General features: G+C 63.2%; 49 protein-coding genes and 1 pseudogene. 33 read left to right on the plus strand and 17 right to left on the minus strand.

Annotation, left to right across the window (positions count from 1 at the left end; genetic code table 11):
- From ATE70_RS22965 to ATE70_RS22995, 7 genes and pseudogenes are all read right to left on the minus strand, one after another.
- Positions 1 to 547, minus strand: a pseudogene (locus ATE70_RS22965) (TraB/VirB10 family protein); the annotation flags it as partial.
- A complete protein-coding gene (locus ATE70_RS22970) occupies positions 544 to 1,311 on the minus strand; it encodes a type-F conjugative transfer system secretin TraK (protein ID WP_058539824.1) in 768 nt (255 codons plus the stop codon). The pseudogene ATE70_RS22965 and the gene ATE70_RS22970, both read right to left, overlap by 4 nt.
- Positions 1,295 to 1,930: a TraE/TraK family type IV conjugative transfer system protein gene (locus ATE70_RS22975; protein WP_058539825.1), complete on the minus strand. Its 636-nt coding sequence runs from the start codon at positions 1,928 to 1,930 to the stop codon at positions 1,295 to 1,297. The genes ATE70_RS22970 and ATE70_RS22975 overlap by 17 nt, the downstream gene beginning before the upstream one ends.
- Before the next feature lie 5 nt (positions 1,931 to 1,935).
- Entirely contained in the window at positions 1,936 to 2,202 is a 267-nt protein-coding gene (locus tag ATE70_RS22980) for a hypothetical protein (RefSeq protein WP_058539826.1), read from the minus strand.
- A 115-nt stretch (positions 2,203 to 2,317) separates the two neighbouring features.
- Positions 2,318 to 2,635, minus strand: a complete 318-nt coding sequence (locus tag ATE70_RS22985) for a hypothetical protein (RefSeq protein WP_058539827.1) — start codon at positions 2,633 to 2,635, stop codon at positions 2,318 to 2,320.
- A 204-nt stretch (positions 2,636 to 2,839) separates the two neighbouring features.
- Positions 2,840 to 3,580 carry a DsbC family protein gene (locus ATE70_RS22990; RefSeq protein ID WP_231728032.1) on the minus strand — a complete coding sequence of 247 codons (741 nt, stop codon included), beginning with the start codon at positions 3,578 to 3,580 and terminating at the stop codon, positions 2,840 to 2,842.
- A 19-nt stretch (positions 3,581 to 3,599) separates the two neighbouring features.
- Positions 3,600 to 3,905, minus strand: a complete 306-nt coding sequence (locus ATE70_RS22995; RefSeq protein ID WP_058539829.1) for a hypothetical protein — start codon at positions 3,903 to 3,905, stop codon at positions 3,600 to 3,602.
- Between the two features lie 380 nt (positions 3,906 to 4,285).
- On the opposite strand from ATE70_RS22995, the gene ATE70_RS23000 reads away from it, so the two are divergent.
- The 6 genes from ATE70_RS23000 to ATE70_RS23020 all read left to right on the plus strand — a co-directional run bounded on the left by ATE70_RS23000 (position 4,286) and on the right by ATE70_RS23020 (position 8,670).
- The gene (locus tag ATE70_RS23000) at positions 4,286 to 4,663 is read left to right on the plus strand and encodes a hypothetical protein (protein ID WP_058539830.1); all 378 of its coding nucleotides are present in this window, start codon (positions 4,286 to 4,288) and stop codon (positions 4,661 to 4,663) included.
- A gap of 143 nt (positions 4,664 to 4,806) precedes the next feature.
- Positions 4,807 to 5,223: a helix-turn-helix domain-containing protein gene (locus ATE70_RS23005; RefSeq protein ID WP_156416887.1), complete on the plus strand. Its 417-nt coding sequence runs from the start codon at positions 4,807 to 4,809 to the stop codon at positions 5,221 to 5,223.
- 3 nt (positions 5,224 to 5,226) lie between these two features.
- Complete coding sequence (locus ATE70_RS23010; protein ID WP_058539831.1) at positions 5,227 to 5,856, plus strand: GntR family transcriptional regulator; 630 nt, start codon at positions 5,227 to 5,229, stop codon at positions 5,854 to 5,856.
- 162 nt (positions 5,857 to 6,018) lie between these two features.
- A complete protein-coding gene (locus ATE70_RS25020) occupies positions 6,019 to 6,159 on the plus strand; it encodes a benenodin family lasso peptide (protein ID WP_156416888.1) in 141 nt (46 codons plus the stop codon).
- A gap of 55 nt (positions 6,160 to 6,214) precedes the next feature.
- Positions 6,215 to 6,880, plus strand: coding sequence for a lasso peptide biosynthesis B2 protein (locus ATE70_RS23015; RefSeq protein ID WP_058539832.1), 666 nt, complete (start codon positions 6,215 to 6,217; stop codon positions 6,878 to 6,880).
- Positions 6,880 to 8,670: an asparagine synthase-related protein gene (locus ATE70_RS23020; protein ID WP_058539833.1), complete on the plus strand. Its 1,791-nt coding sequence runs from the start codon at positions 6,880 to 6,882 to the stop codon at positions 8,668 to 8,670. The genes ATE70_RS23015 and ATE70_RS23020 overlap by 1 nt, the downstream gene beginning before the upstream one ends.
- Before the next feature lie 23 nt (positions 8,671 to 8,693).
- Here the strand turns inward: ATE70_RS23020 and ATE70_RS23025 are convergent, their stop codons facing one another.
- From ATE70_RS23025 to ATE70_RS23050, 5 genes are all read right to left on the minus strand, one after another.
- On the minus strand, positions 8,694 to 10,790 hold the full coding sequence (locus ATE70_RS23025) for an Atxe2 family lasso peptide isopeptidase (protein WP_197411545.1): 2,097 nt from the start codon (positions 10,788 to 10,790) through the stop codon (positions 8,694 to 8,696).
- Between the two features lie 42 nt (positions 10,791 to 10,832).
- Positions 10,833 to 13,397 carry a TonB-dependent receptor gene (locus ATE70_RS23030; protein ID WP_231732865.1) on the minus strand — a complete coding sequence of 855 codons (2,565 nt, stop codon included), beginning with the start codon at positions 13,395 to 13,397 and terminating at the stop codon, positions 10,833 to 10,835.
- 119 nt (positions 13,398 to 13,516) lie between these two features.
- Positions 13,517 to 14,551, minus strand: coding sequence for a FecR family protein (locus tag ATE70_RS23035; RefSeq protein ID WP_058539836.1), 1,035 nt, complete (start codon positions 14,549 to 14,551; stop codon positions 13,517 to 13,519).
- Entirely contained in the window at positions 14,548 to 15,066 is a 519-nt protein-coding gene (locus ATE70_RS24595; protein ID WP_058799776.1) for an RNA polymerase sigma factor, read from the minus strand. The genes ATE70_RS23035 and ATE70_RS24595 overlap by 4 nt, the downstream gene beginning before the upstream one ends.
- Before the next feature lie 256 nt (positions 15,067 to 15,322).
- Entirely contained in the window at positions 15,323 to 15,706 is a 384-nt protein-coding gene (locus ATE70_RS23050) for a MarR family winged helix-turn-helix transcriptional regulator (protein WP_082639239.1), read from the minus strand.
- Positions 15,707 to 16,302: 596 nt separating this feature from the next.
- Here ATE70_RS23050 and ATE70_RS23055 point away from each other — a divergent pair.
- From ATE70_RS23055 to ATE70_RS23120, 14 genes are all read left to right on the plus strand, one after another.
- Complete coding sequence (locus ATE70_RS23055; protein ID WP_231732561.1) at positions 16,303 to 16,932, plus strand: DUF7146 domain-containing protein; 630 nt, start codon at positions 16,303 to 16,305, stop codon at positions 16,930 to 16,932.
- Positions 16,933 to 17,107: 175 nt separating this feature from the next.
- Entirely contained in the window at positions 17,108 to 19,132 is a 2,025-nt protein-coding gene (locus tag ATE70_RS23060; protein WP_058539841.1) for a ParB/RepB/Spo0J family partition protein, read from the plus strand.
- Between the two features lie 176 nt (positions 19,133 to 19,308).
- Complete coding sequence (locus ATE70_RS23065; protein ID WP_082639237.1) at positions 19,309 to 23,637, plus strand: strawberry notch-like NTP hydrolase domain-containing protein; 4,329 nt, start codon at positions 19,309 to 19,311, stop codon at positions 23,635 to 23,637.
- A gap of 77 nt (positions 23,638 to 23,714) precedes the next feature.
- Positions 23,715 to 26,051 carry a type I restriction enzyme HsdR N-terminal domain-containing protein gene (locus tag ATE70_RS23070; RefSeq protein WP_156420154.1) on the plus strand — a complete coding sequence of 779 codons (2,337 nt, stop codon included), beginning with the start codon at positions 23,715 to 23,717 and terminating at the stop codon, positions 26,049 to 26,051.
- 380 nt (positions 26,052 to 26,431) lie between these two features.
- Positions 26,432 to 27,622 carry a hypothetical protein gene (locus tag ATE70_RS23075; RefSeq protein ID WP_058539868.1) on the plus strand — a complete coding sequence of 397 codons (1,191 nt, stop codon included), beginning with the start codon at positions 26,432 to 26,434 and terminating at the stop codon, positions 27,620 to 27,622.
- Positions 27,623 to 27,678: 56 nt separating this feature from the next.
- A complete protein-coding gene (locus ATE70_RS23080; protein WP_058799774.1) occupies positions 27,679 to 27,873 on the plus strand; it encodes a hypothetical protein in 195 nt (64 codons plus the stop codon).
- 80 nt (positions 27,874 to 27,953) lie between these two features.
- Positions 27,954 to 28,298, plus strand: coding sequence for a hypothetical protein (locus tag ATE70_RS25025; RefSeq protein WP_058799773.1), 345 nt, complete (start codon positions 27,954 to 27,956; stop codon positions 28,296 to 28,298).
- Positions 28,282 to 28,530, plus strand: a complete 249-nt coding sequence (locus tag ATE70_RS23090; protein ID WP_058539846.1) for a hypothetical protein — start codon at positions 28,282 to 28,284, stop codon at positions 28,528 to 28,530. Before ATE70_RS25025 ends, ATE70_RS23090 begins: the two co-directional genes overlap by 17 nt.
- A 77-nt stretch (positions 28,531 to 28,607) precedes the next feature.
- Entirely contained in the window at positions 28,608 to 28,895 is a 288-nt protein-coding gene (locus tag ATE70_RS25315) for a DUF5983 family protein (protein WP_058539847.1), read from the plus strand.
- A gap of 70 nt (positions 28,896 to 28,965) precedes the next feature.
- Positions 28,966 to 29,259 carry an RNA polymerase sigma factor gene (locus ATE70_RS25320; protein ID WP_058801145.1) on the plus strand — a complete coding sequence of 98 codons (294 nt, stop codon included), beginning with the start codon at positions 28,966 to 28,968 and terminating at the stop codon, positions 29,257 to 29,259.
- Positions 29,260 to 29,975: 716 nt separating this feature from the next.
- A complete protein-coding gene (locus tag ATE70_RS23105; protein ID WP_058539849.1) occupies positions 29,976 to 31,589 on the plus strand; it encodes a hypothetical protein in 1,614 nt (537 codons plus the stop codon).
- A complete protein-coding gene (locus tag ATE70_RS23110) occupies positions 31,586 to 33,118 on the plus strand; it encodes an ATP-binding protein (RefSeq protein WP_058539850.1) in 1,533 nt (510 codons plus the stop codon). The genes ATE70_RS23105 and ATE70_RS23110 overlap by 4 nt, the downstream gene beginning before the upstream one ends.
- A 290-nt stretch (positions 33,119 to 33,408) precedes the next feature.
- Positions 33,409 to 35,166 carry a PIN-like domain-containing protein gene (locus ATE70_RS23115; protein WP_058539851.1) on the plus strand — a complete coding sequence of 586 codons (1,758 nt, stop codon included), beginning with the start codon at positions 33,409 to 33,411 and terminating at the stop codon, positions 35,164 to 35,166.
- Positions 35,163 to 36,827: an ATP-binding protein gene (locus ATE70_RS23120; protein ID WP_058539852.1), complete on the plus strand. Its 1,665-nt coding sequence runs from the start codon at positions 35,163 to 35,165 to the stop codon at positions 36,825 to 36,827. The genes ATE70_RS23115 and ATE70_RS23120 overlap by 4 nt, the downstream gene beginning before the upstream one ends.
- 122 nt (positions 36,828 to 36,949) lie before the next feature.
- On the opposite strand, the gene ATE70_RS25030 is transcribed toward ATE70_RS23120, so the two are convergent.
- Entirely contained in the window at positions 36,950 to 37,135 is a 186-nt protein-coding gene (locus tag ATE70_RS25030; protein ID WP_156416892.1) for a hypothetical protein, read from the minus strand.
- 253 nt (positions 37,136 to 37,388) lie between these two features.
- On the opposite strand from ATE70_RS25030, the gene ATE70_RS23125 reads away from it, so the two are divergent.
- From ATE70_RS23125 to ATE70_RS23145, 5 genes are read left to right on the plus strand one after another with little or no spacing between them, the layout of a single operon-like run.
- On the plus strand, positions 37,389 to 37,877 hold the full coding sequence (locus tag ATE70_RS23125) for a hypothetical protein (RefSeq protein ID WP_058540022.1): 489 nt from the start codon (positions 37,389 to 37,391) through the stop codon (positions 37,875 to 37,877).
- A gap of 8 nt (positions 37,878 to 37,885) precedes the next feature.
- Entirely contained in the window at positions 37,886 to 38,737 is an 852-nt protein-coding gene (locus ATE70_RS23130) for a GIY-YIG nuclease family protein (protein ID WP_058539854.1), read from the plus strand.
- A gap of 55 nt (positions 38,738 to 38,792) precedes the next feature.
- A complete protein-coding gene (locus ATE70_RS23135) occupies positions 38,793 to 39,263 on the plus strand; it encodes a hypothetical protein (RefSeq protein WP_197411546.1) in 471 nt (156 codons plus the stop codon).
- Positions 39,247 to 40,359, plus strand: a complete 1,113-nt coding sequence (locus tag ATE70_RS23140) for a DUF3800 domain-containing protein (protein ID WP_058539855.1) — start codon at positions 39,247 to 39,249, stop codon at positions 40,357 to 40,359. The genes ATE70_RS23135 and ATE70_RS23140 overlap by 17 nt, the downstream gene beginning before the upstream one ends.
- 54 nt (positions 40,360 to 40,413) lie before the next feature.
- On the plus strand, positions 40,414 to 41,061 hold the full coding sequence (locus tag ATE70_RS23145) for a hypothetical protein (protein WP_058539856.1): 648 nt from the start codon (positions 40,414 to 40,416) through the stop codon (positions 41,059 to 41,061).
- Between the two features lie 45 nt (positions 41,062 to 41,106).
- Here ATE70_RS23145 and ATE70_RS23150 read toward each other — a convergent pair whose 3' ends face one another.
- Positions 41,107 to 41,892, minus strand: coding sequence for a hypothetical protein (locus ATE70_RS23150; RefSeq protein WP_058539857.1), 786 nt, complete (start codon positions 41,890 to 41,892; stop codon positions 41,107 to 41,109).
- A 381-nt stretch (positions 41,893 to 42,273) separates the two neighbouring features.
- Complete coding sequence (locus tag ATE70_RS23155; protein ID WP_058799772.1) at positions 42,274 to 42,465, minus strand: hypothetical protein; 192 nt, start codon at positions 42,463 to 42,465, stop codon at positions 42,274 to 42,276.
- Positions 42,466 to 42,638: 173 nt separating this feature from the next.
- Here ATE70_RS23155 and ATE70_RS23160 point away from each other — a divergent pair, with 173 nt between their 5' ends.
- The 3 genes from ATE70_RS23160 (at position 42,639) to ATE70_RS23170 (ending at position 44,440) form a co-directional block, all read left to right on the plus strand.
- On the plus strand, positions 42,639 to 43,103 hold the full coding sequence (locus ATE70_RS23160) for a DUF736 domain-containing protein (RefSeq protein ID WP_058539859.1): 465 nt from the start codon (positions 42,639 to 42,641) through the stop codon (positions 43,101 to 43,103).
- Between the two features lie 73 nt (positions 43,104 to 43,176).
- A complete protein-coding gene (locus ATE70_RS23165) occupies positions 43,177 to 44,199 on the plus strand; it encodes an SLOG family protein (protein WP_058539860.1) in 1,023 nt (340 codons plus the stop codon).
- Between the two features lie 7 nt (positions 44,200 to 44,206).
- A complete protein-coding gene (locus ATE70_RS23170) occupies positions 44,207 to 44,440 on the plus strand; it encodes a DUF6117 family protein (protein WP_058539861.1) in 234 nt (77 codons plus the stop codon).
- A 43-nt stretch (positions 44,441 to 44,483) separates the two neighbouring features.
- On the opposite strand, the gene ATE70_RS23175 is transcribed toward ATE70_RS23170, so the two are convergent.
- Positions 44,484 to 44,954, minus strand: coding sequence for an SRPBCC domain-containing protein (locus ATE70_RS23175; protein ID WP_058539862.1), 471 nt, complete (start codon positions 44,952 to 44,954; stop codon positions 44,484 to 44,486).
- 374 nt (positions 44,955 to 45,328) lie between these two features.
- Here ATE70_RS23175 and ATE70_RS23180 point away from each other — a divergent pair, with 374 nt between their 5' ends.
- Positions 45,329 to 46,300 carry a DUF2493 domain-containing protein gene (locus tag ATE70_RS23180; protein ID WP_058539863.1) on the plus strand — a complete coding sequence of 324 codons (972 nt, stop codon included), beginning with the start codon at positions 45,329 to 45,331 and terminating at the stop codon, positions 46,298 to 46,300.
- A 198-nt stretch (positions 46,301 to 46,498) separates the two neighbouring features.
- On the opposite strand, the gene ATE70_RS23185 is transcribed toward ATE70_RS23180, so the two are convergent.
- Positions 46,499 to 46,738, minus strand: a complete 240-nt coding sequence (locus tag ATE70_RS23185) for a hypothetical protein (protein ID WP_058539864.1) — start codon at positions 46,736 to 46,738, stop codon at positions 46,499 to 46,501.
- Between the two features lie 461 nt (positions 46,739 to 47,199).
- Here ATE70_RS23185 and ATE70_RS23190 point away from each other — a divergent pair, with 461 nt between their 5' ends.
- The 4 genes from ATE70_RS23190 to ATE70_RS23205 are packed head-to-tail and all read left to right on the plus strand — an operon-like array spanning position 47,200 to position 52,982.
- The gene (locus ATE70_RS23190) at positions 47,200 to 47,502 is read left to right on the plus strand and encodes a CopG family transcriptional regulator (RefSeq protein WP_058539870.1); all 303 of its coding nucleotides are present in this window, start codon (positions 47,200 to 47,202) and stop codon (positions 47,500 to 47,502) included.
- Positions 47,499 to 49,493, plus strand: coding sequence for a type IV secretion system DNA-binding domain-containing protein (locus ATE70_RS23195; protein WP_058539865.1), 1,995 nt, complete (start codon positions 47,499 to 47,501; stop codon positions 49,491 to 49,493). The genes ATE70_RS23190 and ATE70_RS23195 overlap by 4 nt, the downstream gene beginning before the upstream one ends.
- Positions 49,490 to 52,432 carry a MobF family relaxase gene (mobF, locus tag ATE70_RS23200; protein ID WP_058539866.1) on the plus strand — a complete coding sequence of 981 codons (2,943 nt, stop codon included), beginning with the start codon at positions 49,490 to 49,492 and terminating at the stop codon, positions 52,430 to 52,432. The genes ATE70_RS23195 and mobF overlap by 4 nt, the downstream gene beginning before the upstream one ends.
- Entirely contained in the window at positions 52,422 to 52,982 is a 561-nt protein-coding gene (locus ATE70_RS23205) for a lytic transglycosylase domain-containing protein (protein WP_231732562.1), read from the plus strand. The genes mobF and ATE70_RS23205 overlap by 11 nt, the downstream gene beginning before the upstream one ends.
- The last annotated feature ends 218 nt before the right edge of the window (positions 52,983 to 53,200 follow it).

A 53,200-nucleotide genomic window follows, 5' to 3' on the forward strand; every position in this document is an offset into this window, starting at 1 on the left:
GCGCTGCCGGGGCGGCTGGAACTGCGGGCGGGGGCGGGATCACACCCGCCTCGCCGTTCGCTTCGGGCGGAGCGGGCGGATAGGCCGGGGCATCTCCCGGAAGGGCCGGGGGTAGCCCATCGTAGGCGCCGCCTTGTGTGGCGGGCATGCCATCCCCCAAGCTTCCGGGCGTGACCTTGCCTTCCTCGATGGCGGTGACCCGGTCGCCCAGCAGCGTCTGCCCGTCGAGGATCTTTTGCAGATCGCCGCGAAGCTTGACCTCGAGGCTGTCACCGCGAAGGCCCGCGCCCATGTCGAGCTTCGACGCTTCCGGCGGCTTCGGAGCCTCGGCATCCTTCGACGAACTCGCCGTGTAGAGCCCGAGCCCGACCAGCGCGATGGCCGATACGACCCCCGCTTGCTTGGCTCTCAACTGCTGCCGTGACGTCATGCGCTCCCACTGCGCCCGGAAATCGAACAAGGCCGGACCTTGCGATCCCTCGGCTGACGTTATCTGGCGAACAAGCGTTTCATCGCCTGTTGCGGCGCTGTCGGCTTCGGCGCTCACGGCTGCGCACTCCGGCGAACGACGATGAGGCGCGCGGTGTCTCCCGCGGCGAGCGTCAAGCGGTCGAGCGTCAGCGAGAAGATATCGGCACCAAAGGCATTGTCGAGAAAATCGCGCTCGTCGAGCGAGGTCGCTTCTGTTGCGTGAAGCAGATATTCGCTTACCGAAAGACCTGCGCCCTCGATTTCAAGGCGCCGCCGCTCGGTCGTTTTGACCTGCGGCAGGTCGCCGACTGCGACGGCCTCACGCGCGGGAGCGACCTCGGTGAAGGATGCGGGAACGCGGTCCTGAAGGATCGCGAGCGCGATGCCCACGGCCCGTTCTTCCTCGACCAGCGGTGCGAGCAGGGCGTCATTGGCCCGCGCGCGCTGGGCGGACCCGGGAACGAGCGTCACCGTCTGTGCGGGGATGTCGGCGGGTTCGGCATAGAGCGGATAGATCGCGCCGTTGCACGAAACGAAGAATTCGGACGGCGTTGTCACATAGCTGCGGGTCTTGGCGCCGGCATCGTCCATCTCCTGGACGAGGAACTTGATCCAGGCGTCTGATCCGCCGCGCTCGACCGCAAGGCCCTTTTCAGCCGAAAATTTCACATCTTCGATCTCGCCGCCGACGCATACGACATGGTTCACGTCGCGATTGGAGAGCCGGATGCGGCTGGTCTGGTCGGGGAGCACCGAGACCGATTGGGCGAGGGCTGCGGACGGCGCCAGCAGTGCGCCGAGGAGGCAGGCAAACCTCCGGCGGTTACCGGATATCGGCATTGAAATTCTCCTCTTGGAGGGCGGTCAGCCAGAAACGGCCATTTTCGGTCGCGTAGCGAATGCGCAGATTGCCACGAAACTTGCGGATCACGCCGCCGATCACGCGGACTTTTTCGACGGGCACCAATATTTCAGTGGCCGTGTAGGTGACGGGCTGGTCACCCCGAACATAGGTCGCGATCGACAGCGTCGGATTATTCTCGAGCTCGCCCAGCAAATGACTGAGACTATCGCGAAGCGCGTTGTAGGCGCTTGGATGGACGATCGTCAGCAGTTCCTGGAATTGCCGGTCCGCCGAATAGGCGGAATAGGTCCCCGCAAGACCGACGATATTGAAAGTGATCGTACGGAGATAGGTTTCGGAGGGCTTGCTGCCGGTGACATAAAGATCTCCGGTGGCGCCGAACGGGACGATGACCGTGCGCTGAGCCTGGTTCGTCGAATAGATGACGGTGCCGAGCACCATGCTCACGCCAAAGAGACCCGCGATCGCGAACTTCAGCAACCGGTTCTCCTCGAAAAGGTTGGCCGATCCTTGGAGATAGCGGTGCAAATGCCAGCTCGGGCGCGTGTCGCCGATCATGTCGGCGCTGTCCTTGCGTCTGAAGAAACCTGCCATCGGACCTACTCGAAGAAGCGGGTCTGGGTTGGACCCGGGTAGAAGCGGAAACGGATGAGACCCCAGCGCCAGGCGAGGTGCGGAATGAAACCGCGCGGCTTGGTTCGCTTCCACGGAAGGAAAAGGAGAAGGGCGCCGATGAGTCCCCAGCCGATCAGGCCGCCGACGATGACCGCGACGAAGATCGTGCTCATGACGACGACAAATTCCTGGGCGTCGAACCAGAGGATCTGGACCGGTCGATGCAGGAACTGCGGCAGACGTTCATCCAACGCCCTTCTCCCATGCTTCATCACGCGTCGGCGTGACATCCCGGAAATGACCACCACTCCCGGTTCCGGATGACGCGTCGGTCGCCGGGGCCTCCAGCGAGCGGCGCGCCGAATGTCAGATGACCATGCCGAAGGTCTGGAGGATCGAATCCGCCTTGATGAGGCAGACCGCCGCCACGATCGTCGGGATGCCGATCATGATGTTGGAGAAGAGCCGCGAGACGCCGAACAGAAAGGCGGCGACGCCGCCAACGAAGCCCAGCGGGCCCTTCACGCCCTTGTTCACGACGATGTCGTAAATGTCGTAACCGAGGTCGCCGGCCGCCGGCGCCTGGAATGCGTGGGCCACGCCGGCGCACGCGACTGCGGCCAGGAGGAACAGGACTGCCGCGTCAACCGTGCGGACCGTCCTTCCCCGAAACATTGTCATCATGTCCATTCTCCTTGAAGGGAGACCGTCCGAAGATACCTGCCGGCACGACGAAAATCGTTTCCGGCCGACGGCAGCGGTGGACGGTCTCCAAAAAAGCCGATGCCGCCGGCATTCCGGTCCTCGATCCCCTCAGGTCGCGCTCATGCGAGCGGCAGGGAGCAATCGGGGCCCGCCAGAAATTCTTTGGGGGGGTGAGGCTGCCGATCAGGGATCGGCGCCAGCGGCTCCCTTCTTCCCATTCAGGAACGCCTCGAGTTCCGCCTGCTGGAAGCCCGACACGAACTTCCCATCGACAAAGAGGGTGGGGGTGCCGGAAATGCCCATCTTGCGGACTGTTGCTCCGTGGCGCGCGACCTGCTCCGCACCGGCCTTGCATTTCGTCAGACCGGGAGGGCTCGCGCCCGCATAAATCGCCCTGAACGCCGCCGCCTTGTCCGGCGAGCACAGGATGTGCTCGGCCTTGGCGGCCGCGTCCGGGTGGATACCGCTCACGAAATAGACGAGCCGCTGGACCGGCTTGCCTTCCGCAGCCTTTGTCGCCCAGAAGCGATCGAGCGCCTGGCAATAGGGGCAATCGGGATCCGTGAACTCGATGACCTTCGGCGCGCCGACGGGGCCGATGACCAGGGCGTCGCGTTCGTCAATCGCCCCGAGCCGCTTTCGCGCGCTGGCGTCCTGAGCCATCGCGGTGATGTTCACGCCATTCTTGTCGTAAATCGCCGCGAACAGCAGATGATCGCTTTCCGGCGCGAAATAGAGGACTCGCCCGCCGGCGATAGCCTGATATATTGGCCCCCTTACAGGCGCCGGTCCGAACTCCTCGAACTGGAGGTTGGTGAAGGTCTGTCGCAGCTCCCGTTCCGCCTGCCCGGCGGCATCGCCGAGCGCGTCCCCGGACTCCTCCGCCGATGCGGCGTGCGCAAGCGCAGGGGACGCGATGGCCATGGCGACGCAGCACAAAGCACTAGCGGCGCGCATCGAATTTATCTCCGGCGGGCGCGACCGCGTTGAGGAAGATCGACCTGTCGATCCGGTGCGCCGCGCCAAGCGTGACCGGCGTTTTCGCCAAAGGCTCGCGAGGGTCCAGGATCGGGACGGTACGGCGTTCGATTGAAAAACCGCTCGCGTCCTGGGTGACGATCAGATCGCCCCGTCTGGCGGACGGTTCGGTCTGCCCGGCGCAGCGACCCGGATCGGAGTGGGCCGATGCGGGCGTGCCGCCGGATAACAGGATTGCGATGCCCGCAAGGCACCGATTGTACGGCGTCATGACTATCTCCTCGTGGCGCAAATTGCGCGGTGATTGACGATCGGTGGATCGGAACGGACCTGATGATCCGAGACCAAATGGTCTCCTCCAACCGGAACGAGGCGAGGAATGATGATGAAACGAAGAGCGCACAATGATGAGGGCACTGAAGTGCCGATTGTGCAAATTGCGCGCCGACGCTGCCTAAACGGCGCCCTGATTCACGATTGGCGGGCCGCGGGGTCACAATTGATCCCGGGAGACCGAAAAATGCACTTCGGCTTACTGGCGCAAATGGTTAATATGCTCATGGTATCACCACGCTGGTTTTCTGTGTGCTGGGAGGCAGACCGATGACGCGGCAATCACGCACGTTCAAATTGCGGCTTTCTCCGGCAGGCATGGATTTGCTCATCGACTCCCATGTCCACCTGATCCGAAGCACGCGGGCATTGCTCGCCTGGGGCACCACCCTCCAGGTCGCAGTCGATTGCCTCGACCGAATGCCGGCCCCCAAGGTTCTGGAGCAACTCGCCTCGCTTTCGACGGCGGGCCTTCAGGGCGGCGAGGATCATTATGTCGGCGCGTCCAAGGGGCTCAATCATATGGCGACGCGTATCGCCGAGCGCGTCGTTGAAGTCGCGCCGGATCGTGATGCGCCGACCCTGGCGAGCATCTACATTGTCGCCCTGCACCAACTCACAAGAACCGACCACAAAACGCTCCGTGCGACCTATGAACGCGTGAAGCCGGCAGCCCATAGCGGCGTGCCCGGATAGAAGCCTTCACTTTCTCAAGGTCTTGCGCGACGCGACCCGGCAAGAATTGCGGCAGTTCCGTTTGACCGTGGTGTGATGCACACCTAGCATTCCAAGAGTTACAGGCCTTGGCTGGGGCAATCTCCCGAGAAGGAGACGCGGAAATGTCGCTGGAAGACGCGGCTTCCGTCGCTGAAGGCCCGCTGTCGCGTATCAAGGAACAGTCGGGAAGGCGAATTGAGGAAGCGAGAAAACGGGAAGGGCTGACGCAACGCGAATTGTCGAGAGAGCTCGGCATGGGCGTGCGCTGGCTACGCGAAATCGAATCCGGAAATCCGAAGGCAAGGCTCGATGACCATCTGCTCTGTGCTTACAAGCTGGACCTCTCGACAGGGCATATCCTCATCCCGCTGATGTTCTATTCGCAGAAGATGGCGTTTCCGATGCAACTCGCGATCGGAGATCTGCGCGAGCTCGAGCGACTATGCATCGAAGTCGTCGCGCAAAAGCATCTCGACCAGCTGACGAGTGCGCTCACGCCCCGATGGAGCCAAGGGCTCCGGATATCATCGGCTGCCTGATCGATGGGGCTCGAAACCGCCACTCACCAGCGGATTTACCGCGCAATCAAGGAAGACTATCTCGCTGGTGTGTTCTATCCAGGAGCGCGGATCCCAATTCCGGCGATCGCGCGTCGCTCCGATTCCAGCGTAACGCCTGTGCGCGAGGCCCTGTATCGCCTCGTTGGCGAGGGGCTCGTTGAAGCCGATCCGGACGGCGGTTTCCGAATCGCGCTTCCTGACTTCAATGCGCTTGCCAATCTCTATGCGTGGTCGGGGCATCAGCTTCTGTCTGCCCTGCACTTGACAAGCCGATCCGCCATAAAGGCTGCGATGGCGCGGATCCGGAGTCTGGATATCGGCCCGGATCCTATCTCTATCGTCACGGCGACATCGGCAACATTTGAGGCGATCGCGTGGGCATCTGGAAACAGCGAATACCTGGATTCAATCCGGCGAACCAATGAACGCCTGCACTATTCTCGACTCGCCGAGGTCGGCCTCTTCGGCGACCTCGAACGGGAGCTTCGGACGTTTGTCAGAAACGGCACAATCGACGTCAAAATGAACGTCCGAAGACGCGTGACCGCTTATCATCGACGACGCGTGGAGCATGTGGCGCAACTCTGTGCCTTGCTACAAGGTACCGCATAAGCTTCTGAAAACCGGGCGCGATCCTCGTCAGGTTAATTTCGATTTTGGTCTAAATCGCTGATTTAAAGCAATAATTGCTGCGTATATGGGCGGAGAACTCCTTCAACCCGCGTAAATTGGGACTACCGCGAATGTCCGCGGTGTTTGAAGAAGGAACGTATCATGCAACGCAATGACGATCATCTCGACGCCGAAGTCATCGACCTCGGCGTTGCCAGCGAAGTCACCAAGGGGTCCATCGTGGGACCGCTCGACACCAAGGGTGGCCGCGATTTCGGTGCCGCGGGAATCTCCGACGACTGAACGGGAGGGCGCACGGCCCCCGGGTGTCGTGCGCCCAACCCCGAGGGGTTCGACCATGCCTCTGCGCCTGCGAGACGATTTGTACTTCTGCATCTGTTCTGGACGAGCCGTCTTTCTGGACGTCGGTGCCGACCGATATTTTCAGTTGCCGGTTCATCAGGATTTGGCTTTCCAGCGGTTCGCCTCTGGTCAAGCGCCACAACCAGGCGACGAGACCACCCTCGAGGCAATGGCAATCAGCGGCCTGATGGTCGATGCGCATCATGGTGCGCGGACGTTTTCGCCTGTCACTGTCTCCCCGCCAATGGCCGAGATCGACCCGATGCTGTCTATGGCCAGGCTGACCGATCGGCTCGCGGCCCTCCTCTCGGTCCATAGAGCGCGACGCGCACTAGCCAAGCGACCACTCAAAAACCTCTTTGATACCATGTCGCGGTCGAGCGCCGCGCTCGTTCCGGATCGCATCGAAGATTGGACCGCTGTAAACCGCGTCGCGGCGGCGTTCGCGGTAAACGGCATCATGATACGGCGTCAGGATCAATGCCTCCCGCTGTCGATCGCTTTCAAACACCTCTGCCTTGCACGCCGGACTCCCACCACGCTGGTGATCGGCGTCAAGCTCGACCCCTTTGTCGCGCACTGCTGGATTCAAAGAGACGAATATGTGGTCAATGACACGCTTGAACGTGTTCGACTTTTTACCCCGATACTGGCGCTCTGATGGCGCTTCGATATCTTGTGTTGGCCTCGCGCGGCGGCAAACTCGACGACGGACTGGTCGACGCGGTCGGTGAACGAACTGGGCTTGTCACGCATTGGCGCTCTAGCCGCCTCGCTGTTCTGACGAGCGAGCAGCGGTCGCCACTCGAAATTGGTGACGGCGCCGGTACGATCATCGGCGACCTGTTCCACCGCCATGGCAGCGGCCCCGCGATCAGGGATTTCGATGCCGCGTCCAGGGTCGGCCTCGCTGCAGCGCCGGTCCGGGAACTCCTGGAGCGTTACTGGGGCGGATATCTTGCTGTCTGGACCGATGGCGAACTGGTCCGCGCGCTTCGCGACCCATCCGGCCAGTTGCCATGTTGCTATGCATTCGGTCCAAGGGCCGTTGCGTTCGCATCGGATCCAAGACTCTTGATCGATGCTGGGGTTGTAAATGTGTCGATTGATTGGGGCGGGGTAGCGACCACTCTCTATGTCGACGACCTCGCGCAGATACGCACGGGACTTACCGGTGTCTCCGATTTGCTTGCAGGCAACCTTGCTACCGTGGACGAACGTGGCTGCTCGCAGGCTGTTTGCTGGTCGCCGTGGCACCATGTTTCGAACCCCCTGGAGGTGGATTATTCCGTCCATGTCGAAAGACTGCGCCGGGCTGTCGAACAATGCGGCCGGGGGTGGGTCGCCACATTCGATAAAAGCATTTTGGCCGTATCGGGCGGCCTCGACTCGTCGATCCTCGCGTCGTGCGTGGCGGGATCGCCGGAAGTGGAATGCTTCACACTTCGAACGAATGAACCGCGAGGGGACGAGACAATCTATGCCGAGGAGCTGTGCAAATGGTGCTCGCTGCCGCTCGAGACGCGAACCTATCGGCTCGATCGAGCCGATATCATGCAGTCCGCCGTTGCGCATCTGCCAAAGCCCGGGGGGCGAACGCAGATGGTGGCCTATGATGAAACCGTTATTCGGCAAATGGCAGCTCGGTCCGCGACGGCATTCTTCACGGGCGCTGGCGGGGACAATGTCTTCTATAATACACGCTCTGTTCGCCCTATCGTCGATCGCTATCTCGCGGCTCCGACCGTCCCGGGCCTTCTGGCGACACTACGCGACCTCGCACAGGTCACAGAAGCGAGCATTTGGGAAGTGGCGCGTCGTGCTTTTTCCGTTCCGAGACGCCGCGGCCCCAAATATAGCTGGCCTTTCGATCCGCAGTTTCTCCATCCAGGCTGGATCGGACACCTGATACGGGAAATGCCATCTCATCCCTGGCTGGAGGCGCCGACGGACGCGTTGCCCGGGAAATGTGGACATGTCGCCATGATCACGCGCGCCCAACATTATATGCACGGACACGACAGGCGACTTAATTTCACCGAGATCGCACCTCTTCTGTCGCAACCCGTCGTCGAAGCGGCATTGGCCATTCCCAGCTGGATGGCTTGCGAGGGCGGCGTCGATCGCTCTGCGGCACGGCGCGCCTTCGCCCCCAAGCTTCCGTCGAATATTATCCGCAGGCGAATGAAAGGCGGCCCGGACGCGTTCGCAATGGAGATATTGAGATCCAACTACGACCTCGTTCGAAACCGGCTTCTGGGGGGGCAACTCGCAGCCAATGGGATCATCAATAAGCCGGAACTGGAGGTTGCGCTTGCTAAAGACCGGATGACGCATGGTACGAATTATGTGCGCCTCCTGCTTCTCCTCGACACCGAATCCTGGATTGAAGCGTGGCAATCGAGTGCGGACCAACACAACATAAGCGCCCGGGGATCCGTCGCGAGTTGACAAATGCACTACGACTTCCAGCTTCATCCACAATGGTCATCCTTCCGGCATTTTTCGCGAAGGTCCTGCCAGTGTTCGGCTTCTGCTCGTCGACGGGGGTCGGTCGGAAGGTCCCCTTTGAACCAGAAGTTGAACCAGTCGAGCGACCGCTGATAAATCGCCAGCCGGTGCGCGGGCTGCCACTTAATGTGGAATTCGTTTGGAAACACAAACAGGTCCACGAAACGACCTGCCTGCTTCAAGGCGGTGTAAGCCTCAAGCCCGCCCATATATTCGCGATCGGATGCCTGTATCAGGATTGGCATTTTGATCCGGTCCGTGTTCTGAGCGAAGGAAATTTCACGCCAAAACTCGGGCGCCGGCCGAAGGATGCTCGGATAGCCGATCTGCCTGTAGAGTTCGTCGAGGTCGGGCCCGTCGAGATAGGCTTGGGACCGCTCCCAGCAACAGTGGCTCATGATCGCTGCGGAGAACAGCGAACTGTGGAGTGCGGCGAACTGAATGGTTGTCGTGCCGTCGCTCATCCCGGTGATGCCGATGCGCTTGTCATCGATGATCCCGCGATCGATGAGCTGTCTAAGCGGCGTCTCGATCGATGAGAGAAAGCTCTTCCGATTGCCCCAATCTTTTAGATTGACCTGCTCGACCTCGATCAGGGTCGTCGCGCCCGCCAATATTCCGAGATGCGGTGGCCGGTTGACGCTGAGGACCGCATACCCCTTGTTCGCAAGCGCCTGGATCGGATATTCATCTCCGACGCCGCCCCGCAAGAATCCCCGCGACACATATTGCACGACGACCGCCGGATAACGTCGTCCAGGCTGGTAATTTGCGGGGAAGACGAAATCCGCTGCGCTGTCCAGCCCAAAGCTGTTCCGGACGTTTATACGCTCGACTTTTCCAACCCGGAGACCTCGCCATTCTGGGTTCGGATCGAAAAGCGTTTCCATAGACCCGCGCCGAAGATCTATCCGAACGAGGTGCCGCGGTCGGGTCGACGTTTCGCGCAAACACAAGAGGCTGTGCCCCGATGGTTCGCAATCGGCAAAATAATCCTTCGTTTGCAAAATCCGCTTCGGGCGCGCCTCGCCGGGGTTCCATTCGTAAAGACCCGTCAGGCTCTTGGCCCAACCCTCTCGCCGAAGAAAGAGCACCCGCTTTCCGCCTGCGATCGTCCAGGCGGGCGCTTGGGCATCCGAACAACTGTCAGACGCACAACGAACGGTTCTGCCGTTGGCCCCGGCATATTTGACCGTCGTGCCCGGATAGACAAAAGTGGCGTCGGTCGTTTCAATCCACGCATCGGGCACGCGGCTCTGCTTCGCTTTGGCGCCAGGTTCACGCGGGTTCTTGATGGATGGGGCGTCGAGCGCATCGCGCTCGATAGCTGTCGCGGGCCGCGCGCTGCCGCGCTCCAGATCCAATGCGTGGAACGTGGAGGCAATCTGTTCCGGCAACTGCGGCTTGCTTCCGGCCAGCGGGAAAAACCGGTCGTCGAAGTGATGGCCCGTAAGCCCTTCTCGCTCGATGGCCGCTTTGGCTTCGTCTAGGGCAGGGCGGGTCGTGAAGATGACGCTTCTGCCATCGGGCATGAGCCGAAATCGATCGACATCGATCGGGCTATCAGTCAGCGGCGCGCTTCCGCTTCCATCGATTGCAGCCTTCCAGACCTGTGTCCGTCCACGCACGCGCTTCAGGAACATCACCCACCGACCGTCCGGAGTCCATTGCGGCGTGATCGCTTCGATAATCCCGCTTTCCTGTGTTGATCCATCGAGCTGGTGTATTTCATAGCGGATGAGATCTCCGCCTTGGTCGATGAGCCGCGGCGCGGCGCCCGACAAGGGAACGACCATGATGCCTTGGCAATAGCTGTTCGACGCCGGATCGGCTTGTCGCAGAGGAAGCGCCACGGCGCTTCTATCCGGCGATAATGTGAACAGGCGGCGGTCGGGAAGCTCATTGAGCGGCGGACCGATGTCGCGAACCCGCGCGAGATCTTCTGGCTCGACGCCGCGTCCATTTCCCTTAGGCTGTTCGAAGGCGGGGGGGACCAGTCCGGAACAATCCGATTGGGCGGCCCAGCCCGGCCCAGCCAAGAGGAACTGAGACGCGAGCATGGTGGCGCAAGCGAGCATGCGATTCCGGTGGCCGCGCACAGGTCACCACGCCTTCGTGATCGTCAGGTTGATCGTTCGGCCCGACGCAGGATAGTTCGTTGAATCATACGACGGGTCGCTCACGCTTCTGCTGCGCGTCCTCGAGGGATGTTCGTTGAAGAGGTTGCCTACCGCGACGAGCACACTGGCGCCGCGGAGGGGGCCAGCCGATGCGCTGCTTTTCCACTGTCCCGCAAGATCAATGCTCACAAAGGAGTCGACGCGGACAAGCGGCGGGAGCCTGTTGTCCAAGGTTCCGCCTATATAGGTGCCAAAACCCGACAGGCTAAACTCGCCATGGTTCCAGGTAGCACCGCCTTGAGCTCGCCAGTGGGGCGGGTTGAAAATGAATCCCGCGAGGCCGACCGTTGCGGCTCCTTCCAGAAGCTGCCGGTTGCTCTTGAGATAGGTCGCCGACCCTTGCAGGCTCAGGTGGTCGCTAGTGCCCAACTCGATCCCATAACTAGCCGCAAGGTCGACGCCGCTCGCTTTCTGCTGAGCCGTGTTGCGGAGCACACCTTCGACCAGCGCATAGACACTGCCCGGATCATAAGGACCGCCAGTAAAATTCTCGAGGCCGAAGAGCGAGCCCGCCGACCGGGCTTCAATCTCGGAAGCGCTCGGAGATAATGTAATCAGGTGGTTATAAAGCGGATTTGATAGCGCGCCGAAAAGTGACGTAATGGGATTGGCAACGCGGCCATTGTAGCGGATTTCGAAATAGCTTGCCTCGATCTTGAGGCCAGGCGCGAAACGCGGTGCGATCGTGGCAGTCGCTGTCCAGGTTGTTGCCCTCTCCGGGCGTAAGTCGGGATTTGCACCGGCGGTATAAGCAACGGTGCTGCCCGCAGGCGCATTGCTGGCGCCGAAGAACTCCACTGGGAGCAGAAGGACTTCATAGCCCCGATACTGGTCGTAGAGCGTCGGCGCCTTGAACGATTTTCCCCAGCTGAGCTTGAAGGAGAGACTATCGTCCGGACTGTAGATCAATCCCAACTTGGGCGATGCCACGCCGCCGATGTCTTCATAGTCTTCATACCGCACGGCCGCCGTCGCTCGCAGTTCTCGAAAGAATGCAGCGGCGTTGGTTTCGCCGAAAATAGGCAATGACAGTTCCCCAAAACCATAACGTACCTTGTGCCGCCGGTTGAAGGAAAGGATCGGGGTCGTGACATCGCCAATGGTCTGGCTGCTGCGAGCATCGAGGCTGGTAGATCGAATCCCGGCACCGATGACGAGCCGCGTGTCACCGCCCGGAAGCGCGAAGAGCGGACCTTCTCCATAAGCCTCCAGGCTCTCGATCGAATTGTCATATGGAATCCGACGCGTGCTCGCGAGCTGGCCACGTCGATAGGAAATGCCATTGCCGATCGTCCGGTCTTCACCATACGTCCCCGCGACGCTGAGTTCCCATGATCCCGGAAGCTGGACGCGCCACGTCGGTGAGATCGAGAATGTCTCGACGGTGCTCGCAAACGTATCGCCAAAAATGCGGACATCGGAGTCGACGGAAAAGGGGTTCGCCTGCGAAGATTTTCGCCGGCTATATTGGCCATCGATCTCGATGCGAACGCTGTCGGTCAACTGGTGGAAACCGGAAACGACGCTGCTGAACTGATCCATGCCCGGTATCAGAGTCGCCGATCCGTTGACGCTGTCCGCATAGGGTCTTTGGCCTGCGGTGATCGGTGTGGAATGCTTATAGTCCGCCGTCAGCAATATGCCGCCGCCCGTCCAGGTCGTACCGGTGACCGCGCTATACTGTTGCTCGGTCCCGCCACCGTCGGTCGTGAACCCCACCCGCGCCGAGGTCCACACGCCGTCAAAGCTCTTGCGCAGAATCACGTTTGCAACGCCGCCGACAGCATCGGATCCATAGAGTGCGGACGCGCCGTCAGCCACGATATCAAGCCGGTCGATAGCGGCCAATGGTATCGCCGAGATGTCGACTCCCTGGCGAACCCCGTCATACGCAACGCGGTGACCGTTAATCAGCGTGAGCGTCGCGTCGGGGCCCAGGCCACGCAGGTTGACCGTTGACGACGAGTTCAGATTCTCGCTTCCTCCTTGCCCGCTGCCCACGACACCTGGGTTTTGGCCGCCGCTGAAGTTTTGCGGGAGGTTGCGAACATATTGACCGAGATCAGAGAAACCTCGCTCCACGATGTCATCACGCGTCGCAACGATGACGGGTGAGGCAGATTTGCTTCCGCGAATTCGGGTGCCGGTCACGAGGATGGCTGTGTCTTCGTTCGCCGTCGGGCTGAGTTCGGGGGCACCCGACGGTGCCGATCGCCCCCGAATGACATAGCCGCCATCCTGGAATTCCGCGACAAGATCGGTCCCCGCCAGCAGGCGGGCGATTGCTTCCTTGACGCTATAGGAGCCGCGAAGCGGAGCGACCTGCCGTCCTGCGACCGCTTCGGACGCGAAAATCACCTCCACCCCGGCCTGCCGCCCGACCGCGATGAGGGCGTCGGCGAGGGGCATCGATGCGATGCTGAAGTCTTGCCGGGTATCCTGTGCCAGGGCGATATTCGGAACGCACAAACCGCCAATCGCAACCACCGCCAGCAACGTGCTACGGCCAAATCGTCTCGCCACCATCCTGTCCCCCAATTTCTCGCCGGCTAGTCGGCTATGGGGAATGGACGCTCGCTATCGCGAACTACGGGGCGGCTGCGAGATTATTTATTTCGTCGCCGCAACAAGATCTCACCATCTGGAGCATGCTCGACAGCGAGGTCGAAGAGGAGCGCAAGTTTGGCCGCGAGCTTATCCGGCTCATCAAGACGAAACCGGCCGGACACCTTCAAGCGGGCAAGTTCGTCGTCGACCACCCGAATGGACGGTCCATGTCGACTGGCAAGCGCAAGAATCTCGCCAAGCGGCGTTGCCGCAAACTCGCGCACATCCGGCACGACGGTCTCCCCGGCCGGGCGTTTGGCGTCGCTGACCGGAGGGGGCGGCACCACCTGCGGATTGACCGCGCTCCCGTACGAAACCGTCTCGCCCATCACCATGCGCTTGATCGTGCGGGTTCTCGTCGCACTGGGCATGGCGACATCGACCTTGCCTTGAAGAAGTCGCACCGTCACATGCTCCTCGCGATTCAGGGCAACCTCGAAGATTGTGCCGCGCGCCGTGATGCTCCCGCGCGCCGCGAGAACCACGAAGGGCCTTCTCTCATGCGCGACCTCGAATCTGGACCGGCCTCGCTCGAGACGAAGCGTCCGCTGCGCGCGGCTATAGCGGACGACCAGTGCGCTTTCGGGTTGCAACGTCACCTTCGAGCCATCGGACAGCACTTGGGTCAAGACCTGCCCCTCTCGCGTCGCCAGCCGCAATGCCCCTTCGGGCGCGACGGCGGCGGTTTCCGGCACCGGGCGCCATGGTCCGTAAACCCATAGGGAGGATAATCCGGTCACGATGACTGCCAGCGCGGCCAACACTCCCAGGATCTGGTGTGCACGGCGCCGATGAGCGGGATCACTTCGCGCATCTTCGCCATCCCGTTCCTCCTTCAGGAACTTGCCCATCGCATAGATTTCGCTCGCGCGATTGTAGAACGCCCGGTGCAGGGCGCCTCGTGCAAGCCACGCCTCGAACGCGGGTTTGTGCAGGTCGGCTTCCGGGCCGCGCATCCGGCCGAACCAGACGGTCGCTTCCCCCATGAGGCCGTCCCCGTCGTCCGGTTCGTCCTGAAATCCTTGGTCGCTCATCCCTTGTTCAGCGCTTTCCCGATCCGGAGGATCGCCTCTCCAATATGCCATTCGACCGTTCGCGTGCTAATGCCGAGTTGCCCGGCGATCAATTTGACGCTCAGCTCCTCAACCCTGTGTAAGAGAAAGACCTCCCGCGTCCTAGGCGGTAAAGCATCAACTGCGGCGCGATAGAGTTCCTGCATCTGCTCTACTTCGATCGCATGGGCCTGATCGGGCTCCATGCCCGGCTCAATGCCGTCCATCGACGTGAAAACAGGCCGTCGCCGTCGCTTCCGGTGTCGATCGATGAGAAAATTACGCAAGATGCGCTTGAAATAACCTTCCGGGTCACGAAGCTCGGCGAGCGGACGTCCAGCCGCCAATCGTGCGAACACATCCTGGACGAGATCTTCAGGATCCTCCAGGCCACGGAAGCGGAACCGGAAGTATCGCGCCAGCTGCGGGGCTTGGGTGCGGTAGACTGCTTCAAGATCGCGGCGGTCGCTCGCGGTCTCCTCGCCATGATCTTCCATCCGGGAGGGCATGGGATCACACGAAGATCGTGTCATGACCGGTCGCAACCGGGACAAGGGAAAGGCAGACAATAATCACGGGCAGGCCATCCGAAGATGCCGGTCAAGATGCCTATACTATCGTTCGACCCGAATGGTCGAACGCCCGTGATGTCTGGCAGGATAATTCCACAACGTCGTTTGCCGGCAACCTGACGCGCTGCGCATCAAATGTGCATCACATCTCGCTCCTTCGCAACCATGTCTTTGTTCCCCCTCAAGATCCGCATTGATCTATGAGGCTGATCAATTCCTCGATGCATTCGTCGAGCAAGCGAAGGCCGGCGGCGGAAAGGTCCACATTGACCCGCCGCCCGTCGCGGGGATCGGGATATCTGGTCAAAAGCCCGCATTCAACGAGCCGGTTGATAGTGAACAATGCCGTGCGGCCCGGAACATTGGTCGCGCCGCACAGGCTGGTCAACGAGATGGGCCGGTGCTCATCGCGCAGATAAAGGTCCAGCATCATGTCGAGCGCCGGCGTCGAGAAGAGGTCGCGCCCCAGCCTGTCGCCGACATGGCGGCCCACGCGAACGATCAACCGCGCGAAGGCCACACGGTCCATTCCAGCGGCCGGAGGAGGCGCGCCTGCCTCCGCCATCACACAGCTCGCACGGCTCGATTTGCGATCGAAATACCGTTCGATCGCGGCACGCCGATATCACCGTCAATGCGGTGACCGGCGAGCACATAGGGTCCGCCCGCGCGCCCGCGTATCAAGCTCCCTGCCATGAATTGCCTCCTGCGCCGAAAGCCATCCTCGCTGAAGGGGGTGCCGCGAGATTGTAAAAAATTCCGGAAATCAGAGATTGCAATCAAATCGGATCAAATGGAGGTGCCGCTCGTACCCTATCGGGAAAACAGGTGGGGAGAGGGGGTGAAGGGGGGCGCTATCCCCTTCCATGAGACGATCCAGATATGAACTCCAATCACGACCCTGTCCTTCAATCGGCCGCGATCAACCTCGTCGAGGCCCTTGGCGGGCTATGGCGCGATGGCGGCGCGATGTGCCGATGTCCCGCGCATGATGATACAAGCCCCAGCCTGTCGGTCCGGATCGGCGAGCGAAGCCTGTTGTTCAAATGTTTCGCGGGCTGCCCGACTGCCGAGATATTGCGGGCGATCCGCCGGCTTCATCTCGGCATTCCATCGACTGCGCGCACGCCCTCCTTGAGTCCCATCGGCGCGCCATCGCCCATGACCGCGCTCGCGCGCCGAATCTGGGATGCCGGTGATCCTCTGCGAGGTACCGCTGGCGATCGCTATCTGCGCTCGCGCGCCCTCGCGATCCGGACATCGGCGCTGCGATACAATCCGCGTACGCCCCTGGGCCGCGGCCCAAGCGTCCGGTTTCGTCCAGCCATCATCGCCCCGATCGTCGAAGCGTCCCGATTGGTCGCTGTCCAGCGCATCTTTCTCGACCCGTCCACAGCGACGCTGGCCGCCGATCTCGAGAAACCCAAGCTCACGCTCGGCCGTCCATTGGCCGGGGCGGTTCGCCTGTCTCGCACACGCACGGTGCTCGGCCTCGCCGAAGGGATTGAGACGGCGCTTTCGGCCATGGTCCTGCTCGGTATCCCGGTATGGGCTACCCTTGGAAATGAGCGTCTGCCCCGGATCCGGTTGCCCGACACGATCGAGCACCTCCTGCTTCTTCCCGACGCCGACAAGGCCGGCCGGGCCGGCGCGCACCTCGCGGAGCGGGCCTATGCCTGTCCCGGCCGCACTGTCGAAACGCGAATGCCTTGGTTCGGTTTGAATGACTGGAACAATGTCTTGCGGCGGGTGGCTGCAAACGGCGATCGCGATCTGGCCGACGCGGCCTGACGCGACGCGGCCGAACCAGTGTCGGCCATGAAGGCATAAAGTCTCCTGCCAAGCGGCGTTCGCCGGGAACCGATGAGAGGCCAGGGCGCCCGCGCACTCGCGGAAGGGAGGGGGGAGGGGCGCGGGTGCGGCTTGCGGCCTGATGGTCAGGACGCCCCGCCTTCGGAGTATCATCATGCAATATCCAATCCTCTACGCGCCCGCCGCCAATTGCTCGGTGTCGCCGCTCAACGTCCGCAAGCACAGCAATGCGACCGCCGACAGCGAGCTCGCCGCCAATCTGGGCGAGACCGGCGTTGTCCTGCAGAACCTCATCGGCGTCGCCGTGAAGCGCAAGAAGGATCATTTCAGCATCATCGGCGGTGGCCGGCGCTTGCGCGCTGTTCACGACCAGATCGCGCAAGGAAAGCTGCCCGCGGATTTCCTGGTCCCCGTGATGGTGATGGCGAACGAAAAGGACGCCATCGAGATGAGCCTCACAGAGAATTATTATAACCTCGCGATGAACCCGGCCGATGCCTGCGAGGCCTTCCGGAACATGATCGACAAGGAAGGCAAGACCACCGAGCAGGTCGCCAAGCGGCTCGGTCTGACGAGGCGCTTCGTCGAGGGCCGCCTGCGCCTCGCCAATCTAGCCGACCCGATCTTCGAGGCGCTGCGCTGTGAGCAGATCACGCTCGACATCGCCATCGCCTATGCCAGCACCTCCGACACCGGGCGCCAAGCGGGTGTTTTCGAAGAGCTCGGAGACAGCTATCATTCGAACAATGTCGGCGAAATCCGCAGGCGCCTTGCCGCGGGCTCCTACAAGGGCGCCGATCCCAAGGCGGTCTTCGTGGGCCGCGAGGATTATGAGACCGCCGGCGGCCGTATCGATGGCGATCTTTTCTCCAGCACCGATACTGAGACCTGGCTTGACGGAGACATTCTCGAACGGCTTGCCGAAGAAAAACTCGTCGCCGCGGCGCAGGCCATTCGGGAGCGCGAGGGCTTCGCGGAGGTTCGCGCGATTCCGGCGGGCCGGATCCCCTATATGGAAACCTGCCAGCTCGAACATCTCGATGGCGAGCCCGTTCCGCTGAGCGAAGATGCGGCCGTCCGCAAGGCCGCCATCGAGGCCGAGGTTGCGGAGATCGAACGGGTCGGGGAGGATGTCGGGGCGTATGACGAAGCGCAATATGACCGCCTCGAAGCGCTGAACGAGGAGCTCGAAACCATCGAGGATACCGGTTCCGTCTTCACCGACGAGCAGCGCGCCACTGCGATCGCCTATGTCGTCATCGACAATAACGGCCAGCCCATGCTTCATGAGCAGCTCTACGTCCTGCCCGCCGTCGATGAGGACGCTCCCGGCGATGAAGGCGAGGACGAGGAGGACGATGGCGATGGCGGCGAGGGCGAGGACGACGGCGTCCAGGATGAAAAGGACGAGGTCAAATTCAGTGCCCGGCTCCGCGATGAGCTCGCGATGATGAAGACCGAACTTCTCGCCGTCCATGTCGCCAGTGATCCTCATTTCGCGCTCGATCTCGGCACCTTCATCATGGTCGATACTGCAACGCGAACCTATGGCAGCTTCGATATGCCGAGCGAGCTCCGCGCGAGCGCACCCCACCCACGCGTCGCCAATTTCGACAGCGGCATGGCCGCCGCCGAGGCTTGGGCAAAGCTCGATGCCACGCTCGACCGGAGCTGGGCCAACCACAAGGACATCGAGCAGCGATATGACGGCTTTTGCTCGCTCGACGATGAGGCGCGGGCGGCCTGGCTCGGCTGGGCCGTCGCGCGAACGCTCCAGTCGGTTCCCGACGGCGCGGCCGGGAGCGGTTTCCTCAACCATCTCGGCGCCAAGCTTGGAATCGACGTGGCTGCCTGGTGGAGACCGACGGCCCGAAATTTCTTCGATCGCATCACCAGGCCTGCTATCCTGAAGCTCTTCGCGGCCATCGGCGGCAGCGAACTCGCGAGCCGCTACGCCGCGTCGCGCAAATATGACCTCGCCGTCTCGGCCGAAAAGCTCTTCGCGGGTACGATCATCATGGACAATGACGCCAAGGAACTGGCGCTGGTCTGGCTTCCAGGCGCGATGCGCTTCGTCGCCGAGGCCGATCAGGTCGGGGTCGACTTTCCCTGCGACGCCGATGGCGACGGTGCCACGGTCACGGCCGAGGAAGGCGGGTCGATGTCCGCGGCGGCCTGACGAACCTGCGCTTGGGGGCCGCGGCGGTGCTGCGGCCCCATCGCACCTCGATGTCCACCGTTACCACCATCGGCCCGTTCCCTGGACCCGACGGAAATGCACCTTCTGTCAAGATAAAGGGAAGGGGGCGTGAGAAGAAGGCGGCGATCCGGCCGCCCTTTGCCCAGGAGCCACTTATGCATTCTGCCATTTTTGCCGGACGCTTGCCCGAGCCTTCCGCCTGTGCCGAACCCGGTGATGGGCGCACCGCCAGAGTGCTGGCCGTCGCCCGAGCCGTGGCCGAGCGGCTCGCGGGCCGCGGCGCGATCAGTCGCCAGGCTCTCACGTCGCTGATGACCGAGGCTTATGGCGCGAGCGATGCGGCCGGCGCCTGGTCGATGCGCGACGCATATGACGCGCTCGAGGCGGCCCAGCTTCTGCTCCTTCTAAGCCCTGCGGGACCGCTATCGGATCAAGACGCTCTCTCCGCCCGGCTTCATGCGCTCGACGACGTCGCACGCGCGCTGCCGCCGCAAACCTATCGCAGCGAGCAGCAGGTCGAGCTGCAACAATTCTCGACCCCGCTGCCGCTGGCCTGGCTTGTGGCTGTCGCCGCCGCGATGACCGACGAGGACATCGTGCTCGAACCGTCCGCCGGTATCGGGATGCTGGCGGTCCACGCGCGGCGCATGGGGGCGGCGCTCATCCTCAACGAACGCGATCCGGGACGCGCAGGACTGTTGACTGCCGTCATGGGCCAGCCTGTCTCGCGGCACGACGCGGAGTTTATCGACGACATGATCGATCCCGATTGCCGCCCGACGGTCGTGCTCATCAATCCGCCCTTCGGCCGAAGCGAGGGGCGCGGGCTCGACCGGCATGCCGCTGCCCGCCACCTGCGTTCCGCGCTGTTGCGGCTTGCGCCGGGTGGACGCTGCGTCGCGATCATGCCGCCGTCATTCGCACCCGACGGCGCCGGCGCGACCAGCTATCAATCGGTGTGCGCGGTCGCGACACCCCGCGCTGAAATCACCCTGGAAGGCAAACCCTTCGCGCGGCAGGGAACCTCGATCACCGTGCGTCTCTGCGTCTTCGACAAGGGCTGGCGCGGGTGCACCGAACGTCACCTCGCATCGAGCTTTACGGATGCGCTCCCGATCATTGCTGCGCTTCCGCCGCGGCTTGCCCTCGCTCCGCGCGAGCCCGAGCCCGAGCCTGCGCGCCTATCGGCTATCGCCGCCGCCGCGCCGCAGCGGTCGCGCGCGCTCCTCGGCGGCCTTGGCGGCGTCCGGCGCCTCGCGGTTCCACCTGTTGCACCGGCGCTCGATGCCACGCCGCAGCCGCTCGCCTATGAATTGCTCGCAGAGGTGCCGGCGGCCGATGAACCGGTGGGCATCTATGTTCCCTGGCGTCTCACGCGGATCGCCTTTCCGGAACCAAATCCCCATCCGGACCAACTCGTCGAATCGGTCGCAATGTCGTCGATCCTGCCGCCGGTGCCGCATTATCATCCGCTTCTTCCACCATCCGCAGCTGCAGCGCTCTCCGACGCGCAGCGCGAGGCCGCCATATACGCCGGCCAGGCGTTCGAGCGCGATCTCCCCGGCCTGTATGTGCCGGACGCAGCTGGCACCGCCCTTCTACCCGGGGCGGAGGGCCAGCCCTATCGCATGGGCTATATGGTCGGCGACGGCACCGGCGTCGGCAAGGGGCAGCAGGTCGCTGCCTGCATCCTCGATCGCTGGTGCCGCGGACACCGCAAGGCGCTCTGGATCTCCAAAAGCGCCGCTCTGATCGAGGATGCGCGGCGCGACTGGTCGGCACTCGGCGGACTGCCGATCGACATCCAGCCGCTCGACGCCTTTCCGCTCGGCTCGGACATCCCGATGGAGAGCGGCATCCTATTCCTCACCTATGCGACGCTCCGGTCGCAGCGCGACGACGCACCTTCGCGGCTTCAGCAAATCCTGCGATGGCTCGGGACCGGCTTCGCGGGGCTGCTCGCCTTTGATGAAGCGCACGAGCTCGCCAATGCTGCGGGCACCGAGACCATCCACGGCAAACAGAAGGGATCCGAGCAAGGGCTGGCCGGCGTGCGCCTCCAGAACATGTTGCCGCGCGCGTGCATCCTCTACAATTCAGCAACCGGCGCCACCGATCCGGCCAATCTCTGCTATGCCACGCGCCTCGGTCTCTGGGGTCAGGGCACCGCTTTCGAGACCCGCGAGGCCTTCATGGCCGCGATCGCGAGTGGCGGCATCGCGGCAATGGAAATCGTCGCCCGCGACCTCAAGGCGCTCGGCCTCTACACGGCCCGCTCGCTCACCTTCCGCGGCGTCGAATATGCGCCGCTCGAGCACGTCCTGACCGAGGATCAGATCCGCGTCTACGATGCCTATGCCGACGCCTGGAGCATCATCCACCGCCGCCTCGACGAGGTGCTTGAGGCCACCAACATCGTCGACCGCATGACCGGGCGGTCGCTCAACGCACAAGCCAAGGGGGCCGCGCTCTCGCGCTTCGAAAGCGCGAAGCAGCGCTTCTTCGGCCAAGTGCTGATCGCCATGAAACTGCCCACGCTCTTTGGCGCGATCGAGCATCATCTCGCGCGCGACCATCATGTCGTGATCCAGCTCGTGACCACCGCCGAGGCCATGCTCGAACGCCGGCTTGCGGGACTTGGCGCCGACGAACGCGCAAACCTTGAAATCGAGCTCTCACCCCGCGAGTATATGGTGGAATATCTCAAAACGGCCTTCCCGACGCGCATGCTGCGCGTCTTCAAGGGCACCGACGGTGAGCCTCGCTCCGAAATCGTCGTCGATGCGGCGGGCCATCCGATTCACAGCCAGGAAGCGCTTCGCGCGCGCGACGATCTCATAGAGCAACTCTGCGCGATGCCTGCGATCCCGAGTGCCCTTGACGCGATCATCTCCCGGTTCGGTACGGACCTTGTTGCCGAGGTGACCGGACGAAGCCGGCGGCTGTTGACCGATATGGTGGGGCGGCAGCGGATCGAACGGCGCACCGCGCGCAGCAATATCGCGGAGGCCGACGCCTTCATGGCGGGCGCGAAGCGGATCCTCATATTCTCGGACGCTGGCGGCACCGGACGGAGCTATCATGCCGATCGCAAATGCCCGACCGCGCACCGCCGCCGCGCGCACTTTCTTCTCGAACCGGGATGGCGGGCGTCCAACGCGATCCAGGGGCTTGGCCGCTCCAACCGCACCGACCAGCAAAGCGCCCCGATTTTCATTCCCGCGGCAACCAATTGCTGGGGTGAACGGCGCTTCATCAGCACTATCGCCCGCCGGCTCGACAGCCTCGGTGCCCTGACCCGTGGTCAACGCCAGGCCGGGGGCCAGAATCTCTTCGATCCTGCGGACAATCTCGAGAGCGACCATGCCAAGGATGCGCTCCAGCAATGGTACAGGCTGCTGCACCGCGGAAAACTCAAGAGTACCTCGCTTGCCGACTATGTCGGCATGACGGGTCTCAAGCTGGTCAACGAGGACAGCGGGGAACTGCTCGACAAGCTGCCGCCGATCCAGCGCTGGCTGAATCGCCTGCTCGCGCTCAGGATTGCGACTCAGAATGCCATCTTCGAGGAATATTTCGGGCTGATCCAGGCCCGCATTCAGGTTGCGCGGGAGGCGGGCACGCTCGACGTCGGTGTCGAGACGATCCTTGCCGATGAGATGCGCATCGTCGAGGAACAAGTGCTGCGGTGCGATCCGGTGAGCGGCGCTGAAACCAAACTGTGCCGGATCGAACTGAAACGTCGGCGGCGCGCCACGGCGCTTCCCGTCCTCCTCGATCAATGGCGCGACTGCGGCGATATCCAGTTCCTCCGCAACGAACGATCGGGCCGTGTCGCGCTTCGCGTGCCGTCCTGGTCGATACTCGATGACGATGGCCAATCGATCCGCATCTGGGAGCTCATCCGACCCACCGGTTCCGATCGCATTCGCGAGTCCAGGCTTGCTGCCAGCCACTGGCAGGCGACCGGAAAAGCCGACTTTGCGCGGCTCTGGCAGGCGGAATGCGAGATGGCGGCGCAGGAGGTCGAAACCAGCGACATCAACGTCGCAACGGGTCTTCTCCTGCCGGTCTGGGACAAGCTTCCCGATGATGACGTCCGCGTCTGGCGGATCGCGGACCAGGCCGGCAACGCCGTCCTCGGCCGTATCGTCTCGCCTGCGGGATTGGAGCGCCTCGCCGCGACATTTGGCATCAACATGGAGTTCGGCCTGACGCCGGCCGAGATCATCAGAGCTGCCCGTTCGTCCGAGGGCGTGGCAATTCCGGGCCTCGAACCGGCGCGTCTCCGCCGCGCGCTGGTCAATGACGAGCCTCGACTGGAAATCATGAACTATCCTCCGGACAGCCGTGCCCGATTGAAGGCGCTCGGCTGCTTTACCGAGATCATTGCTTACAAGACCCGGGTCTTTGTTCCCCCGAAGCAGGCCGAGGCGATCATCGCGGCCATCGGCGAGCCGATGGCCAGCCAGGCCGCCGCCTGATGGAGATTGACCGTCGGCACCCAGCGTGCCGGATTTTTATGTCGCGGGGCACGGGGCGCGGCTATTACAGCTCGGTCATGACCTTCGTACCCGAAGCCCAGTTGCAGGCCTATGTTCTGGCGCTGCTCCGCAAAGAACTGAAGCATCTGTCCCCTGGAGATTTTCAGGTCGAGAAGCGATTCAAGCTGCGGATAGGACATCATGAGGATGACTATGATGGCGCCGCGCTTTGGGAGGCCGAAGGTCGCGCCGACTTGCTCGTTCTTCACGGCAAGCGGCCACTCGCGCTCTTCGAACTCAAGCGCGAGGACAAGACTCTCAGCGAAGACCATGTTGGCCAGGGACGCAGCTATGCGGCGCAACTCCTCGATCGTCCGCCGCTGGTCATCGTGAGCAACGGCAAGGAGACATGGGTGCGGCAAGCCAGCAACGGCGAGCCGCTCGACCCCGGTCTGGACGGTGCGGACTTCGCGGAGAAGCTGTTCAGCAATATCGGCAAGGTCGCAGCGTCAAACCTCGCTTGGGCGATCGAAATGCTCATGGGTCCGGAGACGACCATCTGGGTCGAGGCCGTCCGCGCACGCACCGACGCGCTGATCGAGCAGCTCACCGGAGACCCCGATGATGCCCGGCTGCCTTATGGCCGTGATCTGCTGTTCGGTCGACGGGCCACCGTCGACATCCTCTCCATGCTCAACGATGGCGCCAAGGCCGTTGTCCTCGAAGGCGCGCCGCTCTCCGGCAAAAGCAATGTGCTGCGCGATCTTGCGCGCTTGACCCGCTCTTCTCCCGACTGGGCCATGTTGATGATCAACGCCGCCACGGCAGGTGCCGGACTCTTCCAGCGGATCGCCAATCTTTTCGAAGCGACGCTCGAATGGTCGCTTTCGCCGCAGGAAGTTCGGACATGGCTGCGGCGCATGTCCAGGTCGAACCGCAAGCCTGCTCTCATCCTCGCCGTGGATGGCGTCGCACCAGGTTCGGCCGTCGCCTCGGACCTGGAAGAGCTTGCCGAAACCGGCTTCGGCGATGCCTTGCGGCTCGTTCTGTCTACCGATCGCGCCGATACGATCCTCCGCGGCGCGAATGGCCGCACACCGGGTGCACTCGAGCCGGTCGCGAAAGTGATCGAAGTCGACCTTCTCGACGATCAGGAATTTCAATATGTCCGTGAAGCGATCGCACCCGCTCGCCTCTTCTTCTACGACGGCGCCGAGCTAAGCCAGGAATATCGCAGGCCTTGGGTCCTTCGCGCCGCGCTTGCTGCCGGCTCCATACCCGATGACGAGGATATCGCGGCCTTTATTCCGGCATCCATGGGACTCAAGTTCGTTCAGACTGCCCGTCAGCACCTTTCGAAGGTGGGCGGCGATACCGCCCGGCTCTTTCGCCTTCTGGCACGGGACGCGCTCGCGGACGGCGGCGAGGTGTCCGACGCTCTCGCGTTGACGCAAGCCAATGCCCTGGTCGTTCGCCGTGACGCCTTCGGCCCTGCGTCGGACGCAGCTGCGACAGCGCTCGCTGCACAAGGCTGGGTCAAAGGCAGCCGTCATCATGGCGGTGAGGATATCGTGGTTATTCGTGCGCCCGAGTTCCTGGTCAGCGAGCTCGCCTCCGAACTGGCCACACGCGTTTCCGAACGCCTGGCAGATGGCGCCGAAACAGCCGCAACGGAGCTCCTCTGGCAATCGCAGCGCTTTTTCCTGGGAGACCTGATCGGTGCCTGCGCCATCGTCGACCTCGCAGCGCGCCAGCGGGCCCTGCCTCTCGAACTGCTTGCTTTTCTGATGAACTTCTTCCCCGAAGCCGAGACCATGGCGGGCAAGCTGGTCAGTGCGGAAGGAGAAGATGGAAGGCCGTTCTACATGGTCTTTGACGAAAAGGGATGGGCAGCCCTTGCCGATGCAAACGGGAACCCGCTCAGCCCCTTCGAACGAGTCGATGAAGGCGATGAAGCCAGATCCTACAAGGACATGATCGCCTGGATGATCCTCTCTCAGCTTGCTCGTCTCCGCTCCGCATTCGGCGATTCCGACGGAGACCGTTTCGATTTCGAAATCATCACCCATCTCGGTCAATGCGGTTTCCCGCTCGTCAACGGCGGCCGGACACCGATGCGACATGCAATCGAAGACCTGGGAGGCACGGCAACGGTTCTGGACCCCGGCCATGCGCTTGCCGAACCCTTGACCGCCGCAATCCACAAATTGATTGCCGAGGAATGGCCGTCCCTCGACCCCTTTTTCGAGAAGGTCCGGGAGGCGAATGCGCTTCCTCTTACGGTTAGGGTCCAGCATGCGCTTTTGGCCCTGCGAAATTCTGCGGCACCCGGTTTGCCGGCATGGGTCGAGGCCAAACTTGAAGATTTCATTTTCCCGTTGCGCCAGGAACAGCAGGGCGCCGGCTTTCTCTAGGCGTCGGGCCTCTGACAGGACCCGGACACGGACTGACAATCTCCGCGCTCCGGGTCTGTTTCACGGCGACCGGTGCGCCGGATGTTGATCGAATTTCCCCGCTGGTCGGCTTCGGCGTACAAAATGCCGCAGCCTTGCGGCGGCGGCTTGAGGTAACGCCGCCCGCCAGGTTCACGGCATGCGATCGGACGTTCGTCCCTGCCGGATGCTCAGGCCGGATGCCGCGGAGCGGGACTCCTCCGGCTTTTCAGAAATGACCGCGTTGAGCCGAATATCCGGCCGGCGACGGTTGATCCGCCTGTGGTCGGAGAAGGGAGGGGGACAGAGAAGGGCGGAGCAGCGCGATGCTGTTCCAGATCCTCTATCAGGAGACCCTTCCCATGAACATGATGGCTCCCGCTGCGCGCGCCGCACAAATACCCTATAAGGTCGACATCAGTCGCGGCCGCAATATCAGCCGCGTGTCGTCCGAATGGTTTTCAAGACCCGACGACGAACGCTTCCTCTCGCTTCCCGACCTCTATCATCGCGTTCACGCGCGGGCCGAGGCGGCAACGACGCGCGTCGTCGAGAGCCGCACGGTGCGTGTATTCGCGCGCAGCGACGAACCTGAGCGCCTGACCCTGGCCGTACCCGGCCGTGACGAACCCGTCGCACCGACCAACTGGTCCTTCGGCCAGCTCTGCAGCCTGGTGGGCGCGCCGGCCTCCTATTTGCGGACTCTTCCCGCAGCACTCGCCGGGATCAACATGCAACATGGCTTGATCGATCATCGCGGCGAGCAGGTGAAGCTCCTTGAGACCAGCGATGGCCGTGCCGAACTCCGCGCGGTCACGGGCCCCGATTATGGCCGCATCTGGGATCATGAACTCGTCTCCGCCGTCATGCGCGTCGCCGGCAATGGCACGGGCGATACGCGCTGGAAGGTGCCGGGCGTCCTCGACTGGTCGACGATGCACTATAATCCTCATGTCGATGTCTCGCGCGACACGACGACGCTTTACGCTTCCGACCGCGACGTCTTCCTCTTCCTCGTTGACGACACACACCCGATCGAGGCCGGGAAACTGCCCAATGGCGACCCCGATCTCTTCTTCCGCGGCTTTTACTGCTGGAACTCCGAGGTGGGGTCGAAGGCGCTGGGCATCGCGACCTTCTATCTGCGGGCGGTTTGCATGAACCGGAATCTCTGGGGCGTCGAGAATTTCCAGGAAATCAACATCCGGCACTCAAAATTCGCCGCCAATCGCTTCGCGCACCAGGCTGAACCGGCACTCGCGCATTTCGCAGACTCCTCGCCCGCCAGATTCATCGATGGGATCAAGACGGCGCGCGAACGGATCGTTGCGCGCACCGATGAGGACCGGGCGAGCTTCTTGCGCAACCGTGGCTTCTCCAGGTCCGACACACAGCAGATCATCGCGCGCGTCTTGGGCGAGGAAGGCCATCCGCCGGCATCGCTCTACGATTTCGTGAACGGCATCACCGCCGTCGCCCGCACGAAGTCGCACCAGGACAGCCGCCTCGAACTCGAAGGCAAGGCAAGAGGACTCCTCAAGCGGGCCGATTGAATGGCGCGCGCCGATGACACCGGTGTCCTGCCAACCCGGTCATCTCGGACGTGATCATGCCGAACCCGAATCTCGACACCGTCGGCGTTGATACGCCCGCGTCAATCGGACTCGCCATGGTCCGCCGTCCTGGTCAGTCTTGCGGCGCGGGCACACTCGCTCTCGCGAGTTCGGCCGCTGATGACGACGCCGACCTTGATGCAGCCGCCTCCTGCATCACCGATATCGCGAGCGGCGCACGCAAAGGCTGATGTTCGCTCCATCCATTCCTGTCACCCGCGCGAGAGCCCGGCTCCGGCGCCGGTCATTTGCATTTCAAGGAGTCCCGTTCATGACGACCACCCCGTCTGTTCTCACCTACGCGGTCCGCGTGGAATATTTCACTGGTGACGACGTTTTTGCCGCCGAGACGTTGCTTGTCGACCAACCCGCCAGCGGCGAAATCGAGGCGGCAGCGACGATCGCCGCCGAGGCCAGTCCCTATTTCAACGCGTCTGTCCCCGAGCTTTCCTATGCAATGACGATCGCGCCCTTCGACCCCGACGACCCCGAACCACCGCCAGCCGGCGCGCGCGCGGCCGGTCTGTACCCATTGCGGTTCGGACCAACTCGTGCGCGACGCCTCCGCGCGGTGGGATACGGATGCGCAGGACTGGACGATGTCGGGACTCTATGACTGCACGACCTGCGATATTTGCGGCGCGGAGAGCGACGATCTAGCGCGGTGGGTTCCCGCCGACCATGTGATGCCGCTCGACCGCTACCGGCGCGACCTCGCGGCCGCGCTCGGCGAGGAGGACATCGCCCAGGAATATGACTTTATCCAGTTCTGTCTCGGACACTTCCGGGAAATACCGATCGCGGAGGCCAAAGCCGCCTGGAAGGGGCGTGACCGCACGGCCACATGAGGGCCGCTGATTTTGATCCGGCGAGCCCCGCCCTCGCGGCAGCCCTCCGCCACGCCTGAGCAAAGGAGACCGATATCATGGAAACCGGACAATATCTCGTGCTCAGCACAGCGCACATACGCTGTGCGACCGGTCAGCTGCTCAGCGACTGGGCCGACCTGCCGCCCGTACGCCAGCCATTGCCCGTCGCGCCGACCCAATATGGCTGGTTCCTGCCTACCCGGATCGAGACCGGCAATACTGCGCGGCATCTGCCGAAGGAAATTCCTCCGATCCTGGCGCTCGGGCGGGCGTATGGCTGTGACTATATTCTCCTCGACTGCGACGGCCCCACCGAGGCGGTGCTGCCGACCTTTCCCTGGTAGCGGCGCGACGGAGGGAAGAGGGCTGGGGAGCAGGCAGCCCGAGCGATGCCACACCAAGAGGATGACCGTCATGTTCCGTCACGCCGCCCGCCGCGCCGGCGCCGCGCTTCAGCGCGCGGCCCGCGCTTGCCTTGCATCCCTGCGGTTTTTTTCCGCCGCGCCGGGCACCGCCGATCTCCGTTCTCGATACCGAGCCGCCGTTGACGCGCTTCCCGTCGACCAGCTCGCCGTTTTCATGATGCACCGCGTCGATGATCTGGCGATCAGCGAAATCGCGACCCGCCTCGGTATGACCAGCGCGGAGATCGAAGACAATCTTGCCAATGCGCTGCATGCCATTGCGATCGCCCTTGAGGGCGACTGAACCTCGGCTCCGCGTTGTGCACACTATCCCGGACACTCCCATGAAGACCCTGTCACCTCTGCGGGCGCGCCTCGCCTCGTTCGAGCATGCCTATGTCCTCGCGACCCGTCTTCGGTATGCGACCGGCTGCAACCACTATGTGGTGCGCACAGGCGATCCGTTTCAACCGGTCCGTGTGACGGCTACGCTGCCAGCCCAACCCGGATGCGTGCTGGCCTGGATTCGATGACGGCGCTGCGCACCTCTCCTTGTCGCCCCGGGCGGGCGCCGGCTCCACCGCGAAGATCAGCGAGCGTGTCGTCCGCGGCGCACCGCCTGACGCGGTGTCGATGGCCGATTGCGTCCGCGACAGACCCGGGACGGCTCGTTTCGTTCCCCTCCATGCAGCACCCAAAAGCGGACGTTCGGGTTAGTCTGCCTCGCGACCGTCGCGGTCGGACCGGCAGCCTCCCACCGTCAGGCCCATGCCGGCAAAACGTCCGCGACGCCCCGGAGCGCCTCTGAAAAGCGTCGCGGCAATAGCCTTGGTTATTTCTTGACGCGCAGTATGAGACTGCCACAGTGCAGGCCAGCACTGTAATTCGGGGGCGGTCGCAAGATGAGCAAGCGAGGAATCGAGAGGGAATTTGCACGCCCGGCGGCAGTCGGCCGGCTGGCGGCCGGACGTGCCTGTTTCCGGGTGGAAACGGGGTTCCACGCACAAGGCAAGGTGGCCCATGGCTGACAGGAAAATCCTGCTTATCGAGCCGGGCTACAAGAATAAATATCCGCCCCTCGGCCTGATGAAGATCGCGCAATATCACGGGCCCGACGGCAAGAAGGACCATGTCCGCTTTGTAAAGGGCGAGGTTCCGAGCGTGCTGTCCGAAGCCTGGGACCGCATCTACGTGACGACATTGTTCTCGTTTGAATATCCCCGCATCGCGAACAGCATCGATTATGCTTTGAAGGTCGCGAACGGCCAGGCCGACAAGGTGTTCGTCGGTGGCATCGCCGCCTCATTGATGCACGAACGCTTTCTTGAGGAACGGCGCTGGCAGGGTGTACGCTTCATCAAGGGACTGCTTTCGGATGCGCCGGCAATTTCGCTGCAACTCGACGATTTTTCTGAGGAGCTCTATTCCGACGATCACGCGGGAATGCCCATAGAAGACCTCGTGCCCGACTACAGCATCCTCTCGCAGATCGACTATCAATATCCCGTCCGCGACGCTTATTTTGCGTACACGTCCCGCGGCTGCATTCGCAAATGCCAGTTCTGCGGCGTGCCAAAGCTCGAGGGCATGCAGCGTGACGTCGAATCGTTGACCGATATCGTCCGTGCGATCGACGAGAAATATGGTCCCAAGAAGGACCTTATCCTCATGGACAACAATGTTGTCGCAAGCCCGCGGTTCAAGGAGATCATCGCCGAGATTCGCGATCTCGGCTTCACCCCGGGCGCGAAGCTTTTGCGGTCGGGCTCGCGCGTCCCCGTTCAGCGCCGGGTCGATTTCAATCAAGGCGTCGATGCGCGCATTCTGTGCAAGGACCCGATGTACCTGCGGGAATTGGCATCGATCTGTCTCAAGCCCTTGCGCATCGCATTCGATCATCTCGGCGTTCGCAAGCCCTATGAGCAGGCGGTGCGCTACGCTCACGAACATGGGCTTACCGAGCTCTCGAATTACATGCTCTATAATTTCCACGATACGCCTGCGGATCTCTTCGAGCGCATGCGCCTCAACGTGACGCTGAACGAAGAACTCGACATTCGCGTCTGGTCCTTCCCCATGCGTTTCCAGCCGACTAACCGACCGGACCGCGGTCATATTGGCGAGCACTGGTCGCGCTACCAGCTGCGGTCGATGCAACTCATCCTTCAAGCGACACATGGTGTCGTGAGCGGCGCCCCCGAATTTTTCCGTCGGGCGTTCGGTGACACCGTGGCCGAATTCGAGAATATCCTGATGATGCCGCACGACATGATCTTCAACCGCGACTGGTATGACAAGCAGGGCGGGCGGGCCGAATATGATGACTATGTGGCCCAGGCCTCCCGGCTCTCGCCGGACCGGCGCCATGAACTGATAACGCTCCTTTCATCGTGCGACCCGCGCCATTATCCGACTTTGACCGAAATGACCGACGATGCGGCCGTTCGCAGCATCCTCCAATTCTATATGCCTCGCTCGAAGGAACTTCTTGCGGCAATCTGGAGCGGACGGGGTTCCTGGCCAAAGGTTGCCGCTGACCTCGGGGTTCCAGAGGACGAACGCGTTGAGGATGCGGGCCTTGACGCCGAAGAAGAGCCGATTGAGGCGTCGGCAAACCGAAAGGTGGCAGCATGAATACGATGATGCAGCTTGGTCGCGGCGACGCGGAAAGCCAACTCGAGCAGACCGCGACGGTTGGAAAGGACATCATCGAACTCCTCTCGACGGCGATGTATGTCGACCCACTTACGGTTTACCGGGAATATATTCAGAACTCGGCCGATGCGATCGATGCCGCGCGCGCCGCCGGGCATCCCGCCGGACAGGTCCAGATCGCGCTCGATCCCGCCGCGCGCACAATCGTCATTCGCGATGACGGGGACGGCCTGCCGATGCAGGGTTTCGCCGCAAGATTGACGGCTGTAGGGGCGAGTCTCAAACGGGGCACGCAGGCGCGGGGGTTTCGCGGCGTCGGCCGGCTGTCGGGACTGGCCTATGCGCGCGCGCTGACGTTCCGGTCGCGCGCGCGCGGCGAGGACATTGTGTCAACAATGCGATGGGACTGTCAGCGTATGCGCGCTGCGCTCAAGGACCCCGACGATCACCGCGATCTTCCCGCGCTGGTCGCGGCCGTCACGGAAACACATATAGAAACCGAAGCCGGCCCTCCCTTTTTCGAGGTCAGGCTCGAGGGGGTGGTGCGCCACGGTGACGACCGGCTCATGTCGCCGGGCGCCGTCGCCGATTACCTGTCCCAGGTCGCGCCGCTTCCGCTCAACACCGCCTTTTCGCACCGGGAGGGCATCGTCGCGAAGCTTTCGGCCGAGCTTGACATGGCCGGTATTGAAATTTCCATCAACGGCGAACCGCCGCTCATGCGTCCACATGTCGACGAGATCTTGGTAGACGGCGTTCGTCCGCTTCGGCTGCATGAAATCAGCTTCGTGGAAATCCCGTCGACGGATGGCGGGACCGCGGCGCTCGGATGGATCGCCCATCATGATTATGAAGGCGCAATCCATCCTTCGACCAAGGTCCGTGGACTTCGCGTGCGCGCCGGCAATATTCAGATTGGCGATGCGGGCGTTCTCGCCGACGCATTCCCCGAACAGCGTTTCGACAGCTGGGCGGTCGGTGAAATCCATATTCTCGATCCCCGCATAGTCCCGAATGGGCGCCGGGACGATTTTGAGCGCAACATCCATCTCGCGAATTTGAAGAACCATCTCGCGCCGCACGGACGCGAGGTTGCTAACCGCTGCCGCACCAGTTCGCGGGAGCGCAAGCGGGTGCGCGATATCGAGCTCGAGCAAGCCTCTGCCCGCGAAGGGCTTTCAATCCTGAGACAGGGAAGCCTTGGTGCCGCCGAGCGCGACCGCGTGGCGCTTTCGGTCGAACTCGCGCTGATGCGTGCCGAGAAGCATACCGGCCAAACGGAGCTCGTCGTCGATGTGCATCAACAGACGCGCCTGGAGCTCGACGGGTTGCGCGAAGAGCTTGACATGCTGGCGTCCGACGAGCAGGCCCCCGCATCGCCACTTGACCGGCTGAACCCCGAACGACGCGCCTTTTACGAGGAAATGTTTGCTCTAATTTACAACTGCTCAGTCAACCGCTCGGCCGCAAAGGGCCTTGTCGACCGGATTATTGCCCAGATTGCCTGAGTGGTCTTCGGTGAGGGGCTCGGCAGGCGCGGAGCAGCCTTCAGTTTCGGGCTGGCGGCCCCATGCTCGCTATTTGGAACCGATCCGGACAATCGAATAGCATTGCACTTTCATTTGAACGCTCGAGACGAAGCATTGTCCGGCAATGGGCTGTTTCCAAACTCGAGTTTGTTCACCCTCGACTCAGAAGGTTGAATCAGTAATCAGTCGTCGCATCCAATAAAATTCTTGCGCGGGGCGGCTTTCACACAATGATATTTCCGGAAATCGCTCCCTCTCGCAGTGAGTGCATGCGGCAGATCCAGGAGGCTTTCCGGTCTGACGGCGCCCGGATTTATGTCGACGCAAGCGTTCTCATCCACTGCTACGAAATGAGCCGCAGTGCCCGCGAGGAACTGCTCAACGCGCTCGATTCCTTCGGGCCCAAGGTGCGTATTCCCGTCTGGTCAGCGAAGGAAACCTGGGATCATACCCGCGCGCTGCGGACAAAATGGCCCTTGAAAGCAACCGCCAAGACCCTGAGCAACTATATGGCGCGATTTCGGTCCGAAAGCCTTCGCTACGTCGATGAGCGCACCTTCGGCGACATGAGCATGGAGCAATTCTCACGCGAGCTTGATGGTTTTCTCGCTACGGGAGAGGCGCTCGCCAAGCGGGCCGAGCACATCGACCCCGGGCACGATGACGCAAATGCGCGCTTGCTGCCGTTCATCGCCGGTCACGCCCTCACATCCGACATGACGATCATCTACGATGAGGTAAACCGGACGGGCGAGGCGCGCTACAGTCATGACGTTCCTCCCGGCTTCGGCGATGGCGGCGTGAGGAATCAAAATGGAGAAGGCGAGGAAGGCGAAGGATCGGCCCAACTCAAGGGTAAGAAGCGCAACCGCTTCGGCGACCTTATCATGTGGCTCGAGGCGCTGCAGGATTGCGGTGCGCCGGAAGCCAAGCATCTTGTGATCGTGACACGCGACAACACCAAGAAGGACTGGGTCTATAATCCCGAACGCGTTGCGACCGACGAGGGCGGCCTCCTGCAGAATGGCGGCCTCATCACCCTTCCGCTCCCGCTTCTCGCACAGGAAGCGAAATTTCGCTGCCCGCACCTCGAAGGGATCCACGTGATCTCGCTCGAAATGCTCACGCACATTCTGCGGACAGGTCATGGCGCGCGCGTCACAAACCTTGTCCGCGCGCTTCAGCCCGATGTGGGCAACCCGCGCGGAAGCGTGCGCGACGGGCGCGCCGAACGACGCGGGGAAAGTGCCGAGGGCGAGCCCGTTGCCGTGAGCTTCGGATCGTCGGACATGATATTCGAGCCCGGGGAGGATACAGAAGGCCCGGTCTGGCGAGCGGTTAACGCGCTCCGTGCGGAAGGCTGGAGCATAACCAACGCGGCGGCCGCGGCGCTGACCGAATATATGCACCAGGTCAATGCCGATCAAGCCAAGCAAATTGGCCGGGGCATTGTCGCAGCGTCGAACGACGACGCGCTGAAGCCGATCGAACTCGCACAGCATGTTCTCAACGGCGACGAATATTCGGCGGAGATACGGGCCAACCTCCTCGTCGGCATGCTCGGCGAGACCTATTTTGACGAAAATGGCGAGCCGAGGAAGCCGACGGCGCACAGCGATATCACCGGTATCCTCTTCGATCATGCCGGCGACGCCGACACACGCGTCGCCTATGAAGCGACGATCGCGACGACACTCGATCCCTTCCGGAAACTCTATCTCGCTCTTCCGGGCGAACCGGAACGCGGCATCCCGATCGAACTCCAGCTCAGCGGCAGCCGCCTTATCGGTTGCCAGGCCGATGGAAAGGATTTGCTCGAAATGAATGCCCCTGAATCGCGTCAGCTCGTGAGCGGCGGCAAGAGCGAGGAAATGCCGGTCACTGATCTGCTCGCAGCACTGGCGCGCGAGTTCGTGGTCCCTGAGACCATGCTGACTCTCGAAGGCCCGACCAATTTCCAGATCGAACTTCCCGAGCGGATAGGTTTTGTCGGCTGGGGCCCGAACAGCGGAGAATTGCTGCGATGACGAAAGCCCAGGTGCCCGCCGACTCAGTGATCGTCGGATCCTATTCGCTCGAATCCCTGACCACGGGTATGTATGAAGATCCGCGGCACTGTATCCGCGAATATGTACAAAATGGCTATGACGCGATCCGTGCCGCGCGGGCCGTTGAACTGATCGGTCCGGCCGAAGGCCTCGTCACGGTTTCGATCAGCGGCTCGCAAAGTCGTCCCACGATCACCGTCAACGACGATGGCACCGGCATTCCCTCCGCGCAGGCCGTCGGCATTCTCGTGTCTGTCGGGGCCAGCACCAAACGCTCGACGCTGAATGCAGGATTTCGGGGGATCGGGCGCCTTGCCGGCATCGCCTATTGTACGACCCTTCGTTTCTCCACCACCGTGGCAGGTGAGGATGTCGCGACCATCGTCGAGTTCGATTGCGGCCGCCTGCGAGGTTTCATGAAGCCCAGCGCGGACTATCAGGATATTCGCGAAGTCATCCGGCAATGCTCCACGAGCGACATCAGGACGGCACCGGTTGATGCCCATTGGACCGAGGTTGAAATGATCGGCCTCACCGGTGTCGGTCTCGAATTTGCCGAAATCGAAAAGCTGGTGCCCTATCTCCGACAGGTTTGTCCGACCGATTATTTGGATCGCTTCACCTTCGCGCCGCGCATCCGGAATTTCGCCGAGACAGTCGGACATCCGATCGGCTCGATCGAGGTTGAAACGCGCTACAAGCGCGAACGCACCCAGATCCTCAAGGCCTATGACGATGCGACGCCGACGAGCGATCCGCGCAAGCCATCGACCGTGAATGACATCGAACTATTCAACAACGCCGAGCTCGGCTGGCATGGCTGGATCGCCCGTTCGAACTTCAAGGGAGAACTTACCGACGACACGGTCGCAGGCGTGCGCTTCCGGATGAAAAATATCCAGATAGACGGGTCGAGCCTCATCGAGACTTTAGGGTCTGAGCTGACACTCGGTGGCACCGAAGGCCGCCTCCAACGCTACGCCGTCGGAGAGATTTTCATCACCAATCCCGCCGTAATCCCCAACGCGCGCCGCGACGGGTTCGAGGACAGCGCGGCCTGGCGCCAGATCCGCACTGACGTGAAGACGAAGGTCGCAAAGCGCGTCGTCACCCTCGTCCGGGAAGCCTCGAAGAGCCGGACGACGCTCCGCTCGATCGCCAGCGAAATAGCCGGGCTCGCGCGAACGATCGATGCGGAGTGGATCGAACCTGTCGTTGCCGACCGGGTCGCCGCCACCATCAATCGCATCCTTGCCCGGCTGAAGCCTGAGAAGCTCACCGGCGGAGACCCCGATGAGGTCGGTGGCCATGTGTCGAGGCTCAAGACATTGCAGGAGAAGCTCGACGAACTGCGCGCCCGCCCGAAACCGGAACCCGAGAGACCCCAGGAGGGAGGTGGCAACGTGCCTGCGCCGGAGGACGATGATGGCGGTGGTGCGGATGACGGCAACGACATTGGCGGCGGCAGCGGCGAAAGCGATGACGTCGGCGACGACGACGAGATGGATTCCCCCGACGCCTGGCCTGCCGACCGCATGCTGGCAGCTGTGCGCTTCATCATCGAATCCGAACAGGGTGCAGAGGAGGCGCAGCGCATATTCGCGGCTGCCGCTGCCCATCTTGCTGCGGGAGGACCATGACCCACGGGCTTTACGTCATCGCATCTCTCGCCGGATGAGCGCTGCCGCCCTGTTCCAGACGATATCCGTGAGAATCAGACCATGCTGCCGGACGGCAAAACAGAGCCCATAGGGAAAGATACTCATGTCGTGCGCCGAAGCGGTGCCTCGAGGAGCAGTTGCAGCGTCTTTCGCTTGCGCCTTATTCGGGCAATAATCTCCGTCACACGCGACGGCGACAATCCGAATTGCCGTCCGAGTGCCGCATAGCTTGCCCCTTCGCTATGCAGCCTCTCCATTTCGGCATTCCGGGCATCCTTCACCGTCATCGATCTTGTCCTCATATCGAGATCCCCGACGGCGTTTCGCCGTTGGACCGGTCCTCCCAGTATCTCGCCGCGATATCATCACGCAAGTAGAAGTTCATTCTATGTTCCTGTCCGCTCTCCGGCTTCGAATTCTTCTCGTTCTGCCACTCCGGCGAAGGACGCTATAGCGATCCACGGCTTTGACTGGCTTTGGAACAAGCTTTTCTTCATGGTCCGTCCGCATCATGGATATGGAAAGGGGAATGGCCGGCCGATGATCGAACAGGAACAAGCCAGCTGGAAATCCCGTGACTATTTCGCCGAAATGTATGTGGCGGGCCTGATGGCCGACGCCGGCTGGAACCTCTATTTCCCGCACCGCGACCAGGGGTTCGACATGATCGCAACCTATGCTGCCGCCGACGGTATGATCGTCCGGCCAGTCCAGGTGAAGGGCAAATATCCGACCGAGGGAAAAACAGACAAGGCTCGCTACGGTTATGTGGGTCCGATCACGGCTTTTCATGACGACATGATCCTGGCAATCCCGCTCTTCGCAGGGCTCGAGGATCCTGCGCCGCGACACATCGCCTGGATGCCGCGCAAGGCCATTCGTCCCGCCGCCCAGGATCGCTGGCGATGCGAACCGGCGCGCTTCGTCGATGGCTTGCCAAAGCCCCGCGACACTTTTCTGGGATATTTCGACCAGGTGGGATTAATGCGCTGGGTCCTGCCCACCATCGATCCGATCCTGGCGGACTAGCCGCCGCGATGCCGCTAACCTTCAACATGCTGCTGCGCTCGGAAGGCATCGATCCGGCCGAGGTGCGCCTGCTCCGTCATCAGACCGAGAAGGAGCGTGGCCGCACACCTTATTCGCTCTGGCGCGACGATCCCGCTGCCTTCGAGCGATATCAATCCGTCCAGGACGTGAAACAGCGCAGCCATTTCCGCAGTGCCTTTTGGGCGAGCTTCGTGGCGCCGCCCGGCGGCGGCACCCTGTTCGTCGGCCTCTATCGGGTGAAGCTGATCGGCGCCGTCGCGGTCGGTGCGATCGACGCCTTCACCGGGCGGGGCATCGGCGAGGAGAAGGGCTGGGCGCAATATGATCAATATGACTGTATATTGATGCCGGATCTCGCTGACTATGTCGGCCGCCTGTCCATCCATTGGGGTGATAGCGCGAGCAGCCGCCGCGCCTGGAAGCAGCGGGCGGAGCTGCGCGACAAGCCGATCGTTGAGCTCTTGCGTGCCTTTCGCGAGGATCCCTTCCCGGGCTTCACCAATCTCATCCGTCCGCTGTCCGAGGTCGAGACGATACCACCGGCGTGGAAGGAAGTGCTCGCCGCCAGCCGAGGGGTCTATCTGCTCGCCTGTCCGCGCACGCGTGAACATTATGTCGGGTCCGCCTGCTCAGCCGGAGGGTTCCTCGCGCGCTGGCGCGATTATGTCGCGTCCGGTCATGGCGGCAATGTCGGCCTCAGAATCCGCGACCCTTCCGATTTTACGGTCAGCATCCTCGAGGTCGCGGGGTCGGCCGCCTCGGAGGCCGACATCCTTGCCATGGAAGCTCAATGGAAAGCGAAGCTTTTGAGCCGCTCCATCGGCCTCAACCGCAATTGAGTAGGTGCGATGCGACCTTGCCCCTCGGTCGCCAGCCCGGCAGGAGAATACGGCCATGATGCGCGGTGACGAGATCGACCGGGAATTCCGGGCCATCGTGTTCGACTTCTTCTATTGGTTCTCGCGCTTCGAATTCGCGCTGAAGGAAAGGCGCTATCTGAAGTCGCATGTGGTCGGACGGAAAGCGGAACCGAGCTGGAAGGAATTCTGGGAAGCCCATGAAGGTGCGTACAAACTGACGCCCGCAGCCAAAGCGCTCATCGCGGCAAAACCCGAACGGCAGATCGTCGGCGAGCCCGACCATGATTTCGAAGAGCCGCCGATCCCCGAAGATACCTCGGACCTCCAAGCACTGACGATATACGTACGGACGGTCCGTAACAACCTCTTCCACGGCGGCAAGCATGGGCTTAGCTATTGGAGCGATCCGCCGCGTACCCGTCTTCTCCTCACGACCACGATCACCATTCTCGATGAGCTGGCCAGACTCGGCGGTTTTGGCGGCGATTATGATCTCTATTACTGAACCCCATGGCTCTCCGCCCGAACCCACCGCCTATTTTATCGATGAGAGCGGCCATAGCGGCGATCTCGCAGCCACCCGCGCGCTCGATTTCGCCGATCAGCCGGTCTTCGCGCTTGCCTGTATCGGCGTCGCCGATGCAAGGGCGCTCGGCGCCGAGATGGAACGCCTGCGCGGTGTCCATGGCTGCGGCCCGGGCGAGCTCAAATCGGCCATGGCGCGCTTGCCCCGGTTCGTGACCGACCTCGCGGCCTATCTGAAGGCGCGGGACTGCCCGGTCTTCATCGAGCTCGTTGACAAGCGCTTCTTTATCGCCGCGCATGTTGTGACCTATCTGCTCTGCGGCGGGCTTGGCCTGGGCCAGGTGCCCGAACCTGTTCGCAACGCCGTCGCCGAATTCCTGACCGACGAACCGGCCGACGCTCTCCTGCTCGGCTATCTCGCAGCATGCCGCGAGCCGTCGCTCCCGGCTATCCGCGTGCTTCTCGATGAGCTGTGGGCCTGGTTCGACGCCTCGGACGGAGACATCGCCAGAGTCGGCCAGTTTCTCACAATGGAAGCCCGAGACCGTGCCTGTCGGGCCGACGCCGACACAAGGGCCTTCCTGCCGCTGCCCGACCGGACCGAGTCCGACCGGATGGTCTGGATGCTGCCCAACCTGACATCGCTCGCTCATATGTATGGCCGCATCAACCTGTCCCGTGCCGGGGGTCTCGAAGGCGTGAGCCTCGTCCATGACGAGCAACTCCAATATGGCCGCGTTCTTGCCGACACCAAGGCGGCGATGGATGACCTCGCCCGGCAGGGGCCTGTCATGCATCTTCCCTTCGCCGACTATGACGTGTCCGGCGCCGCCGCGTTATGCTTCACCGCCAGCACGAACGATCTGTGCTTGCAGGCCAGCGATCTCCTTGCCGGTTGCGCCATGCGGTTCGCGCGCGATGCCGCGGACAAGCGGCGCCGGCTCGATCCGTCGCTGCGCGAGGCCTTTTTCGCGCTCTTGAGGCTCACCGACGCGTCCAGGGGCCACGGTGTCAATCTCGTCTTCACCTATGCGGCGCTGGGCCGGATGGGCATACCGGTCCACCGGGCGTTCTGAACGCCTTGTGGGAGGGAGGGCCTAAAGCGGCCAAACTTCGCGGGGGAGCGTGAGATGATCCGTATCGAACCACTGATGACGCGCTTGAGCGGCAGACGTCCGATTTTCCACTCGGAGGCGGACTTCCAGCATGAACTGGCGATCGAACTCCGGCCCATGGACCCCGCGCTCGCGCTGCGGCTCGAATATCCCTTCGGGCTCGGTGCGCGCGCCAGCCTCGACATCCTTCTCCGAAAGAAAAATGTGCTGGCCGGCCTCGAACTCAAATATCTGTGCCGCGCCGCCGATGTCTCGGTCGCCGGCGAGGCGTTCCGCCTGCGCCATCAAAGCGCGCACGACATCCGCCGCTACGACGTCTGCAAGGATGTCGTCCGCATGGAGGCCTTCTGCGAACGCTTCGGCGCCTCCGGTGGGGTCCTCATCCTCACCAACGACCCGGCCTATTGGTCGCCGCGCCGGCGCGCCGACACGTTCGACGCCGCGTTCAACCTCGCCGACCTTCGGGTGCTTGGCGGCACGCTCGCCTGGGCCGAGGGCACCGGCACGGGAACGACCAGGGGGCGGGAGGTGCCGCTGGCAATCGCCGGTAGCTATCCGCTGGCCTGGCGCGACTATGCCGAAGTCGGTGGAGCCGGCGGCCGCTTGCGCTATCTCTTTATCCCGATCGGCTGCGTCGAATCCCGAGGCGCCGCGGACGCTTGAGCATCGCGTCGTGGCATGTCGTCGCTATTTTCAGCCACGGCTCTGCTAGACCCAGACCGAGGAGCCATAGGCACGTCGGAGCGCGCGACGCCGCTCTTCCTCGCGGCGGGCCTGCGCCCGGGCTCCTTCGGGCCTGATCTCGCAATCAAGATCGTAGAGCGACGCCTTGGCCATGTTGAAGCCCGCATTGAGAGTCTCCCGGCCAAAATCGTCGGTATGGGGCTTCGCGTCGAACCCGGCATGGATTGCGACCGCGATCAGCAGGCCATTGGGGACATAGACCGGCCCGAGCTTTTCGCCGCCGGGATAGCGGCATTCATAATTCTCGGCGATATGCTTCAGCCAATAGCTGTTGGTCGCGGGCCGGATCGTCTTCGTTCGTTCGACCCGCGCGACGAAGGCGAGACTGGCGAGGAAGGGTTCGGCCGAATGATCGCTGACCAGCTCGGCCCGGTCGTCGTCGAAGCGCTGGCGCCGTACCGCTGCCGTGTCGTCCGGCTGCCATTCGCCGATGCCGAAGCCGCCGGCGGTCAGCGTCGGATAGCGCTCGGCCACCTGCTCGAGTGCAGCCTTGGCGACCGCTCGGTACAGTGCCATACCCGGACCGTGGAAGTCATGCTGCGCCAGATAGGTTGTAAACGCCGCGCCATCGGCGACGGCATGATGACCCGCGTCCATATTCGCCTTGAGCGACGCATAGGTCCGGTATCCCAGCCCCCGCGCGAGCGCTTCGCAGCGGTGCGACGATTTGACCTCGGGCAGCGCCTTGGTCAGCGAACGTTTGACCGCATCGACAGCGGACGCAGTGACGGAAATGGACAGGGTGAACATGGAGCACCTCCAGGAGGGGCGTGGCCGTTCGCCGATTACGCAGCTGCCCGGTGGAAGGGTGCCTCGGTATCATGATGCAAAAGCTCGATGCTCTTCGGACGTTTGACCCGGCGACAGGTCACAGGTGTCCAACCTGCAATGCGATATAGGAATCCTGGTTCGGCGCCGCAAGGGCTGCGCAGCGGTTCGCTCTGAACCATTCCGCTGACGGAGTTGAGCGAGGACGGCTGCCCGCTGGCGCGGGCACCGCCGCTCTATCTCCGCGTCGCTCGCGCGCCGCTCCGACCGAGCGCCGGATGCGCCGGATCTCGGCCCTGCCGGGTGACGATCGGCTGCCGGAGGAAGAACGCCGCGGGGTGAAGGATAGGGTGGATGTGGAGATCAGCGGCGCGAGCGGAAAGGCCGCGGACGGCGGTCGGCCGCGTCGGCGGAGGCCTCGAGATCGGCGGCAAGCTGACGCAGCGCCCGCGCGGCGCCCAGCCGTTCGAGGCCGTCGCCATGCGCGGCCGCGCTGCCGCGCTCGGCGCGGGACCGCGCCAGCCGCGCGACCGTTCGCATCGTCTCCGAGTCCATGCGCGCGATCATAGCGCCCGAGCCACCGTGAAGCGAGCCTCGGTGCGGCGGCGAAGGTGGAGGTCCCCTTGCGCGTCGGCACGCGGCCGCGGCGGTGGGACAGAGAGGAGAGAGGGCTTTTGGGAGGTGTCGCTTCGGATTGGCCTGAGCGACATATGTCAAAGGAAAGTCTCATGAATATCGGTGAATTCAACATCCGCAATGGCCGTCTCCTGGGTTCGATCGCCACCCGTACGATCGATCTGCCGCGCCTCGGCCTCCGTCCCGTCGAAAGCGACAATGACCGCGCCCCGGTCTTCGAGATCATCGCGCTCAATGTCGGCAATCGCTGGGTCCAGGTCGGCGCACTCTGGGAAGCCGTCGCCAAGCACACGACCGGCGAGGTGTTTCTCCAGGGCTCGATCGACGATCCGGGCCTCGCCGAACCGCTCCCTATCGCGCTCTTCGGAAGCGATGAGGATGGCTATCGCGTCGCCTGGCGTCGCCCGCAGCGGCGCGACGATTTCGGTCCCGCGATCCGCTCGGGCCGCGCCGGCGATCCCTCGGGGGATCAGGGCGGCTTCGGCGACAGCACCGCTGGTCGCGACGGCGGCGTGATGGGCGACGAGCAGCCCGTCGATGACGAGATCCCCTTCTGAAGGGGGTCTTGACCGGGCCGGGGGCGTTCGCGCGCCCGGCCCTTTTCTCTTCTTTCATTGGAAAGGTCAGGACATGACGCACAGCCGTCCCCCAAGCATCGACCGCTTCGCCGACCTCAAGCAGCTTTATGCCGAAGCAATCGCCACCCCCGAATTCCAGGCCGCTTTCGGCGACCCGATGCCTCTCTCGATCGTCGAGGCCGGGGACGAACCCGGCGAGCATGACATGCCCGAGCCGATCGCGGCGCAGGCCGAATGCGGCGGCATCGTCGCCGCCATCTTCGATCTCTTCTCCGGCACGCGGCTCGAGCCCTTCGCCCCCGACATCGCCTGGGGCATCGTCAATTCCTTCCATTTCGTGGCGGGCAAGATCGAACGCCGCGAAGATGCGGTCGCCGGGGACCTTGGCGAGCTCGCCCGCCGCCCCGATCTCAGCGAGGTCTATGCGACGAGCCTCGAGGAGAAACAGATGCTCTGCCGCTCGCTCGCCGAGCAGCGCGACGCTCTCGAATGCATGCGCGATTATGCCGCCGAGATGTACCGCGCCCTCGCGGGCTGGCCCTGGTCCCCGGCCAGGGGCTCGCGCGTCTCGACCGTCGCGATCGCGAGCCAGGTCGCGGTGCAGGACTTCCTGCGCGAACGCCAGCTCGCGGCGCGCGAACGTCATCTGCCGCAAGGGCCGATCATTGTCTTCTCCGGCCCTGCCCAATGGGAGAATTGGCAGCCAATCTGGGCGAGGCTCGACGCGATCAAGGCGCGCGTCCCGCACATGACGTTGGTCACGACGGGCCAGCGCAAGGGCGCCGACGCGATCGCCGCGGCATGGGCCGCGCGCCCCGAAAACGGGGTGCCGCTCGTCGCTTATGGTCTCTATGGTTCGGGCAAGAAGATCGCCTTCAACCGCAACCGCAAGCTCGTCGACCTGAAGCCGGTCGAAGCCTTGCTCTGTGAAGGATCGGGCCTTCAGGCCAATCTCTATCAGCTGCTCCGCAAGGCCGGCATCCCGATCCACGCCTTCCGCAAGACCGACGCGGCGATTCCGGCGGATGCGCCCCGGCGCCCCGGGGCCGCCGCCCCGGCCGCGCGAGCGGCGTGAGGGGGCCATGGCGTTCCCCGCGCGTTGCCGCGACACCTATGCCCTGCTCCTGCGCGCCGCCGAACGGGGTGACCTGGCGCTGATGGAATGCACCGGCCGCGCGACGGGCGCCCCGGTCTATGTCCTGTGCGAGATGCGGCGCGAAGGCGGCGGCCATGTCATCACCCCGCTTGCGCATCTCCATGACGGTGACCCCGCCGGGCTCATCTGGCCTCCGGGGTACCAGCCGACTGCCGGTTGAACCTCAAGGGCGACCCTCCTTTCGGAGTGGTCGCCTTTTTTGTTCACTCGGTCAGCAGAGCGAGCCGTCGAAGCGCGGCAGCGAGCGCCTCGCGATGCGTGTCCGCGCCGACCGCGTCCGGCACGCCGGTCGCGCGCAGCGTCACCTTGGTCCCGCTCTGTGCCGCCTCGATCAGCGTCTCGAACATCATGGCCGCGATCTCGCGGCGGTCCTCGCCGAGAAAGCGGACCCTCTCCAGCACCCGTTCGTCCGCCAGGAAGTCGACGAAATGGCCCTCGACGAGGTCCTTGCCAGGCGCCGACACACCATGAGCTTCATCCGCGTAACGCAGCTCCAGGCGATAGCCGCCGCCGGCCCTGGGATCGAGCGCCGAGAAGCCGCCATCGACCCCTTCGGGAACCCGCCACGCCTTCAGCGTCTCCGGGTCGAGAAAGGTCCGGAAGAGCAGGCGCGGGCTCGCCAGGATGATTCGTGACGTGCTGTCGACCCGTTCCCCCTGTTTCGGCGCACTCAAGACCTGTCATCCTTTCATGGCTACCCCGGTGCCACAGGGGAGGGGTGATCGTTGCTGCCGCCCCCGGTCCTTTGAGGGTGGCGCCTGGGGCACCCCATTTGCGAATCGGGGGCATCGAGCCCCCGCTTCGCAAGCCTCTTCTTCTCTCTCAACTCTTTTTAGCATGGCACGGGGACGGCGCCGGCCTCAAGGACGGCGGGGCCCCACCATTTTCCTTGGCGGGGCGGGCGCGGCGCCTGTCCTTCGGGCCTCGGTGTCCGCCAAGGAAAATCGTGACCCCCACCGCCGCTTCGCGGCCCGCTGCGCGGGTCCTTGACCCCGTCGCCTGGAGCCCGTGCCGGAAAAATGACCTCTTTTGTTTCAAGGAGGTTCTCATGACGACGATCAAAAAGACCCGTACCGCAGACGAAATCGCCGACCTCATCGCCGAGGAAACCGCAAGCCCGGCCTTTGAACAGGCCTTTACCGAAACCGGGGGCGGCTTTCGGATGAGTTACGCCGAGGACGAGACCGACGCGGCGATGCCGCTCGCCCGCGAGGCGGAGCTGGCAACCGAGATGGTGGTGCGCACCTTCTTCGACCTGTTCCGCGATACCCGCCTCGAAAACCTCGCCGACCGGATCGCCTGGGGTATGGTGCACAGCCTCCACAAGGTCGCGGGCCAGCTCGACGGCGAAGCCGACAAGGCGGCGCTCAAGGTCCGGGATCTCATCCGCGACGCCGACGGAAGCGAGGTGCTGTCCGCCGAACTGGAGGAGGCCCAAACGCTCTGCCAGTCCCTCGACGAAGCGCGCGATGCGATCGCCTGCATGCGCGACCATGCCGCCCGCTCCTTCGCCGCCGAGACCGGCCGCCCATGGTCGGCGCCACGGGGATCCCTGGTGTCGAGCAAGCGCACGGCTTCGGTGGTTGCAGCCGCCGACTTCCTCGCCGCCCGCCGTCAGCAGCGCATCGACCGCCACGCGCCGAAGGGGCCGGTCGTGCTCTTCTCGGGCGGCCAGAAATGGGAGGATAGCGGTACTCTCTGGAACCGGCTCGACAGCATCCGCGCGCGCGTGCCCATGATGGTCCTGGCAACCACCGCGCAGGACAAGGGCTGCGACGCCATCGCCGCCGCATGGGCCGCGAGCCGCAAGGTGCCGCTGGTCGCCTTCACCCTTGCCAAGTGGTGGAACATGGGGGACCGGGCAGGGTTCGCGCGCAACGACGCGATGCTGGCCTTGAAGCCGGTGGAAGCGATCGTCTGCGAAGGCAGCGGACTCCAGTCGCACCTCGCGCGGGGCGTGCGGGCTAAGGGCATTCCGGCGCATTTCTTCCGGATGTCCGATCAGCGCCACGCCGCCTGAGGGCGGAAAAGGGCCGGTCCGGGCTTTCCCGGATCGGCCCTTTTTCTTGTGCGGGAGGACATTCGCCGAGCTCCAGGACCCCGTATCGGGGTCCATCGCCCGGCGATGCGATGCCGCGCTTCGCTGAGCGGCATCGGCCTCCTGCGCGCGGCTCCGCCGTGCTCGTCGCAGGGACGCCGTTCCGGCGATGACCGGGGTTCAGGTAGCAGCCGCCGGGAGCGCCTTCAGCGCTGCCACAGCGGCCGCACCGCCCGCCCTGGTCGCGAGGACGAGCACGTCCTTATACTCGCGTTCGGTCAATTGTTCCACCGGGATTTCGGCAGCGAGCGCGCCATAGCGGGCGCGGATCTGGCGGCGCACCGCCTCGGCTTCGTCCGCGAGCTTCCTCTGGTCATTGTCGATCTTCGCGAGACGTTCGCGGTCGGTCATCTTGGGCATGAACTGTTCCTTCGAAAAGAAGGTCCGCCCGCCGCTCTTTCTTATCCGCAAAATCACCCAGTGACGCAAGGACATAGGATGGGCCGGCGTGCCGCCGGCCGAAGAGAATGATCCCCTCCGGGGGGCCCCGCGCCTTCCGGCACGAGGCGGCGCAGCGCGAAAAGCGCTGCGAAGCGAGGACGCACGCCGCAAGGGCGTTTGTAATGCACCGTACGCACGGGTGCTGCGGGCGCAAAATCGCCGGAAAAGTGCCGGTTTTGCGGGTCACAAAATGGCGGACGCGATGTCTCCGATCGTCCGACGGCGTCTGACCCTTGCGCGCAAGAAACGGGCTAACCCGCTGATAGCATGCGTCATACTGCGTCTGACGCCGGCGGACGCGATAAGATGTTGAGATCATGGTGCTAATCTGCTATCAAGCGGGTGCTTCATCACGGTCGGCGCTGTTCAAGGATCAGTGCTTGGCCAGAATAACGCTCCGTCTCGACGATGCGCTGCACGACCGGTTGGTTGCCGCTGCGCGAGGGATCGGGACTACACCCTCCGCCTATATCCGGGATATCCTTGACCGCTACGAAGGTCATGATCCGGCCGGCTATCACGCCCGGTTCGACGAGCTTCATGCGACCGCGATCCAGACGCTCGCGATCCTCGCCAAGTCGATCGGTCGGCGGTCGCCCGAGACCCTTGAGGAGGGGCTCGCCGATGCCCGGCGCCTGCTCCGCGAAAGGGGGCTGCTCGACCCCGAGCAGGACCGCGCATGAGCATATTCCGTCATGACACGCTGGGCTCCTGGACGAGAGGCGGTCAGGCGATCGTCCACAACGTCCGGATGACCACCCAGGTCTTCTACCAGACCTGTGTCGCCGGGATCATCCTCTGGATAGGGGGTGTCCTCTGGTACGCGTTCGAGAAATCCACCGACTATGAGCGCTTCGTCCTCCTGAAGCTTGCGCAGGCGGCGGTGATGGACGACACGGTCCCTGGCGGTGCCGCGCCCATCCTGTTCAGGACGCCTGCAGGCCGAGACTATTGGGTGAGCCCCAGGGCGCTCCTTGACTCCGGCATCGCCGAGAAAACGCTCCATGCCTTCGAGACCTATCTCCTCCAAGGGGCGGCGCTCTCGGGGGTGTTCGCACTCGCGATGCTCGCCTGGGCTTGGTTCTACTTTACCCGGACGGGCAGGGGGCTCGGCTCCAACCAGTTCCTGCGCGGAGCGCGCTTTGGGACAGTCCGCCAGGTTCGACGGGCGCTACGCTGGCAGCCGCGCGGGAGTTTCGAGATCGGCGGCGTGCAAGTGCCCGAGGCCTTCGAGCCCGAGCATATCCTGATCTGCGGTGCGCCCGGAACCGGCAAGACCAACATCATCGTCAAGATGCTCGACGGCATCCGCAAGAGAAAGCGTCGGGCTATCGTTTATGACACCGCGGGGACCTTCGTCGAGAAATTCTACCGCCCCGGGATCGACGTGCTGATGAACCCGCTCGATGCCCGCGCGGATGCCTGGTCCCCCTGGGTCGATGTGCCCCGCGACTATCATTATGACCAGATCGCCGAGTCCACGATACCGGACAAGGCGGGCGATCCCTTCTGGGCGAAGGCAGCGCGCGGGACTCTGGTCGCGGTGCTGCGCAAGCTTGCCCGGCAGGAGCGGACCCTGGTCTCGATCCTGCTTGATACGCTGCTCCGGTCCAAGCTCAAGGATCTCGCCGCTTTCGCTGCCGGCACCGACGCCGCCGCCTTCATCTCGACGGAAGGGGAACGCACCTCCGCCGGCATCCAGGCCGAGCTCGCCTCGGTGATGCGCAGCTTCTCCTATCTCGACGATACCATCGATGGGCTTTCGATCCGCGACTGGGTAGCGAACGAGAAGGACGACAGCTGGCTCTTCATCACCGTGAAGGCCGATCAGCTCCCCTCGCTCCGGCCCCTCATCACCGTCTGGCTCGACATCGCGATCAGCGCGATCATGAGCATGGCGCCCGATCGCGACCGGCGGCTCTATTGCGTCATCGACGAACTCCCGACCCTCCAGAAGTTGCCATCACTTTCCGACTTCCTCGCCCGCGCCCGGAAATATGGCGGATGCGGTATCTTGGGGTTCCAGAGCTATCCCCAGCTCGAAGCAACTTACGGAATCCAGGATGCCGCCGCGATCACCGGCTATTGCTCGACCTGGGTGGCGTTGCGCGCGAACGACACCCCTACCGCCAAGCATGTCAGTGAGAATCTCGGCCAGGTCGAACAGGTCGAGGCCAATGAGGGCATGAGCTACGGCGTCAACGACATGCGCGACGGGGTCAATCTCTCGCGGATGCAGGTGACCCGGCCTCTGGTGATGCATACCGAGGTCACCAATCTTCCGAACCTTGCAGGCTATCTCCGGTTCGGCCGCAATCTCCCGGTTGTCCGCTTCGAGGATCGCTACAACAAGGTGCCGTCGGTGGCGGTCGCGTTCGAGGAACGAATCGATCCGCCGATCCGCCTCGTTGCGCCTGGCGGTGCGGCACTGCTGACGGAAACTCTCGCGGCGGCGAGTAAGCCGAAGCGCCGCCGCCCGGGTGACGATGCGCTGATGCTGCCACTTCCCGAGCCGCAGCCACCGGAGAATGCTCCAACGCCCGTAGACCCGGAACCAGGGGCGCCCCCGCCACGGCCTCAGCCGGAAATCACCCTTTTCGGCAAGCCGGCGGGGTTCCGCCTGCGCCAGCACGGTCGCCGCGATGGCGACCGCGATGAGGCGAGACCGGCATGATCCATCCACGCCGCCTGAAGGGTACGCCTCGCAACCTGTCCCGCTACTACTCGGTGGGGGATTACTATACCAAGGGTGTCGACGAGCATTCGGAATGGGGTGGCCGGATCGCCGCTGAACTCGGGCTTGAGGGCAAGGTCGATCCAGCCATCTTCGAGGCGTTCCTCGAAGGTACGGTTGCCGGCCAGCAACTCGGCCGGCACAGGCAGGACGGCCGGATCCAACATCACCCCGGATGGGACTTCGCGGTCAGTGCGCCCAAATCCGTGTCGATCTTGGCCCTCGTCGCCGAAGACACGCGCATCGTGGCCGCGCATGAGCGCGCGGTCGGCGTCGCGCTTTCCTATCTGGAGGAACATGCAACGCTACGCCACCGCGATGGAGGCACGATTGTCCACGAGACGACCGGGCGCCTGATCTTCGCGCGATTCACCGAGCATGCTTCGCGCGAGCTCGACCCGCATCTCCATACGCATGTCGTCGTCATGAACATCACCAATCGCGAGGACGGCGCGCAGATGGCCAGCCTCGAGACGCGCGCCATGTTCGCCGAGCAGATGACCTCGGGGCAGATTTATCGGAGCGAACTCGCGCATGCACTGAGTGAACTCGGTTATGCGATCGAATTCGACCCTCGCAAGGGTCTTTTCGAGATCAGGGGCGTTCCGCGCGAACTGATCGAGACTTATTCGACCCGCGCCGCCCAGATCGAGGAACATGCCCGTGAGCACGGTCTCACAGGGCAGGCGGCGCGGCGCATATCCTTCTACGAAACCCGCGGACCCAAGGAACGCGCGTCGCTGGATGATTTGCATGGGCGCTGGACCGCTCGCCTCGAACCCCATCGGGAGATGCTGGACAAGCTGATCCTCGCCGCAGCTCAAGCCGGCGAGCGGATGATCCCGGTCGAGCCGATGACCGCCGCGCGCGCGATGCTGTTCGGCATCCGGCAGTCGGAAGGCCGCGAGGCTGTCAATAATCTCGGACAGTTCCTCCGCACCGCGCTCGCCAGCCATGTCGGCGAGGTGCGGCTAGCCGACATCCGCCCTCTTGTCGAAGCGCACGAGGATCGCGCGAAGCTCCTCGTGACCCGGCACGAGACGGGCGACGCTGTGCATGTGCGCGGGCGGACCACGCGGCGCACGGCACGGCTGGAGCTCGCGCTTGTCGATCATCTGGCACTGGCGCTAGGAGACGCCGTTCCGGTCGCGCCGCGCGAACGGCTGGAGCGGATGAGCGAGGAAGCGGGGCTGAACGCAGCGCAGGAGGCAGCGCTCCTCCATATCGGCACGACGACTGATCGTGTGGTCGGTGTTCATGGTGTCGCCGGCGCGGGGAAGTCGACGCTGGTCAAGGCACTCCGTGAAGCGGCGGATCCGGACACGGCGATCATCGCGCTCGCCCCGACTTCGTCGGCCGCCGCGAATCTCGGCGCCACCGCGGGAATAGAGTCGCGGACGGTCGCGAGCCTTATCGCGGGCGGAGGGTACGGCCTCGATGACCGGCATGCGCTGGTGCTCGACGAGGCGGGCCAGCTCGGCAACCGGCAGGCGCTACGGGTGCTGGAGATCAGCCGGCTGACGGGAGCGCGTCTGATCCTGCTCGGTGACAACCGGCAGACGGGTGCGATCGAACAGGGCAAGGCCTTCTGGCTGATGCAGCGCCTGGGGCTCCCGAAGGCCGAACTTCCCGAATCGGTCCGCCAGGAAACGCGGGCGATGAAGGCGGCAGTCACCCAGGCCCGGCTTTTCAACTATGCCGCATCAATCGCCAATCTCGACAAGGTGTCGAGCGGAGAAGCCGCCGACAAGCTCGCCGAGGGGCTCGTCCGCGAATGGACGCATCTCAAGCCCGAGAACCGGGCGAACACCAATATCCTTGTCCTTGAGAATGCGACCCGGCTTATCGTCAACACCAAGGTGCGCGAGGCACTGAAGACCGAAGGCGCGGTCGCGGCCGAAGAGACCCGTCTTGCTGTGCTAACCCCTTCAGGCCTGACGGATCAGGAGAAGCATTTTGCGCGCTTTTATTCGGGCGGACAGGTGCTCGTTTTCTCGCGCGACAATGCCGGGCTCGGCATCGCCCGAGACACCGAATATCGGGTCGTTGGCATCGGGCGCGACGCGCGCGGACGACAGATCGTCCGCCTCGTCGACGAGAATGGCAGGACCATTCGTTGGGATCCGAGCCTTGGGCGGGCCTCGCAGGTTAATGTGTTCAAGGCGGAGGAACGCGACCTTGCGGCGGGTGACCGCGTTCAGTGGCGTCTGGTGTCGCATGATCTCGGCGTCCGCAACGCCGACCGCGGAACGGTCGAGCGGCTGGAGGGCGCGCAGGCGACGATCCGCTGGGACCGCGACGGGCGTGTGCAAACGATCGATCTCGGCCGCCACAAGAATTGGGACCATGGCTATGCCGAGACCGTCTATTCGGCGCAGTCCAAAACCTATGACCGAGTCTATGTGCTTGCCCCGGTCAACTCCCCGCTGGTCACGGGCCAGAATTATTACACGGCGATCACGCGGGCGCGGTTCGGTGTAAAGCTCTGGACTGAGGATGAGAAACGGCTCGTCGACCGGCTCGAACGGCGGTCCGGTGAGAAGACGTCGGCGCTTGAAGGCTTGGGACGTCTCCACCGCGACAATGAGCGAAACCGGACTGCGCGGCATGGAGGTCGTCTCGATAAGCTGCGTGACGAGCAGCGCCATGACCGTGAGGAGCGGATGATGGCCGACCGCGCTCGACGCGAGCAAACAGAGCCCCCTGGCTTCCGCTCTTATTTTGCAAACCGCGCGTTGTCGGCAGCCGAGACGATGGACAGGTTCTTCCGCTCGATCCTCGACGGAGACCGGTCTTCGCAGCGCGCGTCATCCGATAGGTCGCAGGCTCCGCAGCCATCTCCCGACCATGCGAGTGAAGGAAGCCGTCATGACCGCTAACCGCCTTTACTGGATATCGATCGTGGTCACCGCGGCTGCCTTGTCGCCAGCTAGTGCCACGTTTGCCAGAGCGAAAAGCACTGATGGAGAAGCAAGGATTGCCCAATGCATTCGCGCCGCCGCCGGCGGCCGTCAATGGCTTGAAAGGACGCTTTGGGGCTTGCGTGATCAAGAAGGTGGATGGATCGGGGCCGAGGTCAAGAACAGCGACGGCAGTCACGACCTTGGACCGCTTCAGGTCAATAGTTGGTGGGTAGGCAAAATCGCTTCGATGACAGGTCGCTCGCCCGAGATAATTCGGTGGTGGCTCGCGAACGATGCCTGTTTCAATGTCGATGCTGCACGATGGATATTCCTTTCGGGCCTTCACGCGACCGGCGACTACTGGAAAGCGATCGGCAAATACCACAGTCCAACTCTTTGGCGGCAGCGTCGCTATGCGAACGCCGTTTCCGAGCATTTGCGTCGCCGCTTCGGTGCAAACCTGTTTTCTCGACGGGCAGGCGTGACCGGACCGAGCCCGATTTTCGACACGAGATCGAAGGACTGATGAAGTGAGAAAAATGAACTCCGAAGGAATTGCCCAAGCTGTGGAGCCATTGGCGGTCCGAATCCCTCTAGCTGCGCAGATGCTGGGTATCGGTAAATCGACCCTATACGAGATGATTGGGTCGCGTCCGTCAAGGTGGTGTAATTTCGGCTGTGGCCGTGGGCCATCGTCAGGCGGCTTTGGCGGTGATGTGTAGGGGCTGATTTTCCTCCTCGATC

The organism is Sphingopyxis sp. H053, from assembly GCF_001468225.1.
Classification (GTDB): Bacteria; Pseudomonadota; Alphaproteobacteria; order Sphingomonadales; family Sphingomonadaceae; genus Sphingopyxis.

Bases quoted from the DNA above. Each gene is read 5' to 3' on its own strand.
- ATE70_RS22970 (WP_058539824.1), bottom strand. From the start codon at position 1,311: ATGCCGATATCCGGTAACCGCCGGAGGTTTGCCTGCCTCCTCGGCGCA.
- ATE70_RS22975 (WP_058539825.1), bottom strand. From the start codon at position 1,930: ATGGCAGGTTTCTTCAGACGCAAGGACAGCGCCGACATGATCGGCGAC.
- ATE70_RS22985 (WP_058539827.1), bottom strand. From the start codon at position 2,635: ATGATGACAATGTTTCGGGGAAGGACGGTCCGCACGGTTGACGCGGCA.
- ATE70_RS22990 (WP_231728032.1), bottom strand. From the start codon at position 3,580: ATGGCCATCGCGTCCCCTGCGCTTGCGCACGCCGCATCGGCGGAGGAG.
- ATE70_RS22995 (WP_058539829.1), bottom strand. From the start codon at position 3,905: ATGACGCCGTACAATCGGTGCCTTGCGGGCATCGCAATCCTGTTATCC.
- ATE70_RS23000 (WP_058539830.1), top strand. From the start codon at position 4,286: ATGGATTTGCTCATCGACTCCCATGTCCACCTGATCCGAAGCACGCGG.
- ATE70_RS23005 (WP_156416887.1), top strand. From the start codon at position 4,807: ATGTCGCTGGAAGACGCGGCTTCCGTCGCTGAAGGCCCGCTGTCGCGT.
- ATE70_RS23010 (WP_058539831.1), top strand. From the start codon at position 5,227: ATGGGGCTCGAAACCGCCACTCACCAGCGGATTTACCGCGCAATCAAG.
- ATE70_RS25020 (WP_156416888.1), top strand. From the start codon at position 6,019: ATGCAACGCAATGACGATCATCTCGACGCCGAAGTCATCGACCTCGGC.
- ATE70_RS23015 (WP_058539832.1), top strand. From the start codon at position 6,215: ATGCCTCTGCGCCTGCGAGACGATTTGTACTTCTGCATCTGTTCTGGA.
- ATE70_RS23020 (WP_058539833.1), top strand. From the start codon at position 6,880: ATGGCGCTTCGATATCTTGTGTTGGCCTCGCGCGGCGGCAAACTCGAC.
- ATE70_RS23025 (WP_197411545.1), bottom strand. From the start codon at position 10,790: ATGCTCGCGTCTCAGTTCCTCTTGGCTGGGCCGGGCTGGGCCGCCCAA.
- ATE70_RS23035 (WP_058539836.1), bottom strand. From the start codon at position 14,551: ATGAGCGACCAAGGATTTCAGGACGAACCGGACGACGGGGACGGCCTC.
- ATE70_RS24595 (WP_058799776.1), bottom strand. From the start codon at position 15,066: ATGGAAGATCATGGCGAGGAGACCGCGAGCGACCGCCGCGATCTTGAA.
- ATE70_RS23050 (WP_082639239.1), bottom strand. From the start codon at position 15,706: ATGGCGGAGGCAGGCGCGCCTCCTCCGGCCGCTGGAATGGACCGTGTG.
- ATE70_RS23055 (WP_231732561.1), top strand. From the start codon at position 16,303: ATGACCGCGCTCGCGCGCCGAATCTGGGATGCCGGTGATCCTCTGCGA.
- ATE70_RS23060 (WP_058539841.1), top strand. From the start codon at position 17,108: ATGCAATATCCAATCCTCTACGCGCCCGCCGCCAATTGCTCGGTGTCG.
- ATE70_RS23065 (WP_082639237.1), top strand. From the start codon at position 19,309: ATGCATTCTGCCATTTTTGCCGGACGCTTGCCCGAGCCTTCCGCCTGT.
- ATE70_RS23070 (WP_156420154.1), top strand. From the start codon at position 23,715: ATGACCTTCGTACCCGAAGCCCAGTTGCAGGCCTATGTTCTGGCGCTG.
- ATE70_RS23075 (WP_058539868.1), top strand. From the start codon at position 26,432: ATGAACATGATGGCTCCCGCTGCGCGCGCCGCACAAATACCCTATAAG.
- ATE70_RS23080 (WP_058799774.1), top strand. From the start codon at position 27,679: ATGCCGAACCCGAATCTCGACACCGTCGGCGTTGATACGCCCGCGTCA.
- ATE70_RS25025 (WP_058799773.1), top strand. From the start codon at position 27,954: ATGACGACCACCCCGTCTGTTCTCACCTACGCGGTCCGCGTGGAATAT.
- ATE70_RS23090 (WP_058539846.1), top strand. From the start codon at position 28,282: ATGTCGGGACTCTATGACTGCACGACCTGCGATATTTGCGGCGCGGAG.
- ATE70_RS25315 (WP_058539847.1), top strand. From the start codon at position 28,608: ATGGAAACCGGACAATATCTCGTGCTCAGCACAGCGCACATACGCTGT.
- ATE70_RS25320 (WP_058801145.1), top strand. From the start codon at position 28,966: ATGTTCCGTCACGCCGCCCGCCGCGCCGGCGCCGCGCTTCAGCGCGCG.
- ATE70_RS23105 (WP_058539849.1), top strand. From the start codon at position 29,976: ATGGCTGACAGGAAAATCCTGCTTATCGAGCCGGGCTACAAGAATAAA.
- ATE70_RS23110 (WP_058539850.1), top strand. From the start codon at position 31,586: ATGAATACGATGATGCAGCTTGGTCGCGGCGACGCGGAAAGCCAACTC.
- ATE70_RS23115 (WP_058539851.1), top strand. From the start codon at position 33,409: ATGCGGCAGATCCAGGAGGCTTTCCGGTCTGACGGCGCCCGGATTTAT.
- ATE70_RS23120 (WP_058539852.1), top strand. From the start codon at position 35,163: ATGACGAAAGCCCAGGTGCCCGCCGACTCAGTGATCGTCGGATCCTAT.
- ATE70_RS25030 (WP_156416892.1), bottom strand. From the start codon at position 37,135: ATGACGGTGAAGGATGCCCGGAATGCCGAAATGGAGAGGCTGCATAGC.
- ATE70_RS23125 (WP_058540022.1), top strand. From the start codon at position 37,389: ATGATCGAACAGGAACAAGCCAGCTGGAAATCCCGTGACTATTTCGCC.
- ATE70_RS23130 (WP_058539854.1), top strand. From the start codon at position 37,886: ATGCCGCTAACCTTCAACATGCTGCTGCGCTCGGAAGGCATCGATCCG.
- ATE70_RS23135 (WP_197411546.1), top strand. From the start codon at position 38,793: ATGATGCGCGGTGACGAGATCGACCGGGAATTCCGGGCCATCGTGTTC.
- ATE70_RS23140 (WP_058539855.1), top strand. From the start codon at position 39,247: ATGATCTCTATTACTGAACCCCATGGCTCTCCGCCCGAACCCACCGCC.
- ATE70_RS23145 (WP_058539856.1), top strand. From the start codon at position 40,414: ATGATCCGTATCGAACCACTGATGACGCGCTTGAGCGGCAGACGTCCG.
- ATE70_RS23150 (WP_058539857.1), bottom strand. From the start codon at position 41,892: ATGTTCACCCTGTCCATTTCCGTCACTGCGTCCGCTGTCGATGCGGTC.
- ATE70_RS23155 (WP_058799772.1), bottom strand. From the start codon at position 42,465: ATGGACTCGGAGACGATGCGAACGGTCGCGCGGCTGGCGCGGTCCCGC.
- ATE70_RS23160 (WP_058539859.1), top strand. From the start codon at position 42,639: ATGAATATCGGTGAATTCAACATCCGCAATGGCCGTCTCCTGGGTTCG.
- ATE70_RS23165 (WP_058539860.1), top strand. From the start codon at position 43,177: ATGACGCACAGCCGTCCCCCAAGCATCGACCGCTTCGCCGACCTCAAG.
- ATE70_RS23170 (WP_058539861.1), top strand. From the start codon at position 44,207: ATGGCGTTCCCCGCGCGTTGCCGCGACACCTATGCCCTGCTCCTGCGC.
- ATE70_RS23180 (WP_058539863.1), top strand. From the start codon at position 45,329: ATGACGACGATCAAAAAGACCCGTACCGCAGACGAAATCGCCGACCTC.
- ATE70_RS23185 (WP_058539864.1), bottom strand. From the start codon at position 46,738: ATGCCCAAGATGACCGACCGCGAACGTCTCGCGAAGATCGACAATGAC.
- ATE70_RS23195 (WP_058539865.1), top strand. From the start codon at position 47,499: ATGAGCATATTCCGTCATGACACGCTGGGCTCCTGGACGAGAGGCGGT.
- mobF (WP_058539866.1), top strand. From the start codon at position 49,490: ATGATCCATCCACGCCGCCTGAAGGGTACGCCTCGCAACCTGTCCCGC.
- ATE70_RS23205 (WP_231732562.1), top strand. From the start codon at position 52,422: ATGACCGCTAACCGCCTTTACTGGATATCGATCGTGGTCACCGCGGCT.